Source organism: Rhizobium sp. 2MFCol3.1, assembly GCF_000377565.1.
Lineage (GTDB): Bacteria > Pseudomonadota > Alphaproteobacteria > Rhizobiales > Rhizobiaceae > Rhizobium.
On the sequence record NZ_KB898360.1, the window covers coordinates 111,558 to 167,639 of the forward strand.

At 62.5% G+C, this 56,082-nt stretch carries 54 protein-coding genes and 1 pseudogene (2 of these 55 running past the window's edge); 26 read left to right on the top strand and 29 right to left on the bottom strand.

Annotated features, from left to right (window positions below):
- A protein-coding gene (locus D460_RS0116685) for a LysR substrate-binding domain-containing protein (protein WP_018899717.1) crosses the window boundary here: on the bottom strand, positions 1-112 show its 5' end (the start). Its footprint begins 830 nt before the window's first position; 112 of the gene's 942 nt are visible here — the first part of the coding sequence; its start codon is at positions 110-112; its stop codon lies beyond the left edge, outside the window.
- Positions 113-218: 106 nt separating this feature from the next.
- On the opposite strand from D460_RS0116685, the gene D460_RS0116690 reads away from it, so the two are divergent.
- Positions 219-638, top strand: a complete 420-nt coding sequence (locus D460_RS0116690) for a tautomerase family protein (RefSeq protein ID WP_018899718.1) — start codon at positions 219-221, stop codon at positions 636-638.
- Positions 635-1,186 (top strand): DUF4865 family protein, encoded by a 552-nt coding sequence (locus D460_RS0116695; RefSeq protein ID WP_018899719.1) that lies wholly within the window; start codon positions 635-637, stop codon positions 1,184-1,186. Before D460_RS0116690 ends, D460_RS0116695 begins: the two co-directional genes overlap by 4 nt.
- Before the next feature lie 317 nt (positions 1,187-1,503).
- Here the strand turns inward: D460_RS0116695 and pyk are convergent, their stop codons facing one another.
- Positions 1,504-2,943 carry a pyruvate kinase gene (pyk, locus tag D460_RS0116700; RefSeq protein WP_018899720.1) on the bottom strand — a complete coding sequence of 480 codons (1,440 nt, stop codon included), beginning with the start codon at positions 2,941-2,943 and terminating at the stop codon, positions 1,504-1,506.
- Positions 2,943-3,428, bottom strand: a complete 486-nt coding sequence (locus tag D460_RS0116705) for a DUF1036 domain-containing protein (protein WP_111563360.1) — start codon at positions 3,426-3,428, stop codon at positions 2,943-2,945. The genes pyk and D460_RS0116705 overlap by 1 nt, the downstream gene beginning before the upstream one ends.
- Before the next feature lie 233 nt (positions 3,429-3,661).
- Here D460_RS0116705 and D460_RS0116710 point away from each other — a divergent pair, with 233 nt between their 5' ends.
- From D460_RS0116710 to D460_RS0116720, 3 genes are all read left to right on the top strand, one after another.
- The gene (locus tag D460_RS0116710) at positions 3,662-4,450 is read left to right on the top strand and encodes an N-formylglutamate amidohydrolase (RefSeq protein ID WP_026283237.1); all 789 of its coding nucleotides are present in this window, start codon (positions 3,662-3,664) and stop codon (positions 4,448-4,450) included.
- Positions 4,451-4,465: 15 nt separating this feature from the next.
- Positions 4,466-4,771: a DUF1244 domain-containing protein gene (locus tag D460_RS0116715; protein WP_018899723.1), complete on the top strand. Its 306-nt coding sequence runs from the start codon at positions 4,466-4,468 to the stop codon at positions 4,769-4,771.
- Between the two features lie 90 nt (positions 4,772-4,861).
- Positions 4,862-5,125 (top strand): DUF2312 domain-containing protein, encoded by a 264-nt coding sequence (locus D460_RS0116720; RefSeq protein WP_018899724.1) that lies wholly within the window; start codon positions 4,862-4,864, stop codon positions 5,123-5,125.
- Positions 5,126-5,206: 81 nt separating this feature from the next.
- On the opposite strand, the gene D460_RS0116725 is transcribed toward D460_RS0116720, so the two are convergent.
- The 3 genes from D460_RS0116725 to D460_RS0116735 all read right to left on the bottom strand — a co-directional run bounded on the left by D460_RS0116725 (position 5,207) and on the right by D460_RS0116735 (position 7,762).
- Positions 5,207-5,974, bottom strand: a complete 768-nt coding sequence (locus D460_RS0116725; RefSeq protein WP_018899725.1) for a hypothetical protein — start codon at positions 5,972-5,974, stop codon at positions 5,207-5,209.
- Positions 5,971-6,108 (bottom strand): hypothetical protein, encoded by a 138-nt coding sequence (locus D460_RS35995; protein WP_018899726.1) that lies wholly within the window; start codon positions 6,106-6,108, stop codon positions 5,971-5,973. Before D460_RS35995 ends, D460_RS0116725 begins: the two co-directional genes overlap by 4 nt.
- A gap of 217 nt (positions 6,109-6,325) precedes the next feature.
- On the bottom strand, positions 6,326-7,762 hold the full coding sequence (locus D460_RS0116735; protein ID WP_018899727.1) for an NAD-dependent succinate-semialdehyde dehydrogenase: 1,437 nt from the start codon (positions 7,760-7,762) through the stop codon (positions 6,326-6,328).
- A 262-nt stretch (positions 7,763-8,024) separates the two neighbouring features.
- Here D460_RS0116735 and D460_RS0116740 point away from each other — a divergent pair, with 262 nt between their 5' ends.
- Positions 8,025-9,137, top strand: a complete 1,113-nt coding sequence (locus tag D460_RS0116740) for an NAD(P)/FAD-dependent oxidoreductase (protein WP_018899728.1) — start codon at positions 8,025-8,027, stop codon at positions 9,135-9,137.
- A gap of 102 nt (positions 9,138-9,239) precedes the next feature.
- Positions 9,240-9,434: a hypothetical protein gene (locus D460_RS0116745; RefSeq protein ID WP_018899729.1), complete on the top strand. Its 195-nt coding sequence runs from the start codon at positions 9,240-9,242 to the stop codon at positions 9,432-9,434.
- An 8-nt stretch (positions 9,435-9,442) separates the two neighbouring features.
- Here the strand turns inward: D460_RS0116745 and D460_RS0116750 are convergent, their stop codons facing one another.
- From D460_RS0116750 to D460_RS0116760, 3 genes are all read right to left on the bottom strand, one after another.
- Positions 9,443-10,210: a pyrroline-5-carboxylate reductase gene (locus D460_RS0116750; RefSeq protein WP_018899730.1), complete on the bottom strand. Its 768-nt coding sequence runs from the start codon at positions 10,208-10,210 to the stop codon at positions 9,443-9,445.
- A gap of 93 nt (positions 10,211-10,303) precedes the next feature.
- On the bottom strand, positions 10,304-12,220 hold the full coding sequence (locus D460_RS0116755) for a DUF882 domain-containing protein (RefSeq protein ID WP_037111523.1): 1,917 nt from the start codon (positions 12,218-12,220) through the stop codon (positions 10,304-10,306).
- A 180-nt stretch (positions 12,221-12,400) separates the two neighbouring features.
- On the bottom strand, positions 12,401-13,954 hold the full coding sequence (locus D460_RS0116760) for a sigma-54 dependent transcriptional regulator (protein WP_018899732.1): 1,554 nt from the start codon (positions 13,952-13,954) through the stop codon (positions 12,401-12,403).
- A 209-nt stretch (positions 13,955-14,163) separates the two neighbouring features.
- On the opposite strand from D460_RS0116760, the gene D460_RS0116765 reads away from it, so the two are divergent.
- From D460_RS0116765 to D460_RS0116775, 3 genes are all read left to right on the top strand, one after another.
- Positions 14,164-16,017, top strand: coding sequence for a M3 family oligoendopeptidase (locus D460_RS0116765; protein ID WP_018899733.1), 1,854 nt, complete (start codon positions 14,164-14,166; stop codon positions 16,015-16,017).
- 264 nt (positions 16,018-16,281) lie between these two features.
- Complete coding sequence (locus D460_RS0116770; RefSeq protein ID WP_018899734.1) at positions 16,282-17,454, top strand: aminodeoxychorismate synthase component I; 1,173 nt, start codon at positions 16,282-16,284, stop codon at positions 17,452-17,454.
- A gap of 2 nt (positions 17,455-17,456) precedes the next feature.
- On the top strand, positions 17,457-18,083 hold the full coding sequence (locus D460_RS0116775) for an aminotransferase class IV family protein (RefSeq protein ID WP_026283238.1): 627 nt from the start codon (positions 17,457-17,459) through the stop codon (positions 18,081-18,083).
- Here D460_RS0116775 and D460_RS0116780 read toward each other — a convergent pair.
- On the bottom strand, positions 18,080-18,985 hold the full coding sequence (locus D460_RS0116780; protein WP_018899736.1) for a sensor domain-containing diguanylate cyclase: 906 nt from the start codon (positions 18,983-18,985) through the stop codon (positions 18,080-18,082). The genes D460_RS0116775 and D460_RS0116780 overlap by 4 nt on opposite strands.
- 165 nt (positions 18,986-19,150) lie before the next feature.
- Here D460_RS0116780 and D460_RS0116785 point away from each other — a divergent pair, with 165 nt between their 5' ends.
- The 6 genes from D460_RS0116785 (at position 19,151) to hemH (ending at position 25,881) form a co-directional block, all read left to right on the top strand.
- A complete protein-coding gene (locus D460_RS0116785) occupies positions 19,151-19,522 on the top strand; it encodes a DUF4440 domain-containing protein (protein WP_018899737.1) in 372 nt (123 codons plus the stop codon).
- A gap of 9 nt (positions 19,523-19,531) precedes the next feature.
- A complete protein-coding gene (locus tag D460_RS0116790) occupies positions 19,532-20,404 on the top strand; it encodes a DUF3445 domain-containing protein (RefSeq protein ID WP_018899738.1) in 873 nt (290 codons plus the stop codon).
- 137 nt (positions 20,405-20,541) lie between these two features.
- Positions 20,542-21,993, top strand: a complete 1,452-nt coding sequence (locus D460_RS0116795; RefSeq protein WP_018899739.1) for a homospermidine synthase — start codon at positions 20,542-20,544, stop codon at positions 21,991-21,993.
- A 171-nt stretch (positions 21,994-22,164) separates the two neighbouring features.
- Positions 22,165-22,533: an outer membrane lipoprotein Omp10 gene (omp10, locus tag D460_RS0116800; RefSeq protein WP_026283239.1), complete on the top strand. Its 369-nt coding sequence runs from the start codon at positions 22,165-22,167 to the stop codon at positions 22,531-22,533.
- Between the two features lie 212 nt (positions 22,534-22,745).
- The gene (locus D460_RS0116805) at positions 22,746-24,695 is read left to right on the top strand and encodes a bifunctional UDP-sugar hydrolase/5'-nucleotidase (RefSeq protein WP_018899741.1); all 1,950 of its coding nucleotides are present in this window, start codon (positions 22,746-22,748) and stop codon (positions 24,693-24,695) included.
- Positions 24,696-24,843: 148 nt separating this feature from the next.
- Complete coding sequence (gene hemH, locus D460_RS0116810; RefSeq protein ID WP_018899742.1) at positions 24,844-25,881, top strand: ferrochelatase; 1,038 nt, start codon at positions 24,844-24,846, stop codon at positions 25,879-25,881.
- Positions 25,882-26,072: 191 nt separating this feature from the next.
- On the opposite strand, the gene queE is transcribed toward hemH, so the two are convergent.
- From queE to queC, 3 genes are read right to left on the bottom strand one after another with little or no spacing between them, the layout of a single operon-like run.
- Positions 26,073-26,804 (bottom strand): 7-carboxy-7-deazaguanine synthase QueE, encoded by a 732-nt coding sequence (gene queE / locus D460_RS0116815; protein ID WP_018899743.1) that lies wholly within the window; start codon positions 26,802-26,804, stop codon positions 26,073-26,075.
- Positions 26,801-27,157: a 6-carboxytetrahydropterin synthase QueD gene (gene queD / locus D460_RS0116820; protein WP_018899744.1), complete on the bottom strand. Its 357-nt coding sequence runs from the start codon at positions 27,155-27,157 to the stop codon at positions 26,801-26,803. Before queD ends, queE begins: the two co-directional genes overlap by 4 nt.
- A 4-nt stretch (positions 27,158-27,161) precedes the next feature.
- Complete coding sequence (gene queC / locus D460_RS0116825; protein ID WP_018899745.1) at positions 27,162-27,869, bottom strand: 7-cyano-7-deazaguanine synthase QueC; 708 nt, start codon at positions 27,867-27,869, stop codon at positions 27,162-27,164.
- A gap of 195 nt (positions 27,870-28,064) precedes the next feature.
- On the opposite strand from queC, the gene D460_RS0116830 reads away from it, so the two are divergent.
- Together D460_RS0116830 and D460_RS0116835 are read left to right on the top strand one after the other, a co-directional pair.
- A complete protein-coding gene (locus D460_RS0116830) occupies positions 28,065-29,075 on the top strand; it encodes an SPFH domain-containing protein (protein ID WP_018899746.1) in 1,011 nt (336 codons plus the stop codon).
- Positions 29,076-29,078: 3 nt separating this feature from the next.
- Positions 29,079-29,534: an NfeD family protein gene (locus D460_RS0116835; RefSeq protein ID WP_018899747.1), complete on the top strand. Its 456-nt coding sequence runs from the start codon at positions 29,079-29,081 to the stop codon at positions 29,532-29,534.
- Positions 29,535-29,575: 41 nt separating this feature from the next.
- Here the strand turns inward: D460_RS0116835 and D460_RS0116840 are convergent, their stop codons facing one another.
- Positions 29,576-30,571, bottom strand: coding sequence for a KpsF/GutQ family sugar-phosphate isomerase (locus tag D460_RS0116840; RefSeq protein ID WP_026283240.1), 996 nt, complete (start codon positions 30,569-30,571; stop codon positions 29,576-29,578).
- 140 nt (positions 30,572-30,711) lie between these two features.
- On the opposite strand from D460_RS0116840, the gene D460_RS0116845 reads away from it, so the two are divergent.
- Positions 30,712-32,277 (top strand): outer membrane beta-barrel protein, encoded by a 1,566-nt coding sequence (locus D460_RS0116845; protein ID WP_018899749.1) that lies wholly within the window; start codon positions 30,712-30,714, stop codon positions 32,275-32,277.
- 48 nt (positions 32,278-32,325) lie between these two features.
- Here D460_RS0116845 and galU read toward each other — a convergent pair whose 3' ends face one another.
- Positions 32,326-33,213 carry a UTP--glucose-1-phosphate uridylyltransferase GalU gene (gene galU / locus D460_RS0116850; RefSeq protein ID WP_018899750.1) on the bottom strand — a complete coding sequence of 296 codons (888 nt, stop codon included), beginning with the start codon at positions 33,211-33,213 and terminating at the stop codon, positions 32,326-32,328.
- Positions 33,214-33,414: 201 nt separating this feature from the next.
- Between galU and D460_RS0116855 the strand changes: the two genes are divergently transcribed.
- Both D460_RS0116855 and D460_RS0116860 read left to right on the top strand, forming a co-directional pair.
- Complete coding sequence (locus D460_RS0116855; RefSeq protein WP_018899751.1) at positions 33,415-34,638, top strand: lytic murein transglycosylase; 1,224 nt, start codon at positions 33,415-33,417, stop codon at positions 34,636-34,638.
- A gap of 145 nt (positions 34,639-34,783) precedes the next feature.
- Positions 34,784-35,971, top strand: coding sequence for a DUF459 domain-containing protein (locus D460_RS0116860; protein ID WP_018899752.1), 1,188 nt, complete (start codon positions 34,784-34,786; stop codon positions 35,969-35,971).
- A 34-nt stretch (positions 35,972-36,005) separates the two neighbouring features.
- Here the strand turns inward: D460_RS0116860 and D460_RS0116865 are convergent, their stop codons facing one another.
- Together D460_RS0116865 and D460_RS0116870 are read right to left on the bottom strand one after the other, a co-directional pair.
- Positions 36,006-36,848 (bottom strand): oxidoreductase, encoded by an 843-nt coding sequence (locus D460_RS0116865; RefSeq protein WP_018899753.1) that lies wholly within the window; start codon positions 36,846-36,848, stop codon positions 36,006-36,008.
- A 44-nt stretch (positions 36,849-36,892) separates the two neighbouring features.
- A pseudogene (locus tag D460_RS0116870) lies at positions 36,893-37,123 on the bottom strand (Atu4866 domain-containing protein); the annotation flags it as partial.
- 151 nt (positions 37,124-37,274) lie between these two features.
- Here D460_RS0116870 and D460_RS0116875 point away from each other — a divergent pair.
- On the top strand, positions 37,275-38,165 hold the full coding sequence (locus D460_RS0116875; protein ID WP_018899755.1) for a LysR family transcriptional regulator: 891 nt from the start codon (positions 37,275-37,277) through the stop codon (positions 38,163-38,165).
- Here D460_RS0116875 and D460_RS0116880 read toward each other — a convergent pair.
- Entirely contained in the window at positions 38,144-39,055 is a 912-nt protein-coding gene (locus D460_RS0116880) for an AraC family transcriptional regulator (RefSeq protein ID WP_018899756.1), read from the bottom strand. The genes D460_RS0116875 and D460_RS0116880 overlap by 22 nt on opposite strands.
- 98 nt (positions 39,056-39,153) lie before the next feature.
- On the opposite strand from D460_RS0116880, the gene D460_RS0116885 reads away from it, so the two are divergent.
- On the top strand, positions 39,154-39,906 hold the full coding sequence (locus tag D460_RS0116885) for an SDR family oxidoreductase (protein ID WP_018899757.1): 753 nt from the start codon (positions 39,154-39,156) through the stop codon (positions 39,904-39,906).
- 76 nt (positions 39,907-39,982) lie between these two features.
- On the opposite strand, the gene D460_RS0116890 is transcribed toward D460_RS0116885, so the two are convergent.
- The 5 genes from D460_RS0116890 to gltB form a co-directional block, all read right to left on the bottom strand.
- Positions 39,983-40,615 (bottom strand): LysE family translocator, encoded by a 633-nt coding sequence (locus D460_RS0116890; RefSeq protein ID WP_026283242.1) that lies wholly within the window; start codon positions 40,613-40,615, stop codon positions 39,983-39,985.
- A gap of 162 nt (positions 40,616-40,777) precedes the next feature.
- Positions 40,778-42,232 (bottom strand): glutamate synthase subunit beta, encoded by a 1,455-nt coding sequence (locus D460_RS0116895; RefSeq protein ID WP_018899759.1) that lies wholly within the window; start codon positions 42,230-42,232, stop codon positions 40,778-40,780.
- A gap of 39 nt (positions 42,233-42,271) precedes the next feature.
- Positions 42,272-42,670: a type II toxin-antitoxin system VapC family toxin gene (locus tag D460_RS0116900; protein ID WP_018899760.1), complete on the bottom strand. Its 399-nt coding sequence runs from the start codon at positions 42,668-42,670 to the stop codon at positions 42,272-42,274.
- Complete coding sequence (locus D460_RS0116905; RefSeq protein ID WP_018899761.1) at positions 42,667-42,933, bottom strand: AbrB/MazE/SpoVT family DNA-binding domain-containing protein; 267 nt, start codon at positions 42,931-42,933, stop codon at positions 42,667-42,669. Before D460_RS0116905 ends, D460_RS0116900 begins: the two co-directional genes overlap by 4 nt.
- Positions 42,934-42,990: 57 nt before the next feature.
- Positions 42,991-47,715: a glutamate synthase large subunit gene (gene gltB / locus D460_RS0116910; RefSeq protein WP_026283244.1), complete on the bottom strand. Its 4,725-nt coding sequence runs from the start codon at positions 47,713-47,715 to the stop codon at positions 42,991-42,993.
- Between the two features lie 559 nt (positions 47,716-48,274).
- Between gltB and D460_RS0116915 the strand changes: the two genes are divergently transcribed.
- A complete protein-coding gene (locus D460_RS0116915) occupies positions 48,275-49,324 on the top strand; it encodes a low specificity L-threonine aldolase (RefSeq protein WP_018899763.1) in 1,050 nt (349 codons plus the stop codon).
- Between the two features lie 88 nt (positions 49,325-49,412).
- Here D460_RS0116915 and cyoD read toward each other — a convergent pair whose 3' ends face one another.
- The 4 genes from cyoD to cyoA are packed head-to-tail and all read right to left on the bottom strand — an operon-like array spanning position 49,413 to position 53,535.
- A complete protein-coding gene (gene cyoD / locus D460_RS0116920) occupies positions 49,413-49,766 on the bottom strand; it encodes a cytochrome o ubiquinol oxidase subunit IV (protein WP_018899764.1) in 354 nt (117 codons plus the stop codon).
- Positions 49,763-50,392: a cytochrome o ubiquinol oxidase subunit III gene (gene cyoC, locus D460_RS0116925; RefSeq protein ID WP_018899765.1), complete on the bottom strand. Its 630-nt coding sequence runs from the start codon at positions 50,390-50,392 to the stop codon at positions 49,763-49,765. The genes cyoD and cyoC overlap by 4 nt, the downstream gene beginning before the upstream one ends.
- A 1-nt stretch (position 50,393) precedes the next feature.
- The gene (gene cyoB / locus D460_RS0116930; RefSeq protein ID WP_018899766.1) at positions 50,394-52,394 is read right to left on the bottom strand and encodes a cytochrome o ubiquinol oxidase subunit I; all 2,001 of its coding nucleotides are present in this window, start codon (positions 52,392-52,394) and stop codon (positions 50,394-50,396) included.
- A complete protein-coding gene (gene cyoA / locus D460_RS33215; protein WP_081619921.1) occupies positions 52,381-53,535 on the bottom strand; it encodes a ubiquinol oxidase subunit II in 1,155 nt (384 codons plus the stop codon). Before cyoA ends, cyoB begins: the two co-directional genes overlap by 14 nt.
- A 218-nt stretch (positions 53,536-53,753) precedes the next feature.
- Here cyoA and D460_RS36790 point away from each other — a divergent pair, with 218 nt between their 5' ends.
- Positions 53,754-54,419 carry a hypothetical protein gene (locus D460_RS36790; protein ID WP_018899768.1) on the top strand — a complete coding sequence of 222 codons (666 nt, stop codon included), beginning with the start codon at positions 53,754-53,756 and terminating at the stop codon, positions 54,417-54,419.
- A gap of 212 nt (positions 54,420-54,631) precedes the next feature.
- Here D460_RS36790 and D460_RS37090 read toward each other — a convergent pair whose 3' ends face one another.
- Together D460_RS37090 and D460_RS0116950 are read right to left on the bottom strand one after the other, a co-directional pair.
- Positions 54,632-54,760: a hypothetical protein gene (locus tag D460_RS37090; protein WP_018899769.1), complete on the bottom strand. Its 129-nt coding sequence runs from the start codon at positions 54,758-54,760 to the stop codon at positions 54,632-54,634.
- 155 nt (positions 54,761-54,915) lie between these two features.
- A complete protein-coding gene (locus D460_RS0116950) occupies positions 54,916-55,770 on the bottom strand; it encodes a LysR substrate-binding domain-containing protein (protein WP_018899770.1) in 855 nt (284 codons plus the stop codon).
- 113 nt (positions 55,771-55,883) lie between these two features.
- Here D460_RS0116950 and D460_RS0116955 point away from each other — a divergent pair, with 113 nt between their 5' ends.
- Positions 55,884-56,082 carry the 5' portion of a bile acid:sodium symporter family protein gene (locus D460_RS0116955; protein ID WP_018899771.1) on the top strand. The gene runs 806 nt beyond the window's last position, so the window shows 199 of its 1,005 coding nt (coding positions 1-199); the start codon lies at positions 55,884-55,886; its stop codon lies off the right edge, out of view.

Sequence of the window (56,082 nt, forward strand, 5' to 3'; positions counted from 1 at the left end):
TTACCGCAGATGTCGAACGCCCCAGCCGGTCGGCGGCGCGCGCGAAATTGCCGAGCTCCATGCCGGTGACGAAGGTTCTGAGAACGTCGAGGTCGAAGATGGTCCGGCGCATTTAATAGTCCATATTTTCAGGATCGACGATCCATTATATTCTGCTTTTCTGCATTATCGTGCCGTGCGATCTTCTCCCTGTCAACATCTGGGAAAAGGAGGCAAACATGCCCTTCACTCGTATCTCGCTTCTGAAAGGCAAGTCGCCGGACTATATCGCAGCCCTCTCCGAGAACCTCCACCGCGCCATGGTGGAAACCTTCAACGTGCCGCCAGCCGACCGCTTTCACATGATCCACCAGCATGAACCGGGCGAACTGATCTTCGACCGCAATTATCTCGCCGGTCCGCGCTCGGACGATTTCGTGCTGATCGCCATCACCGCCGGCAAGCCGCGCACAGCGGAAGCGCGCACAGCGTTCTTCAAGCGCGCGGTCGAACTGCTCGGCCAATCGCCGGGCCTGCGGCCTGAGGATGCGATGATCGTCATCAACACCACGGCACCGGACGAATGGTCCTTCGGCAATGGCGGGCAGCAGATGCTGGAACCCGGCTGGGAAATCCGCGCCATGGAGACCGCGCCATGATCGCCATGCAATACAGCTTCACCCTGCCCGCCGATTACGACATGGCGATTATCGACCGCCGCATCCGCGACAAGGGCCCGATGACCGACGGCTTCCCCAAGCTCGGCTTCAAGGCCTATCTCACGACACGCAAGGGCGAACTCGGCGCAACCGACAATCTCTACGCGCCCTTCTATCTCTGGCGGCACGCTGAAGGCGCAAGCGACTTCCTCTGCGGCCCCGGCTTCGAGGCCGTCAGCCGATCCTTCGGCCGGCCGCAGGTGGCGACGTGGATTGTGTGGCATGGCGATGTGGCGCCGGATGCGACGAAGGCGCGCTTCGCCACGCGCGAGATATTGCCGCTGGGTACGGACGTTTCGCTCGCATCGGTTCGCGAGAGCGAGACGGCGCGCGCCCGTGCCCGATTGGATCAGCCCGGCGTGCTTGCCTCCGTCGCGGCATTCGATCCCTCGGGCTGGACGATGGTGCGCTTTGCACTGCACGCGGATGCGCCTGCTGTGTCGTCGTCGGCGCGGATTTATCACGTCGGTCACGTGTCCTTGCCGTGAGCGGCTATAGCGAGTTCTCGATAGGTGCAGAGGAATGCTGATCGAGAGGTCAATGCGTGGGGTGCCCCCCTCTGCCCTGCCGGGCATCTCCCCCACAGGTGGGGAGATTGGCTGGGCTTACCCGCTCGCACCTACCTCAATGTTTGGATGGGGAGTACGCCACGAGTCGATCTCCCCCCTTGTGGGGGAGATGTCCGGCAGGACAGAGGGGAGTATCCCACCCTCCAAGCCAGCAATGCACCAAACCACAACCCGACAACAAAAAACCCGCCACCTCCAAGAGGCAGCGGGTCCAACTCAATCAAACCAAATCCGGATCAAAACCCGCTCTGGCCGTCCGAACCGATATAGGCGATGCGCAGCATGTTCGTCGCGCCCGGTGTCCCGAGCGGCACGCCGGCCGAGATGATGATGCGGTCGCCCGGCTTGCCGAAGCCTTCGTCGGCGACGATGCGGCAGGCGCGGTTGACCATGTCGTCGAGGTCGGTCGCGTCATGCGTGACCACGCAGTGCAGGCCCCAGACGATGGCGAGGCGGCGTGCGGTCTGGATGACAGGCGACAGCGCCAGGATCGGCACCTGCGGGCGCTCGCGCGAGGCGCGCAGGCCCGTCGTGCCCGACGAGGTGTAGCAGACGATGGCCGACAGGCGCAGCGTTTCGGCGATCTGGCGGGCGGCCAGCGAAATCGCGTCGGCGCCGGTGGCTTCCGCCTGGGCGCGCTGCGCGTAGATGATCCCGGGATAGTGCGGCTCGCGCTCAATGGTGCTGGCGATCGACGCCATCGTCGAGACGGCTTCAACCGGATAATCGCCGGACGCGGATTCGGCCGACAGCATGACAGCGTCGGCGCCTTCGAAGACGGCGGTCGCGACGTCGGAGACTTCAGCGCGGGTCGGGACCGGCGCCGAGATCATCGATTCCAGCATCTGCGTGGCGACGACGACAGGCTTGCCCGAACGACGGCAGGCACGGATCAGCTGCTTCTGGATGCCGGGAACCGCTTCGAGCGGCATTTCCACACCGAGGTCGCCACGGGCAACCATCAGCGCGTCTGAAAGCTCGATGATCTCTTCGATCCGTTCGATTGCCTGCGGCTTTTCGATCTTCGCCATCAGGCCAACGCGACCGCGCGCGATCTTGCGCACTTCGACCAGATCTTCCGGACGCTGCACGAAGGAGAGCGCAACCCAGTCGACGTCATCAGTTGCGAGAACCGCATCAAGGTCGGCGCGGTCCTTGTCGGTCAGGACGCCGGCAGTGAGGATCGTGTCGGGAAGGCTGACGCCCTTGCGGTCGGAAATCCGAGTGCCCGAAACAACCGTCGTGACAATGCTCTTGCCGTCGCACTTTTCAGCGCGGAGCGCCAGCTTGCCGTCGTCGATCAGCAGGCGGTCGCCCGGCTTCACGGCTTCGAGAATTTCGGGATGCGGCAGGAACACGCGGTTCTTGTCGCCGGGGCTGTCGTTGTTGTCGAGCGTGAACGTGTCGCCCGGCTTCAGGTCGACCTTGACATCGGCGAACTTGCCGACGCGCAGCTTCGGACCCTGAAGGTCGGCGAGAATGCCGATCGGGCGGCCGCTGCGGGTTTCGACGGCGCGGATGCGCTGGATCAGCGTGCGCATCGTGTCATGGCTCGCATGGCTCATGTTGATGCGGAAAACGTCGGCACCGGCCTGGTGCAGCTTCTCGATCATCGCTTCTTCGGACGAGGCGGGTCCGAGCGTTGCGAGGATTTTTACTTTGCGGTTACGCTTCATCAGTTCGGACTTTCCTGGGTGCCTGGGGTATCGGAAAGTTGAACCATCCAGCTGCCCTGGCGGCCCGTGTCATATTCCTTGAACCCCATCTTCTGATAGCCACGGGCGTAGCAATCATTGACGCCCGTGATCTTGAATTCGTTCTCCGCCACGCACATCTGCACGTCGCCCGTCCATCGTCCTCCCCGGGCGGCGTCTTCGGCGTAGAGGTAGTAGTAGCGAGACTGAAGCTCTCCCTCGATCAGTGTCGCGCAGGTCGTTGCCGGGACCTGCCACCAGCCTTCCGTCATCCAGCCGTCCTTGGCCCGGTATCCGATCGCCACGCCGACTAGATTCTGCGTACCGTTGCAGACGCGAAAATCAGCGCGCGCCACATCGGCAATGAAGAACGGCGAGAACGCCGCGAGAACAAAAAGAGCAAAACGGGCAAGCGGCCCGGAACGCGTAAGGAAACATGGCGCGGTCTGGATCAACACGACTTCCAATTGGCTCCCGGTTATTCGTTGTCGTGCCTTCTTGCGCTGCCTCCCGGCGAAAGTCAACGCAATGCTAATCGATTATATTTCTGACATCAAACAAGAGGCGCACTCGCCGCCGCAAGGATCGCGCGGAGATTGCCAGGCTGGTACGAAGTGATTGATCACGGGGCGCGCTTGAACCCTTCCCCTGCCCGTGCGATCAGAGACACGCTTGCAAACACTCAACGGCATTGTCCTCGATGAACGACTTCCAATCCTTCGAAATTCTAGGCGGACATCATGACAGGGGTATGGTGCTCCTGGGTGACCATGCAATGAACCGCCTGCCGGAACGCTATGGCAGCCTGGGCCTGCCCGAGAGCGCCTTTGCCCGCCATATCGCCTATGACATCGGCATCGAGGGGCTGACGCGGGCGCTGTCCGAGAAGCTTGGCGTTCCCGCCGTGCTCGGCGGCTTCTCTAGATTGCTGATCGACCCGAACCGGGGCGAGGACGACCCGACGTTGATCATGAAGATTTCCGACGGCGCCATCATTCCGGGCAATCACCCGATCACCCAGGAAGAGTGGAACGGCCGCATCGCCAATTTCCACCGCCCCTATCACAATGCCGTCAGCGAGACGATTGCGAAGGTGGCGGCCGCCACCGGCAAGGCGCCGCTGGTGCTCTCACTGCATTCTTTCACGCCCGCCTGGAAAAACGTGCCGCGCCCATGGCATGCGGCCGTGCTGTGGGACAGCGATCACCGCGCCGTCGCTCCGCTTCTTGACTTGCTGCGGGCCGATCCCGATCTGGTGATCGGCGACAACGAGCCCTATGATGGCGCGCTGAAGGGTGACACCATGTACCAGCATTGCATGGTCACGGGCATCCCGCACGCGCTGCTGGAGGTTCGCCAGGACCTGATCGGCGACACGGCGGGCATCGCCGCTTGGGCCGACCGGCTGGCGCCGATCTTTGCGACCATGAACGCCGACCCGGCGCTGCATCAATACCAAGTGCACGCTTCGCGCACCGGCCCATACTGACGATAGGAGAGCAAAATGACCGAGCTCAGCAAGGAACAACAAACCGAATTCGAAGCCGCCGCCTTCCGCCGCCTCGTCGCGCACCTGCGCGAACGCACCGACGTGCAAAACATCGACATGATGAATCTGGCCGGCTTTTGCCGCAACTGCCTGTCCAACTGGTACAAGGACGCGGCCGATGCCGATGGCGCCGAACTGACGAAGGACGAGGCCCGCGAGATCGTCTACGGCATGCCCTTCGACGAGTGGAAAAGCCGCTACCAGACCGAAGCGACGCCCCAACAAAAAGCCGCATTCGAAAGCAACAACCCGCACAAATGAGCCCCGGCTCTGTCGAATAGGCTTGACCCCGGCTGATCTTCACGGCAGTCAACGCCATCCGAATTTTTATCCCCCTATCAGGAGAACACGATGTCTGATGCCCACGGCGTTGCCCGCGACCAGCTTCGCGCTTTCATCGAGCGCATTGAACGGTTGGAAGAAGAAAAGAAGACCATCGCCGACGATATCAAGGACGTCTACGGCGAAGCCAAGGGAACCGGCTTCGACACCAAGATCCTGAAAAAGGTCATCGCGCTGCGCAAGAAGGATGAGCAGGAGCGTCTTGAGGAAGAAGCGATCCTCGACACCTACCTCGCCGCTCTCGGCATGATCGAAGGTCCGGCGGAAGCCTGATCGGATCCCGATCGAACCCTATATCAGAAAGCCGCCGGGTCACCCTCGGCGGCTTTCTTGTATAGGCCAAAGAGCCGCGGATTACGTGTTCTCGACGGCGGCGAGCTTGGCTCTGCTCCATTGCGAACCGAGGAAGACCACCGCGATCAGAAGGCCGCCGGCGACCAGCGACGTTTGCAGCGTCCCCAGTTCCAGCCCGCCGCGCGCTTGCTCCTTCACCAGGAAATTGCCGAATGTGGCGCCGAACGGGCGTGTGAACACGAAAGCGGCCCAGAAGAGGACGACCACGTTGATACGCGTGAAATAGTGCATCAGCAGCACCACGCCGATGACGGCGGAACAGACCAGCGCACCCTGGATGAACGTCATCCCGATCGGGTCGATCAGCGCATCGCCGAAGGCGGTGCCAAGGCTGTTGGAGAAGATGACAGCGATCCAGAACCAGAACTCGCTCTCTTTTCCGACGATGGGCTCGACGCTCACCGATCGCTTTCTGGCGTACCAGATGGAAAGCGTTGCGACCAAGCCCGCCAGCAGCACGCTCGACCCCAGCACATAGCCGAAGCCGAATGTCCGGTCCATCATGTCGGATATCTCGGTCCCCGCCGTGGTCGTGGCAACGATGGCTGCCCAGAACAGGCCGGAATGATAGGAATTGCTCCTGATCTGCAGGAACAGGATTGCAATGAGCGCGGCAACCGTCACGAAGAAGCCCACGACGTAGCCGAGGCCAAGCGTCTGGGCGAGGAAGTCGCCGGCCGTTTCGCCCAGCGTCGTGGCGATCACCTTGGCGATCCAGAAGAACAAGGTGATCTCGGCGATCTTGTTGACCGTTTGGTGCTTGCTCATGCCGCACCTCGCATCGATTTGGTGCGGTCGTTTACCGCCGCGACGCGGCCAAACATGTTTATGCCATCGGCCGGAGCCAGCAGGCTTTGCAGGCCCGCATACGGGCTATCGATCGTATAAGTTTCTCGCTTCATGGTAGGTCTCCGAATTGCGCACGTGCGGAAATCGTGCTGCGGCGCACCATGAAGACCCTTTTTTACGCTTGCTTTGCCCGCCCCTTAACGATCGGAAAGCAACAGCGCCATGGCCGTGCAAATGACTGCGGCCTCCTGACGCGAAAAAGCCGCCGGGTCGCCCCGGCGGCTTTCTCCTTATTCTCTCTATCTCAGCCGATCAGCCGAGCTGCGTGGCTCAGCCGAGCTGCGTGACGTAGCGCACGTCGAGATAGGCGTTGATCGCTTCCGAGCCGCCTTCCGTGCCGTAGCCCGAATCCTTGATGCCGCCGAACGGCACTTCCGGCAGGGCAAGGCCATTGTGGTTGATCGACAGCATGCCGGCTTCCACGCGGCGGCCAAGTGCCTGCGCGGTGGCGCTCGAGCTGGTGAAGGCGAAGGAGGCCAGGCCGAACGGCAGGCGGTTCGCTTCTGTGATCGCATCATCGAGCGTCGAGAAGCGGTTGATGATGGCGAGCGGGCCAAAGGGCTCCTCGTTCATCACGCGCGCCGAAAGCGGCACGTTGGCGAGCACCGTCGGCTCGAAGAAGTTGCCGGTGTTGCCGATGCGGCGGCCGCCGGTCTTGAGTTCAGCGCCCTTCGACACGGCATCGTTGATCAGCTCTTCGAGAGCCGGGATGCGGCGCTCATTGGCGAGCGGGCCCATCTCGACGCCGGCGTCCAGGCCGTTGCCGACCTTGACCGCCTGCGCGGCCTTGACGAAGCCGTCCGTGAACTGGTCCATGACGCCATCCTGCACCAGGAAGCGCGTCGGTGCGACGCAGACCTGGCCGGCATTGCGGAACTTAGAGCCGGCCATGATCGTCACGGCCCGGTCGACATTGGCGTCATCGAACACCATGACCGGAGCGTGACCGCCAAGCTCCATCGTCGCCCGCTTCATGTGCAGGCCGGCGAGCGCCGCGAGCTGCTTGCCGACAGGCGTCGAGCCGGTGAACGAGATCTTGCGGATGACGGGGTGCGAGATCAGGTACTCGGAGATCTCGGCCGGAATGCCGTAGACGAGGTTGACGACACCATTGGGAATGCCGGCATCGGCGAAGACGCGGATGAGTTCGGCCGGCGATGCCGGGGTCTCCTCAGGCGCCTTGACGATGATCGAGCAGCCGGCGGCGATAGCAGCCGAAAGCTTGCGTACCACCTGGTTGATCGGGAAGTTCCACGGCGTAAACGCCGCAACCGGACCGACCGGCGACTTGATCGCCAGCTGCGTGACGTTCGGCGCGCGCGAAGGGATGACCTGACCATAGGTGCGGCGCGCCTCTTCGGCGAACCAGTCGATGACGTCGGCGGCGCCGGCGATTTCAACGAGCGACTGCGCCAGCGGCTTGCCCTGCTCGCGCGTCATCATCCAGGCGATGGTTTCCTTGCGCTCGCGCAACAGGTCGGCGGCACGGCGCATCATCTTCGAGCGGTCGAAGGGCGAGGTATCGCGCCAGACGCGGAAGCCCTTGTCGGCTGCGGCGAGTGCTGCGTCGAGATCCTCGCGGGAGGCATGCGGAATGGTGCCGATGGTCTCACCGGTGGCCGGGTCGGTAACGGGCAGCGTCTTGCCGGAGGCGGCATTCTTCCATTCGCCGTCGATGAACAGCTTCACATCGGGATAGGTCTGCATGATTATTCCTTGTCGTCTTCATCAAATCAATTTGTCGGACAGCGAACGGCGCGCCGGGGGCGCGCTCCGCACATGCCTCATATAGGCCGAACGGATGCTGTTTCTCAGAGCATGCGACGTTATAAACCGAAATGGGCCTGTGTCTCCCCCCAATCGGTCATGCCACTTATGCCAAAAGCTCTACGCCAAAAGCTCTACGATTGCAGGACTTTGATCGCCCCACCGATTGCGGTAGTGATCGGGGTGTCGCAGGAGGATTGGAATGGATGAGGTCGGCTGCATCATCGCCGGTGCCGGCGTAATCGGGCTGGCGACCGCGCGCGAAGCGGCGATGCGTGGTCTGGAGACGCTGGTCATTGAGGCCAACCCGATGATCGGCATGGAGACCAGCTCCCGCAACTCCGAAGTCATCCACGCCGGCATCTATTACCCGCCCGGATCGCTGAAGGCACGGCTCTGCATGGAAGGCCGCGGGCGGCTCTATCGCTACGCCGAGGACAGGCACATTCCCCACGCCCGCTGCGGCAAGTTCATCGTCGCGACCAGCCCCGCGCAGGTCGAAAAGCTCGAAGCCATCCGCATCAAGGCGGGCGAATGCGGCGTCGATGACCTCGTGCTGATCTCAGGCGAGGAAGCGATGGCCCGCGAGCCGGCGCTGAGCTGCGTCGCCGCCCTCGTCTCGCCGTCAACCGGCATCATCGATAGCCACGCACTGATGCTCTCCTTGCGCGGGGATGCCGAGGAGAACGGCGCCTTCATCGCCCTCAACACCGAGATCGTGTCAGGCGAGGCCGCCGACAACCGCTTCGTCCTGCGCACCCGCGACAAGACGAGCGGCGAGGAATACGACGTATCATCGCGCCACTTCATCAACGCCGCCAGCCTGCACGCAAACGATCTCGCCCACCTCGTCTCGGGCTTCGATCACGCCACAGTGCCGAAGCTCCAACTCGCCAAGGGCAACTACTTCGCCGCCCCGACGCGTAACGTCTTCTCGCGGCTGATCTACCCGGTGCCGGAGGATGGCGGCCTCGGCGTGCATCTGACCATGGATCTTGGCGGCTCCATCCGCTTCGGCCCCGATGTCGAGTGGATCGATGCGATCGACTACGAGGTCGATCCCACGCGCTGCGAGCGCTTCTACGACGAGATCCGCCGCTACTGGCCCGGCCTGCCCGACAACTGCCTGCAGCCCGCCTATAGCGGCATCCGCCCCAAACTCTCCGGCCCCGGCCAGCCCGCCGCCGACTTCGCCATTCACGGCCCCGCCGTCCACGGCGTCAGCGGCATGGTGCATCTCTATGGCATCGAGAGCCCGGGGCTTACCTCGTCGCTTGCGATCGCCGAACACGTCATGTCCGAAATCGCCGGCTGAAAGGTGGCGCACAACGCCCGTCTCCAACCTTCGGATAGTGGTTTCACCGCGCAATTCGCGGTAGATTGCACAGTCAGAGGAGCAACTTGCGGAGCGCATTTCGTGAAAACGATCACCGACAAGGAACTGGCCGAGCGCCTGCGCCAGGCGCTCACGGTTCTCGACAACAGCATGCCCTCGAGCAAACGCGCGCTCAACATCTACGAGATGGTGATCCGGGTGCTCGATACCGGCGCGCGCGTGCTCGAAGACGAACAGTTTCGCACGACCGCCAACGACAATCCCGGCAAGCCCTGAACCGACGCCTACCCCTTGATCCGCACCAGCACGCGATCGAGCGCGGCGATCAGCGCGCCGCTGCCGCCCTTATGGTCGAAATCCTGAAACACCTGCTCGTTCAAGCCACCCTTGGTGGAGAACTCCTCCTTGAGATCGGTGAGCGGCGTCTCGCCATGCTTGACCGCCTGCTGCGCGAGGCTGAGGAACAGCGGCGCCAGATAGGCCCGCGCCTTGTCCGCAGGCATCCCCTGATCGGCGAGCCAGCCGGTGGTGCGGTCGAGAATGCCGAAATAGGTCGCCATCAGCGCGCTTGCGGCCGCCAACAGATCATACTCCACACGCGTCTCGCAGGCGACGGCACTGCCCAGCGCCGAAAAGATCGCGGCGACCGTGTCATTCCCAGGATAGATCGCCGTCACCCCGGCGCGCTCGGCAACGAAGGGCAGCGGAATGGCCTGGGTGATTTCGACAGGCGCATCGATCCACTCCTCGAGCTTCGCCCGGTCGGTCGCAGCGACAACGCTGACGACGCTCTGCCCGGCACGAAAGCGCAAGCCTCTGATCACGTCTTCAGCGATCTGCGGCCGGATGGCCAGGAACAGGATATCGGCGACATCGACCACGGCCTGGTTGTCGGCGCCGATCTCGACCAGCGACGACGACGCGGCAAGACGCGCCGCGATCTCGCCATTGCGCGGCGAGACGGTGATCCGCGACAGATCAAGCGACGAGCCGAGCATCCCCTTGACCATGGCCTCGGTGATCGTCCCCGTACCCACGAACCCAATCTTCATCGCCGCTCTCCGTTACTTGCGCGCATCCAACGCCACCAACAAAAAACCGCCGGATCGCTCCGACGGTTCTGATTGTCTGATCTGGAAGACGGCTCAGTTCGATTCGAACTTGCGCACTTCCATGAAGTTGACCGCCGTGCCGCTGAAGCGACCGGTGTCGATCGAGGCCGTCTTGGTGAAGCCCTCGGCGTAAACGGCCTTCGGCTGCGCGCGCAGCGTCTGGCTGACGAAACGCGGTGCCTTGACCGGCTTGGTGACCATTTCCATGCGCGCATTGCTGAGCGCCCACTGCGAGATGATCTTCTGCGTCAGCTTCGGCTCGGTGGTCACCGTCGCGCGGCTGGCATCTGCCTCGGCGGCTTCATGCTTCGTCGGCCGGCCACCCTTCGAGGGCAGGCTCTGAGCCGCACTCGGCTCGATTGCCGGCTTCGGCACATCGAAGGCATCGCCGAAGCTTGCCGACTTGGTAGCGGGCGCAAGCGCTGCCAGCTGAACCGGCGGCTTTTCGGCCGGAACCTTTTGCGGCATCGCTGCGTTTATAGCCTGTTCGACGCTCGATACCGGCGGCTGGTTGGCTGCAAGCTGGCCGTGATTGGCAGTGTTCTGCTGGTTAAGAGCATCGGCAACAGCTGGAGAAAGCGTACCCTGCTGATCTGCCTCATCGACACCGGCTTCCGGATCGGCATTCGCCGCCGCCAGGAGCTTTTCTGCCAGAGCCGGACGCTCAGCCGGCGTCGGCACGGCCGCGAGATTCCCCGTCATCGCGGCAGCCGGATCGGCTGAAGCGACCTCCGCGTCTCCCGGAGAACGACGTGCACCGAGGAGCGAAGGCACCGGAACGCTATACGCGCTGAGATCCGCATAGCCCTGCTGGCCCTGATCGGTCACAGCGGCAAGTGCATCCTGCGCGGCATTACCCGATTGCGGAGCGACAAGGGCGCTGGCCACTTCGCTGCCGCCAGGCTGATTTGCGAACGCCGGCCGCACCTGCGGGATCGGCGCGTTGACGCTTGCGACTTCGGTCTGCTGCGAAGCTTCTGCCTGAGCCGGGGCACCCTGGCTCGGATCAGCTGCGTTCGGCATATCGGCGGCCTTCGGCGGCGTTGCCTTGGCAACGGCGACTGCTGGCGTGCTGTCGTCGGAGTTATCCTCTTCCTCATCCGCGCCACCGCCAAACAGGGCTGCAAACAAGGTCTTCGGCTTCTTGCGCTCTTCGCTGGCCGAGCCGGTATAGGCACCGGAGCTTGCCATCTGTACCGAGCTGTCGCTGACGCGACGCTTGTAATCGGCAACCGCCTGCTCATAACCCGGCAACGGCTTGCCGTCGGCCGGGATGTGCATCGTGTTGCCGTTCGGGAAGAGACGGACGAGTTCGTCGCGGTTCATGCGCGGCCATGCGCGAACGCCGCCGACATCCATGTGCACGAAGGGCGAACCGGATTTCGGATAGAAACCAACGCCGCCGACCTGCATTTTCATGCCGATCGCGCGCAAAGTCGCCAGTTTCACATCAGGAATGAAGAAGTCCATCGCCTTGCCGAGCATGTGCTGGCTCTTCTCGGCGACACCGGAATTGCGCGAGCGGCTCTTCAGCATGGCGTTGGTGCCCGGCGAACGGAAACCGCAGACAACGTTGATGTAATCCTTGGAACCGCTCTGGCGGTAGACTTCCCAGATCAGGTCGAAGAGACGCGGATCCATCTTCGTCGGCTGGTTCTTGCGCCAGTCGCGAAGGAAGCGGTTCAGCTGCTCGAGACCCTTGGGGTCGAACCTGCCGTTGCGCTTATAGGTGATGACAGCCTTTTCACCCGTGTGAATGAAGTAAAGCTTGAGACTACGCGTTTCGCCCGCCGCTTGCGACGGCGTACTGGAGCCGACGAGCACCGGGGACGAAACTGCAACTGCGAGAAGGGCGGCCATAGCCGTCCTTGTCACCTTTCCGCAAAGGTCTGCGCACCTGTTGCGCCATGTCGGGCGCGAAGGCTTCGTATTCCAATTCAGATCCGGCAAACTCAATCCCCGTCAGACAGCCGATGGTCCCTCAATCTGACCCTTGACTGTGAAATGCGGTCACACGATGGCAAAAATGCCACACATGATCAACCTTTTCTTTACATAGTGAACAGGCCACTAACAAGTGGTTTATGATTGGTAACAAAAGATGATTGCCGGAATCTTAACTGAAACACCCTATGCAGCGTCCTTTTGCGGGTTATCAGGGTCGATCCCGTAGTCTTTCAACTTTCTGTAAAGCGTCGATCGACCGATGCCCAGTTTGCGCGCAACCTGGCTCATTTGGCCACGATAGAACTTGAGCGCGAATCGGATCAGCTCTTCTTCGACATCGGCTAGCTTGCGCACGTCGCCGGACGGATTGGTGCTCGAAATCGCGTTGTCGGGTGCATCGTTGATCCGCGCCGCGACATTGTCGGCCACCGTCTGCGAGACACCGAACTCGGCTGCAGCGATCTCGCCGAGGCGAACATTGCTGCTGTTGTCGGCAACCAGCGCCAGATGATCGACCACGTCATATTCCGGAAGCTGTGCTGCGATCTGCGGGAAGTCGGCTTCCGTCAGCTCCGGGCCATTGGCCAGAACCACGGCGCGGAAGATCGCATTCTCGAGCTGGCGGATATTGCCCGGCCAATCGTAAGCGGTGAGGAGCGCCAGCGCGCCGGCATTGACCGTCATGCGGTTGCCGTTCTTCTGCTCGCTCGAGAAGCGTTCCGTGAACACCCGCACCAGATGCGGAATGTCTTCCTTGCGCTTGCGCAGCGCTGGGATGGTGATGGGGAACACGTTGAGGCGATAATAGAGATCCTCACGGAAGTGGCCGTTCTTGACCTCTTCGATCAGATCCTTGTTGGTCGCCGAGATCAGGCGGACGTTGACCTTGTGCGCGGTGCGCGCGCCGACGGTCTCGATCTCGCCCTGCTGCACGGCGCGCAACAGCTTGACCTGCACGTCGAGCGGCAGGTCGCCAATCTCGTCGAGGAAGATGGTGCCGCCATCGGCTTCCATGAACTTGCCGACATGCCGTTCCGTGGCGCCGGTAAAGGCCCCCTTCTCATGGCCGAAGAGAATGCTCTCAACCAGATTGTGCGGAATGGCGCCACAGTTGACGGTGACGAAAGGCTTGCCGGAACGGTCGCTGCCGGACTGGATGGCGCGGGCCACCAGCTCCTTGCCGACGCCGGATTCACCTTCGAGCACGACGGGAATGTTGGATTGCGCGGCGCGCTGGGCGAGATCCAGCACGCGGATCATCGCCGGGCTTGCCGACACGATATCGTCGAAGCCGACGGCACCGGAGCGCGAACGGCGTCCGGCGCGTGCCTTGACCTCGCGTTGATCGAGCTTCAGAGCATTGGCGATCGAATTGGAAATCCGCTCCGGCGAGACGGGCTTGACGACGAAATCGAAGGCGCCGGCGCGCATCGCCTGCACCACGGTCTCGATCCCACCCTGCCCGGTCTGGACGATCACAGGAATTTGCGTACCGAAGGCATGGATCGCCTCGAGAAACTCGAGGCCCGTCATCTCGGGCATCATCAGGTCGAGAACGATGACGTTGTAGAGGCCGCCGGCCCTCTTCACCATCTCAAGACCGATCCGGCCATTCTCTGCCTGGTGGACGACGTGTCCGTGACGCTCGATGGCGTTCTTCAGCAGTCTGCGCTGTACTGGATCGTCTTCGACGACAAGTATCTGCGCTGCACCCTTGTGCTCGTTGTAACCGGTCATTGCTGCCTCACTTCATGCGAAACCTTGAATGGCAATGTCGCAGAAAGGCTTGAACATCCAGTTTTGAGAAATAATCGCATTTTAACGTTTGTGACGAAGGCGGATTCGCCTCGAAACGACGCTCCTGCGCGACGAAAAGCCCCTTGATGCCAAGGCTTTGGGCGCTTAGACAGTCAGACCTGTCGTAAAATAGGAAGAGGATCCCGCTCATGAAAAACCCGCTCTTCGGCGCCGAATACAACTTTTCGGTAAGCAATGCCGGTTCCGCGAAGGCGATCGAACTCGGCGACCTCCCGACCTGGAAGCTTCAGGACCTCTATCCTTCCGCCACCTCCGACGCCTTCAAGGCCGACATGGCGAAGGCAGAAAAGGACTCTCTTGCCTTCGAAGCCAAGTGGAAGGGCAAGCTCTCGGACGCCGCGACGAAGAAGGGCGCAGACGGCATCGGCCAGGCGCTGAAGGAATATGAAGCGCTCGACGACATCATCGGCCGCCTCGGCTCGTTCGCCGGCCTCACCTATTTCTCCGACACGTCGAGCCCGGCCAACGGCAAGCTCTATGGCGACGTGCAGGCGAAGATCACCGATTTTTCCGGCCACCTGCTGTTCTTCACGCTTGAGCTCAACCGCATCGACGACGCCGTGATCGACGCCTGCATGGCCAACGACCCCGATGCCGGCCACTACCGCCCCTGGCTCGTCGACCTGCGCAAGGACAAGCCCTACCAGCTCGACGACAAGCTGGAGCAGCTCTTCCTCGAGAAGTCGATGACCTCGGCCGCCGCCTTCAACCGCCTGTTCGACGAGACCATGGCCGAACTGCGCTTCGAGGTGGATGGCGAGATGCTGTCGATCGAAGTGACGCTGAACATGCTGCAGGACCGCGACCCTGAAGTGCGCCGCAAGGGCGCCATGGCGCTCGCCAAGACCTTCAAGGACAATCTGCGCATCTTCACGCTGATCACCAACACGCTAGCCAAGGACAAGGACATTTCCGACCGCTGGCGCGGCTTCGAGGACATCGCCGATTCAAGACACCTCGCCAACCGCGTCGAGCGCGAGGTGGTCGATGCGCTGGCAGCCGCCGTCCGCGACGCCTATCCGCGCCTGTCTCACCGCTACTATACGATGAAGGCAAAGTGGCTCGGAATGGACCAGATGGAGTTCTGGGACCGCAACGCGCCGCTGCCGGAAACCTCCAACGCCGTCATTTCCTGGACCGAGGCCAAGGACACCGTTCTCTCAGCCTACGGCAATTTCGCCCCCGAGATGGCCGCGATCGCCAAGCGCTTCTTCGATGAGGAATGGATCGACGCGCCGGTTCGCCCCGGCAAGGCGCCGGGCGCCTTCGCGCATCCGACCGTTCCCTCCGCCCACCCCTATGTGCTCGTCAACTATCTCGGCAAGCCGCGCGACGTGATGACGCTCGCCCATGAACTTGGCCACGGCGTGCACCAGGTGCTGGCCGGCGGCCAGGGCGCGCTGATGTGCCAGACCCCGCTGACGCTTGCCGAAACCGCCTCCGTCTTCGGCGAAATGCTGACCTTCCGCGCCCTTCTCGACAAGACCAAAGACAAGCGCGAGCGCAAGGCGATGCTCGCCCAGAAGGTCGAGGACATGATCAACACGGTCGTGCGCCAGATCGCCTTCTACGAATTCGAGCGCAAGGTTCACACCGCCCGCAAGGACGGCGAGCTGACGGCCGAGCAGATCGGCGAATTGTGGCTGTCCGTCCAGGCCGAAAGCCTCGGTCCGGCGATCAAGATCTCGGAGGGCTACGAGACCTACTGGACCTACATCCCCCACTTCATCCACTCGCCCTTCTACGTCTACGCCTATGCCTTCGGCGACTGCCTGGTAAACTCGCTCTACGCCGTCTACCAGAAGGCGGATCAGGGTTTCCAGGACAAGTATTTCGAACTCCTCAAGGCCGGCGGCACCAAGCATCACTCCGAACTCCTCAAGCCCTTCGGCCTCGACGCCACCGATCCGTCGTTCTGGAGCAAGGGTTTGTCGATGATCGAGGGGCTGATCGACGAGCTAGAAGCGCTAGATAAGGGCTGAGGTGGATAGAAGCGCCAGTAGCGCGCTTCTCACGCCACGGAAACAAGAGAAGGGGCGTTACGCCGCCACAGGTCTCTTCTCCCCGACGGGGAGAAGTGCCGGAGCGTAGCGAGGCGATGAGGGGGGGGGGGAGCGCAAGCGACGCCTTGAGCGAATGCAAGAGGCAATTGCGCCCGTGCCCCCCTCATCCGCCTGCCGGCACCTTCTCCCCGTCGGGGAGAAGGGAGGTCGTCGCACCGCCCCGCTTCATAAACAGGACCCAGCATGAACGGGCGCGCCCCCCACATCCTCTTCCGCGACGACACATCCGGCCAGGTCATGCTCTTCGCCGACCCGGCCGAGATCATCGTCGCCCACACCCGCGCCGAGGTCTTTACCGGCCTCGCCCGCATGGAGGAGGCCAGAAGGGCGGGCAAGTGGCTCGCCGGCTACATCGCATACGAAGCCGGTCACCTCTTCGAGGACAAGCTCGCCGGTTTCGCCATCGAGAACCGCACGACCCCGCTCCTCTGCTTCGGCATCTTCGACCACCCGCAATCGGACGACCACCCTCTCGCCCAACCAACGCAACGCCTCGAAAACGAAGAGTTCCTGACGGCGCCGAAAGCCGGATGGGACTTTACCACCTACAAGAACCGCTTCGACCGCCTGCACCACCACCTCATGCAGGGCGACTGCTACCAGGCCAATCTCACCATGCCGATTACGGCCCGCTGGTCCGGCGATATCAGCGCCGCCTTCTGGTCGCTCATCGAGCGCCAGCCGGTGAAATACGGCGCGCTGGTTGATCTCGGCGGCCCGGTCATCCTGTCGCGCTCGCCCGAACTCTTCTTCCGCGCCGACGAGGAAGGCTGGATCGAGACGCATCCGATGAAGGGCACGGCAAGGCGCGGCAGAACCCCCGCCGAGGACGAGGCGATCAAGCAAGCCATGCTCGCCGATATCAAGACGCAGGCCGAAAACCGCATGATCGTCGACCTCTTGCGCAACGATATCTCGCGCATCACTGAGGTCGGCACGCTCGATGTCCCGAAACTCTTCGACATCGAGACTTATCCGACCGTGCACCAGATGGTGAGCCACGTGCAGGCAAAGCTCCTGCCCAACCTCGAAATCCGCGACATCCTCGCCGCCCTCTTCCCCTGCGGCTCGATAACCGGCGCACCGAAGATCAGCGCCATGACCATCCTGCACGAGCTGGAAGACGGCCCGCGCGACGTCTATTGCGGCGCCATCGGCATGATCGCGCCCTCGGGCGCCATGCGCTTCTCCGTCGCCATCCGCACGCTCACCCTCTTCGACGACGGCCGCGCCGTCTTCAATGTCGGCGGCGGCATCGTCATCGATTCCACCGCTGAAGCCGAATACGAGGAGTGCCTCCTGAAGGCCCGCTTCGCCATCGGCGACCAGCCGATCGCAGGAACGGGGAGCCTTTGACCGTGGCCGACTTCTCGCTGATCGAAACCTTGCGCTACGAGCCGGAAATCGGCTTCATCCGCCTGCGCCTGCATCTCGCCCGCCTCACCCGCTCCGCCCGCCGCATCGGCTTTCCGCAGCCGGCGGATGCGCTCGAACGATTGCAGCAAGCCGTCGCCGGCGCCACCACGCCCCAACGCGTCCGGCTGACCTTCGATGAGAACGCGACTATCGAGGTCACATCAGCCCCCTTCACGCCGCTCGCGCCCGAGACCACCTGGACCATCCGCATCGCCGACCAGCGGCTGGACTCCGCCGACAAACTGCTCCGCATCAAGACCACGCGCCGCGCGGTCTACGAGGCCGCGCGCGCCGAATACACGATTGATGAAGCTGACGAAGTGCTGATACTTAACGAGCGCGACGAGGCCTGCGAGGGCACGATCACCTCGATCTTCCTCGACGACGGCTCGGGCATGCTGCGCACGCCGCCGATCTCCTGCGGCCTGCTCGCGGGCGTCCTGCGCACGGAACTGATCTGCCAGCGCAAGGCCCGCGTCGGCCGCATCACGCGCGATGATCTGATGACGGGAAAACTCTACGTCGGCAATTCGCTGCGCGGGCTGATCCCGGCAACGCTCATTGACTAGGCCACGATCCGCAGCCGATCCCGCCCGCCCTGCTTGGCATGGTAGAGCGCCTCGTCGGCGCGCGCATAGAGCTCGCGCGCCGTATCGCCCGGATGCAGCTCCGCAAGCCCGGCCGAGCAGGTGTAGGAGAAACTCGGCGCATTCTGGATCGGCCGGGCGCCGCGCACCATGGTCAAGATCCGCTCGATGATCAGTTCGCCCTGCGCCAGGGTCGTATCCGGCAGGATGAGCATGAACTCCTCGCCGCCGATCCGCCCGAAACTGTCGCGCCGGCGCACGAGGGGATGCACCCGCCGGGCGAAATCGACCAGCACGTCGTCGCCCGTCTGATGCCCGTAGAGATCGTTGATGCGCTTGAAGAAATCGAGATCGATGATGCAGATGCAGCCACCCACCGGTCGCGGCGCGGCATGCCCGTTGGCAAGGCTGTCGAGCGCCGCCATCATGAAGCGGCGGTTGGAGACGCTGGTGAGTTCGTCGGTCTGCGATGCCTTCAGCGCGAAATCGCGATCCTGCCTGACATCCCGCTCGCTGGCCTTCAGATGCGTGATGTCGCTGGCGATGCAGAGCATCCAGCCGTCCTTCTGGACGGTCTCGGTCATCCACAGCCAGCGCCCGTCGACCACATCCGTCTCGAAGGCGCGAAACGGCAGCTTGCCGCGCCGCGATTGCGCCGAGACCAGCCAAGTCTCGAAATCGGAGGTCCGGATGATCGTGCCCTTGCCGCTGCGCGTATTGCGCCGCATCAGGTCCGCCCATAGCGGGCATTCCTCGGGGTCCAAGGCAAAGGTCGTGCGAAAGGCCGGGTTTGCATAGCGCAGACGATCGTCCTGATCATAAAGCGCGATCAGGACGGAACTGTCCTCCTGCAATTCCGCAAGCCGCTCCGATATCTGGTTCATCCGATGGTTCCGGGGCGTGGATATAAGATGATTCGCAGTTTGACGCAGAAATCTGAAAAGAAGATGGATGGTTTCGACGCAATTGCACTATTCGGTTGTTCCGAAATACGACGCCTTGGTTCACGACGGCGATTGCCGCGCGGGAGGTTTTTAAGGGGGTAGGCGATGAACAGCGAACTACGCGACCATATCCGTTTGCTCGAGGAGAGGTTGTTCGACCAGACGGTCCGCAACACGCGCAGCCTGCTTGAGACCCTGCTCTCACCGGATTTTCGCGAGATCGGCAGTTCCGGTCGCCTCTATCTTTATGAGGAGATCATCGCCGCTCTTTTGGAAGAGCCCAGCGATGGCACGACGCGCCAGCTGACCGATTTCGAAATTCAAACACTGGCATCCGACGTGGTTCTTGCCACCTATCGCTCGGAGCGCATCGTCCAGGGCGAGCCGCCCGTCCGGGCGCTCCGCAGCTCCATCTGGCGCCGTGGCACTGACGCCGCGTGGCGGATGGTCTTCCATCAGGGTACGCCGGAGCGCTAGAGTTCATCCATGACGCCACCGACCTACACACCCTATGACGGCTCGGCCAAGCCCTTCACAATCGGCCTGATGCCGCTCGATCCCGACCGCTGGATCGAGCCGGATACCGATTGGGCCCGCTATGTCGGCGAAAAGCGTGCTCTGGTCGAATGCAGTCGCGACGACGTCTTCGTCGCCGAAGCCGACACATTGGATGCGCAACAGGAAGCCCTCGACCTGCTGCGACAACATCTGCGCGAACAACATCCCAATCTCTGTCCTGAAGCTCCAGACACTGGCAGCGACCTCCCGCCGCTGCTCCGCGCCGGCCTGATGGTCCAGGACGATCTCGTCATCATGCGCCGCAAGCAGGATGGCTGGCATCTCGTGGCCGGCTTCGTCGCCTTCCCTTCCTCGTGGTCGTTGCGCGAAAAATTCGGGCGGCCGATGCATGCGATCCATGCGGATGTGCCGGGCTTCGGCGAGGGCACGCGCAACGCCACCCTCATCCACCGCATCTTCGACAATCTTCAGGTTTCTCAGCCGGTCGAGCGACTGAACTGGTCGGTCAACACCTCGAGCGCCCTCTTCCTGCCGCTCTCCAAGCACCGCCGCCCGCCGCAGGCGGAGCCGTTTACGCTCGCCGATCGCTTCGCCCGCGTCGAGCGCCAGACGCTGCGCAAGCTGCCTCGCTCGGGCGATATCCTCTTCACGATCCGCGTCTACATCGATCCCATCTCCGCTATTGCCCATCACCCGCAGGCGCAAAGCCTGGCGCTAAGCTTCGCAGCCCAGCTCGAAAGCCTCGACGAGCACCAGGCGGCCTACAAGGGACTGAGCCTGCAGAAGCGGGAACTGGCGGCGAAATTGCACGCGTTTGCAAGCAGCGATCGCTTCACCTGATATTTACATTCCCGGCCGGAACGCTCTTTATTGTGACGTGATTTTGTGATTAGAGCCGGTCACCTAGCGGTATTTGAACGATTTCAAATGAATTCTTAGAGGCCTCTCGCCTTCGTCGCCTTCCACAGGAGAAAAGAATGACGGAACAGAACCACCCGGTATATGCCGAAATTACCGGCCCGATCGTCATGATCGGCTTTGGCTCCATTGGCCGCGGCACGCTGCCCCTGATCGAGCGCCACTTCAAGTTCGACAAGAGCCGGATGGTCGTCATCGACCCGCGTGAAGAGCCCTCCGACATGGAGATCCTCAAGCAGCACGGCGTCCGTCACATCAAGGAATATGTGACGAAGGACAACTACAAGGAACTCCTGAAGCCGCTTCTGACCGAAGGTGGTGGCCAGGGCTTCTGCGTCAACCTCTCGGTTGATACCGGCTCGCTCGATCTGATGAAGCTCTGCCGCAAGCTCGACGTTCTCTACATCGACACGGTCATCGAGCCATGGCTCGGCTTCTATTTCGACAAGAACATGAAGAACTCGGAGCGCACCAACTACGCGCTGCGCGAGACACTTCGCCATGAGAAGAAGAAGAGCCCGGGCGGCACCACGGCCGTTTCCACCTGCGGCGCAAACCCGGGCATGGTTTCCTGGTTCGTCAAGCAGGCGCTGGTCAACCTCGCCAACGACACCGGCCTGAAGTTCGAAGAGCCGGATCAGCATGACCGCGAAGGCTGGGCCAAGCTGATGAAGAAGCTCGGCGTCAAGGGCGTCCACATCGCCGAGCGCGACACGCAGCTCACCAAGAACCCGAAGCCGCTCAACGTCTTCTGGAACACCTGGTCCGTCGAAGGCTTCATTTCCGAAGGTCTGCAGCCGGCCGAACTCGGCTGGGGCACCCACGAAAACTGGATGCCGAAGAACGCCAAGAAGCACAAGAAGGGCTGCAAGGCCGCCATCTACCTCGACCAGCCGGGCGCCAACACCCGCGTTCGCACCTGGTGCCCGACGCCTGGCCCGCAGTACGGCTTCCTCGTCACCCACAACGAGTCCATCTCGATCGCCGATTACTTCACGGTGCGCGACAAGGACGGCGAAGTGACCTTCCGCCCGACCTGCCACTATGCTTACCATCCCGCCAACGACGCCGTTCTGTCGCTGCATGAGATGTTCGGCAACGGCGGCAACTCGCAGCCGGTTCACCACGTTCTCGACGAGCATGAACTCGTAGACGGCGTCGATGAACTCGGCGTGCTGCTCTACGGCCACGAGAAGAACGCCTACTGGTTCGGCTCGCGCCTCTCGCTCGAAGAAACCCGCCGCATCGCGCCTTACCAGAACGCCACCGGCCTGCAGGTCACCTCGGCGGTTCTGGCCGGCATGGTCTACGCGCTTGAAAACCCGAAGGCCGGCATCGTCGAAGCCGACGAGATCGACTACAAGCGCTGCCTCGAAGTACAGCTGCCCTACCTCGGCCCGGTCGAAGGTCACTACACCGACTGGACCCCGCTCGATGGCCGCCCGGGCCTCTTCCCCGAGGACATCGACACCAAGGATCCTTGGCAGTTCAAGAACATCCTCGTTCGCTGATAGAAACGAGATCACGATCACCAGATGCCCGCCGCAAGGCGGGCATTTTTGTAACGCCTGCTGTATAAATGCCCTGACGCGCGCAAGAAGCCTTGCCTTCCCGGAACGCTCGCGCCATGTGTTCGTTAACCAAGCGTTATGTTTTTCGGTCTGAACTTCCGGGAGAATCTTATGAGACTCAAAACCCTCCTCGTGATCGCGAGTGCTTCGGCGGCCCTTTCGGCCTGCGTTCCGCAGTCACCGCGTCCGATGCCCGTTGCCGCCGCCCCGGCGCAGACAGGCGTGGAAGGCTCCTGGTCGGACCCGAACGGCATCATCTCCACCTTCCAGGCCGGCACGTTTACGACGCGCACGACCGACACCAACCAGATGCTCGCATCCGGCACCTACATCAACACGTCGCCGACGCTGGTCGAGATCAACATGACCTCGCTGGTGCGCAAGACGCAGTCCAAGGTCAACTGCGCGCTGGTCACCCAGAGCCAGCTCAACTGCACCTCCGACAGCGGCTCGCAGTTCAGCCTCAATCGCCACATGTAAATCGCCTTATACGGTCGATCGGAAAAGCTCCCCTCGCGGGAGCTTTTTTGTTTACCGCTCTTGGAATGCACCCGCGCTGTCACAGGTTTTTCTCTTGCGGCCACTAAGGGTTGATGGAAACATCGACCGTGTAGCGACGGCGGGGCTTGGGGGACTGGCATCCGGTAAACCGGATCGGGTTCGAGCGCCGCCGATAAAACCAGGAGAACAGGATGACGAAATCGTTTCAATTCGGTCTGCTGACCGCGTCCGTATTGGCGCTGTCGAGCAGCGCCGCCTTTGCCGATTACCAACTCAATATTTTGCACATCAACGATTTCCATTCGCGCATCGAGGCGATCAACAAGTTCGATTCCACCTGCTCGGCCGAAGAGGAGAGCAAGAAGGAATGCTTCGGCGGCGCCGCCCGCTTGAAGACCGCGATCGACCAGCGCCGCGCCGCATTGGCCGGCCAGAACGTGCTGACGCTGAACGCCGGCGACAATTTCCAGGGCTCGCTGTTCTATTCGACATACAAGGGCACCGCCGAACTGGAGATGGTCAACGCCATCAAGTTCGACGCCATGACGCTCGGCAACCATGAATTCGACGATGGCGAAAAGGCGCTGGCGCCGTTCATGGACAAGGTCGCCTTCCCCGTCACCGCCGCCAATGTCGAAATCTCCGACGCCTCGACGATCAAGAAGAAGCCGGAACCCTCGGTCGTGCTGGAGATCGGCGGCCAGAAGATCGGCATCATCGGCGTCGTCACCACCGAAACCCCGGAACTCGCCTCCCCCGGCCCGAACGTCAAGTTCACCGACGATGTCGCGGCCATCACCAAGGAAGCCGCCAAGCTCAAGGCCGAAGGCGTCAACAAGATCATCGCGCTGACGCATGTCGGTTACACCAGGGACCTCTCCGATATCGCCAAGATCCCCGATGTCGATGTCGTCGTCGGCGGCCACTCGCACACGCTTCTGTCGAACACCGATCCGAAGGCCGAAGGCCCTTATCCGACCATGGTCGACAATCCCGGTGGCTATAAGGTCCCCGTCGTCACGGCCGCCTCCTATAGCAAGTATCTCGGCGATGTCGTGATCACCTTCGACGACAACGGCGTCGTCAAGGAAGCCAAGGGCGATCCGATCCTGATCGATAGCTCGTTCACGCCCGACCCCCAGATCGCCGCCCGCATCACCGAGCTCGCCAAGCCGATCGAGGACCTGCGCAAGAAGGTCATCGGCTCCTCCGAGGGCCCGATCGAAGGCGACCGCAAGGTCTGCCGCGTCGAGGAATGCTCGATGGGCAACCTCGTCGCCGACGCCATGCTCGATCGCGGCAAGAGCCAGGGCATGCAGATCGCCATCCAGAATGGCGGCGGCCTGCGCTCGTCGATCGACGGCGGCGACGTCACCCAGGGCGAAGTCATCACCGTGCTCCCCTTCCAGAACACGCTCGCGACCTTCCAGCTGACAGGCGCCGATATCCGCGCGGCGCTGGAAAACGGCCTCGGCAAGATCGAGGAAGGCGCCGGCCGCTTCCCGCAGGTGGCGGGCATGAAGTACAGCTTCGACAAGTCGAAGCCGCCAGGCAGCCGCGTCGTCTCCGTCGAGGTCAAGGACGGCGACGCCTTCGCACCCCTCGACGAGGCCAAGACCTACGGCGTGGTGACTAACAACTACATGCGCGCTGGCGGCGACGGCTATTCGATCTTCGCCACGGCGGGCAAGAACGCCTATGACTTCGGCCCCGACCTCGCCGACGTCACCGCCGACTTCCTCGCGGCCCACTCGCCCTACAAGCCGTACACGGACGGTCGCGTGACCGAGGTCGCCTCTTCCGCCGCGGCGCCTGCACCGACGGCATCCGAGACGACCATACCGGCCGCCCCCTCGGCACCGGCAGCGACCGCACCGGCAGCAACGCCAACACCGGCCACGCCGGACGCAACGCCTGCTCCCACCGCCCCGGCGGCAACGGCACCGGCGACGGAAGCCCCTGCGGCGCTCGCCCCGAACACGCCGACCACCCACGTCATCGCATCGGGCGACACACTGTGGGATCTCGCCAAGCAGTTCTATGGTGACGGCACGCTCTGGAAGAAGATTTCCGAGGCCAACGGCAAGCCGACCCCGCGCCACCTGACCGTTGGCAAGGAGCTGCAGATCCCGTCCAAGTAAGCCCTGCGGCTTGACGGAATAAAGTATGACGATTTGTCCCAACGATGTGAGCCGGTCCGGGGTTTCCCGGGCCGGCTTTTGTTCCTATAGGGTGAACCATTCGATCTCGTCCGCGTATGAGCGGCTGAGCAGCAGAACTGAGGTTTGAATGACGACCGTTGATACCACGCACCATCCGGCGAACCACCCGAAGGTGAACTATGGCAAGGTGGGCGTCCTGCTCGTCAATCTCGGCACCCCTGATGGCACCGACTACACCTCGATGCGCCGTTATCTCAAGGAATTCCTCACCGACAAGCGCGTCATCGAATGGTCGCCCTGGAAGTGGTATCCAATCCTCTTCGGCATCGTGCTCAACACCCGCCCGGGCAAGGTCGGCAAGGCCTATGAGCTGATCTGGAACAAGGAGAAGGACGAGAGCTATCTGCGCACCTACACCCGCAGCCAGTCCGATCTCATGGCCGAGCGGCTGAAGGACTTGCCAAACGTCAAGGTCGACTGGGCCATGCGCTACGGCACCCCCTCGATCGCCTCGCGCATCCAGGCGCTGAAGGACGACGGCTGCGACCGCATCGTGCTCTTCCCGCTCTACCCGCAATATGCAGCCGCGACCACGGCGACGGTCAACGACAAGGCCTTCCAGCACCTGTTGAAGATGCGCTGGCAGCCGGCGCTGCGCACTGTGCCCGATTATCACGACGACGACACCTATATCGAGGCGCTGGCGAACTCGATCACCAAGCATCTGTCGGCGCTCGATTGGCAACCGGAAAAGATCATCGCCTCCTTCCACGGCATCCCCATGTCCTACTTCAAGAAGGGCGACCCCTATTACTGCCAGTGCCAGAAGACCGGCCGCCTGCTGCGCGAGAAGCTTGGCCTCTCGAAGGACCAGTTCATGGTCACCTTCCAGTCCCGCTTCGGCCCGGAAGAATGGCTGCAGCCCTACACCGACAAGACGGTGGAACAGCTCGCCAAGGACGGCGTGAAAAAGATCGCCGTGCTGAACCCCGGCTTCGTCTCCGACTGTCTGGAGACGCTGGAAGAGATCGCCGAACAGGCGGCGCATTCCTTCCACGAGAATGGCGGCGAGAAGTTCGCGCATATCCCGTGCCTGAACGACAGCGATGATGGAATGGCGGTGCTGGAGAAGGTGGTGCGGCGGGAATTATTGGGGTGGGTTTGAGGTCGGCAGCGAAGAAGCTGTAGGCGTTGTGCGGAAGCCCCCTCATCCGCCTGCCGGCACCTTCTCCCCGCTGGGGAGAAGAGACTCGGGGCTGGCCGCTCGCTCAACCTCCCCTTCGCCCCAACGGGGAGAAGGTGGCCCGAAGGGTCGGATGAGGGGGCCACACGGCACAACCTCTCCACCAAAACCACTCACACCCCCCGCCGATTCCCCCACAACAACACATGCAACTGCGGCAGCACCCTGGCCTCGAACCACCGATCCTCGGTCACCTTCCCCACCAGCCACAACATCCGATCCATGACCCCGTCGATATCGATCCTGGCATCATCGTCATCGGCAGGCGGCGGCGTGTGGTTGCCCGGCTGCAGATAAACCGGCAAATCCGGATAGCGCCCCGCAACCTCCCGCGCATAGCGATAATCCCGCTCATCGAACACCACGATCTTAAGCGCGACCTCAGGCCCGCCGGCGGCCCGCGCCAGACAGTCCTCGAACTGCCCCCAATCCGTCTCCATGCCGCTAGACGGCGGCTTCGGGCTCAGCACCAGCGTATCGAGATCGGCAAACCAATCCCTGGCGACACTGCCCTGCGTCTCCAGCGCGAACCGATAGCCCTCGCCATGGCCGCGCGCAATCAGCGGCGCCAGCGGCTGGATCGCCGGGTTGCCGCCGGAGAGCGAGACGGTGAGCGGTTGCCCGCCCGAGAGCGAAACGACCTCGGCCCAGATTTCCTCCACCGACATCGGCGTCCATTGATCGCGGTATTCGCTGTCGACGGCATGCAGCGTGTCGCACCACGAACAGCGGTAATCGCAGCCGCCGGTGCGCACGAACACCGTCGGCAGGCCGATCAGCACGCCCTCGCCCTGGATGGTCGGCCCGAAGATCTCGCTGACGCGGATCTTGTGATCGGCGCTCATGGCCGATACTCCGCCCATGTCTTCGGCGTCTCGCTGACCCGGACGGCAGACGTCTCCGGCAGGATCGCCTTGCACCAGTCATAGAAGTGCTTGGCGAGATATTCAGACGTCACCCTGTTGTGGCCGAGCACCTCGTTCAGATGCCGGTGGTCGAAGCGATCGTCGATATAGCGCTTCAGCGGAGCAAGCTCGTGATAATCGCGCACGAAGCCGTCCGCGTTGAGCTCTGCGGCCGCAAGCTCGACGACGACGATATAGTTGTGCCCGTGCAGCCGCGCGCATTGGTGATCGGCGGGCAGATGCGAGAGCTGATGCGAGGCGGAGAAGTGGAATTCCTTGGTGATGCGGAACACGGAGTTACACCTCCGTGGCCGAGAAGCCCGATGTCGCCGACTTCCAGAAATCGGCATCCTCGTACTCCGTCGGATCCGCGACGCCAGCCAGATGAAACGCCTCGCGCCGCTCGACGCAGGTGCCGCAGCGCCCGCAATGGCGCCCCCCGCCCTTGTAGCACGACCACGTCTCCGCAAACGGCGTCCCGTGCTTTGCCCCATCCGTGACGATATCGGCCTTGGTGGCATTGACGTAGGGCGCCTGCAGCTTGACGCTGGCATAGCCGTCCAGCGCCGCATCCTGCATCACCTGGAATGCGTCGATGAAGCCGGGGCGGCAATCCGGATAGATGAAGTGGTCACCGCCATGCACGGCAACGGCCACGGCATCCGCCTTCTGCGCGGCGGCAAGCCCGAAGGCGATGGCGAGCATGATGGCGTTGCGGTTCGGGACCACCGTCGCCTTCATGGTTTCCTCTGCATAGTGTCCATCGGGCACGTCGATATCGTCGGTGAGCGCCGAGCCGGTGAGATGGCTGCCGATCGGCCTGATGTCGATGATCTGATGCAGCACGCCGAGCCTCCTGGCGCAGGCGGCGGCATAGTCGAGTTCCTTGCGGTGACGCTGGCCGTAATCGAAGGAGAGCAGGCCGATGAGGGTTTGTTCCGCGGCGATCCTGTGCGCAAGCGAAACGGAGTCCAATCCGCCAGAGCAGATGACGATAGTCTTCATGATGTTTGATCCCTTGTTTTGACCGGGTGGGCTGCGACCGGATGCGGGCGTTCTAGGCCAAAGGGACCGCATTGTGAAGAACCAATCGAACCCCCATATTTGATGGGTAACGCGGCACGACTACCTGAGAGCGTGGCTTTTGAAATCGTCTCGGCTAAGGTGCGGCTATTCGATTCGGGTTTTGGGAGGTATTTCATGGTTTTGGGCGGCTTCGACATCGTGGTCATCGCACTGGTGGTCTTCGTCATCCTGGTGCTTTTCGCCGGCATCAAGACGGTCCCGCAGGGTTATCAGTACACGGTCGAGCGCTTCGGCCGCTACACCCGCACGCTGGGTCCGGGCCTCAACATCATCACCCCCTTCATCGAGCGCGTCGGCGCCCGTATGAACGTCATGGAGCAGGTGCTCGACGTTCCGACGCAAGAAGTCATCACCCGCGACAACGCCTCCGTCTCGGCCGATGCCGTCGCTTTCTATCAGATCCTCAACGCCGCCCAGGCGGCCTACCAGGTCTCCAACCTCGAAAACGCCATCCTCAACCTGACCATGACCAACATCCGCTCGGTCATGGGCTCGATGGATCTCGACGAACTGCTCTCCAACCGCGACGCCATCAACGACCGCCTGTTGCGCGTCGTCGATGATGCCGTCCAGCCTTGGGGCATCAAGGTCACCCGTGTCGAGATCAAGGACATCCAGCCGCCGCGCGACCTCGTCGACGCCATGGCCCGCCAGATGAAGGCCGAGCGCGAGAAGCGCGCCCAGGTACTGGAGGCCGAAGGCTCGAGAAACGCGCAGATCCTGCGCGCCGAGGGCGCCAAGCAGTCGGCGATCCTGCAGGCCGAAGGACAGCGCGAATCCGCCTTCCGCAACGCCGAGGCCCGCGAGCGTCTGGCCGAGGCCGAAGCCAAGGCCACGAAGATGGTGTCGGAAGCCATTGCCGCCGGCGACGTGCAGGCGATCAACTACTTCGTGGCGCAGAAATACACCGAGGCGCTGACCGCGATCGGCTCGGCCACCAATTCCAAGGTCGTGCTGATGCCGATCGAGGCCTCGTCAATCATTGGCTCGCTGAGCGGCATCGGTGCCATCGCCAAGGAAGTCTTCGGCAACGACACTCCGCCCGCAGCCCCCACCCCGCGTCAGGTCCAGGCCCCGCGCACCACGCCGCAGGTCAACCCGTTCAACCAGAACCCGGAGCGCTGATAGATGCTGGCGGCCATCACATCGGAATTGGGGCCGTGGAGCTGGTGGGTCGTCGGCCTCGTGCTGCTCGCCGCCGAGATGCTGGTGCCCGGCTTCTTCCTCGTCTGGATCGGGCTGGCGGCAATCGCCGTCGGCGCGCTCTCGCTGCTCTTCTGGGATAGCGCCTTCTGGGTCTGGCAGCTGCAGGCGATCCTGTTTGCCGCTTTCGCCGTCGCCGCCACCTTCATCGGCCGCAAGCTGACGCGCGATCATGGCGAGACGGACGAGCCCTTTCTCAACCAGCGCGGCGCCAGCCTCGTCGGCCGCACCGCGACGCTGGCCGAACCGATCACCGAGGGCCGTGGCCGCATCAAGCTGGACGACACGCAATGGAAGGTGAGCGGCCCGGATCTGCCCGTCGGCGCGCGCGTCAAGGTCACCGCAAGCAACGGCCGTGACCTGACGGTCGAGGAAGCCTGATCCCGATCAAGCTGGCCTTGATCCCGATCAAGCTGGCTTGATCAGGCCACGCCGATCCTGAGAAGATCGTGGAAATGAATAAGCCCGACCGGCCTGTTGTCGTCATCGACGACAATCAGCGCGCCGATGCTGTGCTTGTTGAGCAATGCCAGCGCCGCGGTCGCCAGGACATTCGGCTTCACCGTCTTCGGCGCCCGCGTCATGATATCGTCGACCACGAGTTCCGACAGGTTACGCGACAGGTTGCGCGCCATGTCGCCCTCGGTGACGATGCCGCAGAGCCGGCCATCCTCATCCAAAATGCCGACACAGCCGAAATGCTTGCGCGATAGCGTCGAGATCGCCTCTGGCAGCGGTGTGCCCTTGGCAACCAGCGGCACGCGCTCGCCGGTATGCATGACGTCGGCGACATGGCTCAAGGCAGCGCCCAGCTTGCCGCCGGGATGGAACACATGGAAATCGCGCGCCGTGAAGCCACGCGCCTCGAGCAGCGCGATCGCCAGCGCATCACCGAGCGCCAGCTGCATCATCGTCGACGTGGTCGGCGCCAAGCCGTGCGGGCAGGCTTCCTCGACGTTCGGCATCAGAAGCACGACATCGGACGCCTTGCCGAGCGATGAGTCCGGCGAGCAGGTCATGGAAATCAGCGGAATGGAGAAGCGGCGCGTATAGGCGATCACGTTGCGCAGTTCCGCGCTCTCGCCGCCCTTCGACAGCGCCAGCACCGCATCCCCAAGCCCCACCATGCCGAGATCGCCGTGGTTGGCCTCGGCGGCGTGCATGAAGAAGGCGGGTGTTCCGGTCGAAGCCAGCGTCGCGGCGATCTTGACGCCGATATGGCCGCTCTTGCCGACGCCGGTAACGATCACTCGCCCCGAAATCCCACCGATCGTTTCGACGGCCTGCATGAAAGGCCCGGCGAGATCGCCGTCAAAGGCCTGTTCGAGGGACACCAACGACTGTCGTTCGGTGGCGAGTGTGCGCCTGGCCGAGTCGATCACGCCGTTGTCGATGAGATTTACCGCTCGCTTGATCATCGCCATCCGTTAGCCGCTTTCCAGCGCGGTGTCCACCATAGCGGCGGATTGAGCATAGCCTTCGATCAGATGGCAACGAATGGTTAACCACGAGGCTTTACGTTCGGGTAACCACTTCGAAGCATGCCGAGCGCAACCATATGGGCCATTGGAGACATACGAGCAGTCTGACGCCGCTCCGCGCGGCGGGCGTTGCCGTGTCCGTGGCCTTGGCCGGTCTCGAGCTCGCAGCCCCCACCTCGGCGCTCGCCCAATCGGCGCGCACGGCCGCATCCTCCTCTCCCCTTGCCCAGTCCGCCTACATCGCCACCCCCGATGCAACAGGCGATCAACAGGATGACGGCACGGCCATACCCGGCGCCGCGGCATCCGCAGACGACCCGACCAATGCGAACGACGGCACCCCCAACGGCACCAGCGCCAATACCAGTGCGACCGCACGGCAAACCACATCAGGCGACCAGCCAAGCGACGAGACCACCGGCTCCATTCTCGACGAAGACATGATGCGGCTGAACACCCGCGAGGCCCCGCTCGACGAGCGCAGGCCGCGCAAGCCCGACGTCAATCTCTCGACCGAGGAAACCCCTGGCATCCGCGTCGGCACCTTCGTGCTGCGCCCGACCGTGACGCAGAGCATCAACACCGAGACGAAGAAGGACGGCGACGTCAAGCAGACACGCGCCTTCCTCGAAACCGACATGAAGACGACGCTGACGTCGGACTGGGCGCTGCACCAGCTGCTGATCACAAGCGAGGGCGCCTGGCAGAAGAATGTCAGCGGCGAAGGCGAAGAGCAGCCGGACTTCCGGATCAACGGCGATCTGAGGCTCGATCTCCCCGAGGAAACCACGGCCCACATCACCGGCGGCTACCACTTCTACCGCGAAGACACCGACGACCCGAACGCCATCCAGAACGCCAACCAGCAGTCGGACGTGCAGGAACTCACCCTCGGCGCCTCGATCGAGCGCGACTTCGGCATCCTGCGCGGCAGCACCGGCATCGATTTCACCCGCACGATCTATTCCGACGCGACGCTGTCTGATGGCACCGTCGTATCGCTTAGCGACCGCGACCAGACATCGGGCACGCTGCGCGGCCGCATCGGCTACGAGCTGTCTCCTGCCCTGATCCCCTTCATCGAGGGCAATGTCGGCAAGACGGTGTATGACCAGACGACCGACGTGGCGGGCTACCAGCGCTCCGGCGACAGCTACGGCGCCAAGGTCGGCGTCGAGGTGGATCTCGGCGAGAAGCTGCGCGGCGAAGTGGGCGTGGGTTACGAGATCGCCAGCTTCGACGACAACAGGCTGTCCGATATCGACGCAACCGTGCTCGATGCCAGCGTCCGCTGGTCGCCTCTGCGCGGCACCGATATCGACTTCGGCCTGCAAACCAGCCTGCAGCCATCCACCACGCCAGGTGTCGCGGGCTATATCTCGCGCGCCATGACGACGACGGTCACGCATCAGCTGCGCGACAATCTGGTCGGAACCTTCCTGGGTGGGATAACCTTGCGCGACTATCCGTCGGATAGCGCGATCAGCGACGAGACGGTCTATACGACCAGCGCCGGCCTGACCTGGAACATCAACCGATATCTCGATCTGACGAGCACCATCGGCTACGAACTGACTTCCAGAAAAGTCGGCGCCGACTCGCAGCAATGGCGAGCCGGCGTCGGTCTGAAGCTGAAACGCTGATAGCGATCGGGAAGACCGCGCCGCGGCCTCCCCTTCGATCGCCAGATATCAGAGGCCCTTGAGCAGGTCCTTGAAGCCTTCGATCACGGTCGGGCGGATATCCGCACGCTCAAGCGCGAAGGCGACGTTGGCGAGGATGAAGCCATCCTTGGCGCCGCAGTCATAGGTCGTGCCCTTGAAGTGGTAACCGGCGAAAGCCTGGTCCTTCAGGAGCTTCAGCATGCCGTCGGTGAGCTGGATCTCGTTGCCGGCGCCGCGTTCCTGGGTTTCCAGGATCTTGAACACTTCCGGCTGCAGGATGTAGCGGCCGTTGATGAAGAAGTTCGAGGGCGCTGTGCCCTTGGCAGGCTTTTCGACCATGCCGGTGATGCGGAAGCCGTCGCCGATCGCGTCGCCGACGCCAACGATACCGTACTTGTGGGCCTGATCGGGCGCGCATTCTTCGACGGCGATGATGTTGCCGCCGCTCTGGGCATAAAGATCGATCATGCCCTTCATGCAGCCCTTGGCTTCGCTCTTCATGATCATGTCGGGAAGCAGCAGCGCGAAGGGCTCGTCGCCGATGATCTCGCGGGCGCACCATACGGCGTGACCGAGGCCGAGCGGCTCCTGCTGGCGCGTGAAGCTCACGGTACCAGCCTTGGGAAGCTGGCCTGCGAGCAGGGTGATTTCAGCGTTCTTGCTGCGCTCGCGCAGCGTCTGCTCAAGCTCGAAATGGATGTCGAAATAGTCTTCGATGATGTGCTTGTTACGGCCCGTCACGAAAACGAAATGCTCGATCCCGGCTTCCAGCGCTTCGTCCACCACATACTGAATGATCGGCTTGTCTACGACAGTCAGCATTTCCTTCGGAACGGCCTTCGTGGCCGGAAGGAAGCGCGTGCCGAGACCGGCGACCGGGAATACAGCTTTGCGAACTTTTTTATGCTCTGCCACACAGGCCTCCTGCGATGATTCTAACGCTTGAAATATAACGCGATTTTGATCGGATTAGATGAGATTTGCTACGGTTTTGCAAATAGTGACTGTGTTCGTGCGTCATGGTAAAGAATTTGTTGACTCCGTTCGGGTAGTCTCAGGCCTGAGCGGAATTTTTGCGCTCTGCTGTGCCTGAAACGAAAGGACGGATGACCGCCGATGACTCAAAATCACAAAATCTCCCTTCGTGGTCTTGCATTCGCATTCATCATGACCGCATCCGCCAGTCTGGCGCCTGTTAACGCCATGGCCGACCAGCGGTTCCAGAAGTGGATCGCGGACTTCTATCAAACTGCCGCTCAAAATGGCATCAGCAAGGCAACTTATCGTAAAGCTTTCTCAGGCGTCAGCGACCCTGACCCTACGGTGCTGGAAAAGGCTACTTATCAGCCTGAATTTACGACGAAAATCTGGGATTACGTGGATTCTCGCGTAAATCCTTATACCGTCCAGATCGGCCGCAAGATGATGGCCAAACACGCCTCTACGTTGAATTGGATCGAGCGGAACTTCGGTGTCGACAAGACGATTCTGCTCGCCATTTGGTCGATGGAATCGAATTACGGCGCAGTGCTCGAGAAGGACGACAGGCTGCATTACGTGCCGCGCGCGCTGGCGACGCTCGCCTATGCCGACGCCAAACGCACCAAGTTCGCCCAGAAGCAGCTGATCGCCGCCCTGAAGATCCTGCAGAACGGCGACATCTCGCCCGACGGCATGACCGGCTCCTGGGCCGGCGCCATGGGTCACACCCAGTTCATCCCCACCAGCTACCTGCTCTACGCCGTCGACGCCGACGGCAACGGCCACCGCGACATCTGGAACTCGGTTCCCGACGCGCTCGCCACCTCCGCCAATCTCCTGAAGAAGAACGGCTGGGATTTTGGCAAGACCTGGGGCTACGAAGTCAAGGTTCCGTCGAGCGCGCTGAAGCACGTCGGCAAGACCATGACGCTGGCACAATGGTCGGCCCTTGGCCTGAAGCGCCCGAGCGGCATGGGCTTCAAGGATGGCTCCGGCAAGGCAGTCTTGAAGATGCCCGCCGGCAATGACGGCCCGGGCTTCCTGATGACCAGCAACTTCTACACCATCAAGAAGTACAATGCCTCTGACAGCTACGCCATTGCCGTCGGCCTGCTCGCCGACGAGATCGCCGGCTATGGCGGCATGAAGCAGCGCTGGCCGCGCCCGGATGGCACGCTCGATGTCAAGGAGAAGTTCGAGCTGCAGACCCGCCTGAAGGCGCTGGGCTATTATGACGGCGAAGTCGACGGCAATTTCGGCAGCGGCTCCAAGGCCGCGATCGCCGCTGTCCAGGGCCGTATCGGCATGCAGGCGGATGGCGAACCCTCGCTGCCGCTCCTGAACGCGCTTCGCAAGTAGCCGTCACGTCGCGATCAAAAACACGCGCACCGCGCTTTGGGGTGTGGACGCCCGTCCCGCTCCATGAGAAAATAAGCGTCGATGCAGGGCGGCCGATATGCGTAAACGAGTAGATCAGACAACAGCCAAGAGTGGCGTTCGCGGCATGCTCCGCTGGGGCGCGTTGGGCGCGGCGGTGCTGGTCTTGTCCACCTCTGTCCTGCCGCCCGTTTCGGCCGAGGCCCAGGAACAGCGCTATTATCAGCGCCGCTCGCTCATGGATTTCTTCTTGGGCCGCCGTTACATCGACGAGGCCCCGCAGGCGCCCGGCCAATACACGCGGCCGCGCGCCGCGCCGCAACGCAAGAAGACAACGCCGCCCAAGACCACCGTCTCCACGCCACGCGCCGCACCCGTGACCGCGCCGGAAGAGAAGGTCGTAGAGAAGCTCGACAACGCCCAGAAGATCCTTGTCGTCGGCGACTTCCTGGCCGGCGGCCTCGGCGTCGGCATGGACGCGGCCTTCCAGGATTCGCCGGGCATCCTCATCGAGACCCACAGCAACGTCGCGTCAGGCCTCGTGCGCGACGATTATTACGACTGGCCCACGCAACTGACGAAATTCATGGACGAGGCCAAGCCCGCCATGGTCGTCGTCATGCTCGGCGCCAACGACCGCCAGCAGATGGTAACCGATGTCGGCAAGGAGAAGTTCCGCACCGATGGCTGGTACACCGAATACCAGCGCCGCGTTCTCGCCTTCGGCAAGGCGGTGACGGCGAGGAAGATTCCGCTGCTCTGGGTCGGCCTGCCCGCTTTCGATTCTCCCTCGATGATGGCGGATGCGGCGCAGATGAACCAGGTCTACCGCAAGCAGGTGGAATCGATCGGCGGCGAGTTCGTCGATATCTGGGATGGTTTCGTCAGCGAGAGCGGCGACTTCATCGTCACAGGCTCCGACATCAACGGCCAGCAGGTACGCCTGCGCACCTCCGACGGCATCAACATGACCGATGCCGGCCGCCGCAAGGTCGCCTTCTACGTCGAAAAGCCCGCCCGCCGCATCCTCGGCACCCAGGCGAGCCCCGATCTCGTGCGCCTCGACAACAGCAGCGCGCCGGCGATCGGCCTCTCGTCGAACCCGGCCGACCACACCGACCCGATCGCGCTCTCCGACCCTAATCTCGACGGCGGCACTGCCCTTCTCGGCGGCGCCGCCATTCCCGTCAGCGCCACGAAATCGCCGCGCGACAAGCTGGTGCAGGATGGCGAGATGGCAAAGCCCCCGGCCGGCCGCGTCGACGACTACAGCCGCCCCGCCGCCAAATCGGCCGCCGAGGTCTCGGTCAAGTAAAAGCGGGCGCTCACACGCCCGCCTCTCTCTTTTGTCAGCTCGGAAAATCCGCACTCAGCGTCACATCCGCCCAGGCATCGAAATTCGACCGCAGCGCATCCAGCCGCTCGCGCGCGATCTTCAGCGCCGGCGCGCCCAGCAGCAGCCGCAACGGCGGCTCCTTCGCCTCGTAGGCGGCAATGACGGCGGCTGCGGCGCGCGCCGGATCACCCGGCTGGTTGCCCGAGACAGCACGGGTCGCGGCCCGGCGCTTGCCCGCCGTCTCCGCGTAATCGTCGATCACGGTCGCCGATTCGATCATCGAGCTGCCAGCCCAATTGGTGCGAAACGCACCCGGCTCCAGAATGGTGACTTTGATCCCGAGCGGCGCCACCTCGTGAGAGAGCGATTCCGACAAGCCCTCAACCGCGAATTTCGTGGCGTGATAATAGCCGGTCGCCGCGAACGCCACGAGGCCGCCGAGCGACGAGGTGTTGAACACATGCCCGCGACGCCGCGCGCGCATGCCTGGAAGCACCCGCTTGGTCACCGCGATCAGGCCGAAGACATTGGTCTCGAACTGGTCGCGGATCTCCTGGTCGTCGCCCTCCTCGATCGCCGCGAGATAGCCGTAGCCGGCATTGTTGGCCAGCACATCGATGCCGCCGAAATGCTTCTCCGCCGCAGCGACTGCTTCGTCGACCGATGCCTTGGAGCGCACATCGAGCGTAAGCGGCAGCACATGATCGCCGTAGCGGGCGGCCAGATCGTCGAGCGCGCCGGGCTTGCGCGCGGTGACAGCCGCCCGCCAGCCGCGCGCCAGAACGGCTTCGGCCAAAGCGAGGCCGAGGCCCGAGGAAGCACCGGTGATGAACCAGATGGGGGAAGTCTCAGTCATGTCGTCTCCTTCCGGGCTTCTGAGCCCATTGTCGCGTCGGCGGCTTAGCGCCGGCGCAGGATCATGCCGCCATGATGCAGCGTGTCGCGGTCGACGAAGTCGCCATCGGCGGTGAAGCCGGTGTCGTCCCAGTAATCGATATGAGCGCCACGAACCTCGTAGCGCCCCTGATAGGCGCTCTCGCGATTGCCGCGCGCCTCGTCGTATCGGCCGTTCGCCAGAAGCTCGTGCCGAACCCGGCCGTCATCGGTGATCCACATGCCGACATAGGGATGGTCGCTCATCATCTCTCTCCTCTTCCGGCCTTGCAGGGCCGATGCGATTGCAGGCGACGGCTCTTCCGTCTTGCCATGCATGAGAGATAGGCACAGTATTGGCATCGAACGAGTTGCCAATCCGAGATAGCTTGGTTAGTTATTCTAACCAATGAGCGACCAGTTCGAAGGCATCTCCGTTTTCCTTGCCGTCGCGGAAGCGCGCAACTTCCGCGTCGCCGCCGAGCGGCTGGGCGTGACCCGCTCCGCCGTCAGCCAGGCGCTGCAGCGGCTGGAAGACCGGCTTGGTGTTACGCTCGTCCAGCGCACCACGCGCAGCGTGCGGCTGACAGAGGCGGGCGAGTTGTTCCAATCCCTGGTGAAAGAGCCCGCCGACCGGGTGACCGAGGCGATCGAAGCCGTCCGCGAGGTCCGCGCGCGGCCATCGGGCCTGCTGCGCATCGCCGTGTCGTCCATCGCCGAGCGCGTCATCTCCGGCCCGCTGCTGGCAGGCTTCATGGCGAAATATCCGGAGCTGCGCCTGGATATCACCATCACCGACGGCGAGTTCGATATCGTCGAGGCCGGCTTCGATGCGGGGATCAGGCTGGGCGAGGTGATCGAGCAGGACATGGTGGCCGTATCGGTCTCGTCAGCCCAGCGACAATGCGCCGTCGCATCACCCGATTACATCGCCCGACGCGGCGCGCCGCAGCACCCCCGCGATCTCGTCGATCACGTCTGCATCGGCTGGCGCCCCAGACCCGACACCGCCCCCTACCGCTGGGAATTCACCGAAAACGGCCGCGATTTCGATGTCGCGGTCGATCCCGACATGACCACCAACGACATGGGCATGATGCTGCGCATGGCCTCCTCAGGCGCCGGTATCACCTTCGGCATGGTCGAGACCTTCGCGCCCTATATCGCGCGCGGCGAGCTCGTGCCGCTTCTCGAAAGCTACTGCCCGCCCTTCGACGGCTTCTACATCTACTACCCCCGCCGCCATCGCCAGCCGCAGAAGCTGCGGGTGCTGGTCGATCACCTCTCAAGCAGAGGCTGACTGCGGGCATACCTAGCCGGCGGCACGCCCGCATATCGCGAGAAGGCGACGCTGAACGCGCTGGCCGAACCGTAACCGACGCGCTCCGCCACTTCATCCATCGCGAGTTCGCGGCCACGCAACAGCTGCTTGGCGAGGGCCATGCGCCAGGCCAGCAGATACTCCATCGGCGGCAGGCCGACGACACGGCTGAAACGCGCGAAGAAGGCCGATCGGGAGAGTGACGCTTCGGTTGCGAGATCCGCCACGGTCCACGCATGGGCCGGCCGTTCATGCAGCGCGTGCAGTGCCGCCGCCAGCCGTTCGTCCGCCAGACCACGGCTGAGCCCAGGCGCGCCTGTCGGCTGCGTGCCGGATCGGAGCGCCTCGATCAGCAACACCTCCAGCAACCGTTCAAGCACCAGCTCCCGCCCCGGCCGCCGCTCGCGCGTTTCATCGCCGACCAATTGCATGAGGGTCGCCAGACGCGGTTCGCCGCGCACGACAACCACATCGGGCAGCAGCGAAACCAGAAGCGCCGCATCCGGTGAACCGAAGCTGCAATGCCCGATGCGCATGCGCAGATCAGCCGGCCCATCGGGACGACCCGCGCGGAAGTGACCATCACTCATCTGCATCGGAACGACGGCGGGCAAGCCGCGCGGCGCGTCGATGCTCTCATTGACGAGATCACGCATGGCCGGCACTAGGACGAAGTCGCCGGCCTCAAGAATGAACGGCGGCTCCTCCCCGAATGCCACACGGCAACGCCCCTCGATGACAGCGCAGTAGAAGGGCTCGCCCGTGGCCTCGCGTTCAATCCGCCAGAGGCCGGCGCATTCGACCAGCTTCGAGAAGCGTGCGGCGGGCTGCAGCAGCGTGACGATTTCGGCAAGAGGATCAACGGCCACGATCAGGACTATCGCTAAAGAAATGGAGACTGCAGCCTATATCAAGTCTCGCACGCGGTCACTACCCTGCAATCATTCCTTTTCAATTGGAGACGCAGATGCCCACGATATTGATCACCGGTTGCTCGTCCGGCTTTGGCCTGGAGACCGCGAAACTCTTTCTCGACCGCGGCTGGGACGTGATCGCAACGATGCGCAAGCCCGACCCCGACCTGCTGCCGGCCTCCGAACGCCTGCGCGTTCTGCCGCTCGACGTCACGGACCCCACAAGCATAGCCGAGGCCGTGGCCGCCGCCGGTCATATCGACGTGCTGGTCAACAACGCCGGCTTCGGAGCCCCTTCGCCCATCGAACTCACGGCGCCGGAGACCGTGCGGTCCCTGTTCGAGACAAACACGATCGGCACCTTGGCGATGGTCCAGGCCGTCGTGCCGCAGATGCGCCAACGCCGCGCAGGCGTGGTCATCAACGTCACCTCGACAGTGACGGTGAAGACGCTGCCGGTCATCGGCGTCTACCGCGCCAGCAAGGCTGCGGTGAACGCGCTGACGGAATCCTTGGCAGTCGAGATGGAGCCCTTCGGCGTGCGGGTGCATATCGTTCTGCCGGGCCGCTCGCCAACCACCCGCTTCGGCGAAAACGCGCGTCCCCATTTCCGTGGTCTTGATGATGCCGACTATGCGCCGATGCTCCAACAGTTCATCAAGGACGTGCAGGACGATACCGGCCCGGTGACCCATGCCGCCGACGTGGCCGAGGCCGTGTGGCGGGCCGCCACCGATCCATCCGCGCCACTGCGTATTCCGGGTGGCGCCGACGCGGAACTCTGGATGGCCGAGGCGGGCCTCTAAGCCCTTCCCACGACGGATGAACAACCTTTCAGCCCGGGGCCGCGCCAGGCAGTCCCGAGCCCACCAATCGAAGCGACTAACTCCGCTGCAGCGCCAGATGCGCCCCGAGGCCGATCAGGATCCCTCCACCCGCACGCTGCACCAGCCGCTGTGCCGAGCCCGAGCGCTTCAGCCTCGAAACCACGGCGCCCGCCAGCATCACGCAGACGATATCGGCCGACGAGAAGATGAAATTGACGATCGTCCCCAAAAGCACGAATTGCAGCCAGACCGGGAAGCTGGCGGCCGGATCGATGAATTGCGGCAGGAAGGCCAGGAAGAAGAGCGCCGTCTTCGGGTTCAGCACCTCGATCGAGATGCTCTCGACAAAGGCGCGCCGCCCGGACTTCGGATCGATGGCAGCGAGCGTCGTCTCTCCTTGAGACTTGCTGCGAAACAGCGAGATGCCGAGCCAGACCAGATAGGCCGCGCCGGCGAGCTTCACCGCCATATAGAGCACGGGCACGGCGTGAAAGATGATCGACAGCCCCGCGGCGGCAGCTATCACATGTACGTAGCAACCGATATGGATACCGAGCGTCGCCATGAACCCGGCCCGCCTGCCCCGCGCCAAAGTCTGCGCCGCCGCATAAAGCATCGCCGGCCCCGGAATATAGGCGAACAACGCCGTGGTGACGAAGAAGGTGATCAGAAGCTCGGTTGATGGCATGTCGTCCTCTTTTGGCATCGCCATGACGCCCGCGCATGGCGGCCAGCATAGAGCGCCGCGCCGAACTTTGCCATCTGACGTGCGCCGATATCGGTCCCACAAAAAAGCTCAGGGCCGCGTCACGCAGCCCCGAGCCGAGATCGATCCGAACGTCCCGTCCGCTTAGCGCGGCAGAACCGTCGAGCCCATCAGCGCCTCGTCGATCGCGCGCGCCGCCTGGCGTCCCTCGCGGATCGCCCAGACGACCAGCGACTGGCCGCGGCGCACGTCGCCCGCCGTCCAGAACTTGTCAACCGAGGTCTTGTAGTCCCGGTCGTTGGCGACGACGTTGGTCGAGCCGCGGCGGTCGGTGTTGAGCGTCAGCTTGCCGTCGAGTTCCTTGAGCACGCTCGTGGTGAACGGGCCGCTGAAGCCGATGGCGATGAAGGCGAGGTCTGCCTTGATGATGAACTCCGTGCCGGCGATCGGCTTGCGGCGTTCATCGACTTCGCAGCACTTCACGCCGGTCAGGACGCCGTCTTCTCCGACGAATTCGAGCGTCGCCACCTGGAATTCGCGGACGGCACCTTCAGCCTGGCTGGAGGAGGTCCGCATCTTGGTGGCCCAGAACGGCCAGACGGCGAGCTTGTCTTCCTTCTCCGGCGGCTGCGGGCGGATATCAAGCTGGGTGACCTTCACGGCCCCCTGGCGGAACGCCGTGCCGACGCAGTCCGATGCGGTATCACCGCCGCCGACGACGACGACATGCTTGGCGCCTGCGAGGATCGGGTCCGATGCCCAGCCGACGCTGTCGATGTTTTCGCGGCCGACGCGCTTGTTCTGCTGCACGAGGTAAGGCATCGCATCGTGAACGCCGGCAAGGTCGAAGCCCGGAATGCCGGCTTCGCGCGGCGTTTCCGAACCGCCGCAGTAGAGCACCGCGTCGTGATCGGCGAGCAGCTGCTCGACCTTCAGATCGACGCCGACATTGACGCCGCAATGGAAGGTCACGCCCTCGCCCGAGATCTGCTCGACGCGACGGTCGATGAAGTTCTTCTCCATCTTGAAGTCGGGAATGCCGTAGCGCAGCAGGCCGCCGGGCTTGGATTCACGCTCATAGACATGCACCTCGTGGCCGGCGCGGCCGAGCTGCTGGGCCGCCGCCATGCCGGCGGGGCCCGAACCGATGATCGCCACCTTCTTGCCGGTACGGACAGCGGCCGGCTGCGGCCGGATGAAGCCGAGCTCATAGGCCTTGTCGGCGATCGCCTGCTCGACGGTCTTGATGGCGACCGGCGCGTCCTCGAGGTTCAGCGTGCAGGCTTCTTCGCAGGGCGCGGGGCAGACGCGGCCGGTGAATTCAGGGAAGTTATTGGTGGAATGCAGATTCTGGATCGCTGCTTCCCAGTTGTTGTTGTAGACCAGATCGTTCCAGTCGGGGATTTGGTTGTGCACGGGACAACCGGTCGGGCCATGGCAATAAGGAATGCCACAGTCCATGCAGCGCGCGGCCTGTTTCTGCACTTCCGGGTCCGACATCGGGATCGTGAATTCGCGGAAATGCCGGATGCGGTCCGACGCCGGCTGATACTTCGCCACCTGCCGGTCGATTTCCAGAAACCCTGTTACCTTACCCATGCTGCTGTCTTCCCTTACACTCATGACCGCCTCTTTCGTTCAGCGCAGCCAGTTTTCAACCTTTAATCCCGGCACGCGGGAGAATATCTCGTCGTTCGTCACCATGACCGCATCTAGCGCGAGCGCGTGCGACGCAATCCAAAGATCGTTGGCATCGATCCCGTCACCCTGAAGCCGCATCTCATTTCTGAGGCGGCCATAAACCTCTTCTGTAGGCGCCTCCAAAGGCCAGACCGGTATCGATCCCAATATCGCATCAAGCGCTTCTCGACCTCTGACCGATGCATTCTTCGCCAGTCCGTAGAGAATTTCTCCCCTTACCACGATGCTGGTACCCACCTCATCAGCCGCGCTGAACCGCAAACGTCGTGCCGCCTGACCTCGAGGGTTTCGGACAACATCCGAAATTACGTTCGTGTCCAAGAGAAACCGCGTCATAGGTCGATATCGTCAAGTGGCAGAAGCCCCTCTTCCCCGGGATCTCCCGGGATCTCTTCGTCAAGTGGCTCCTGCTCTGCCAGCCAGTCCAGCACCTCGATCAAGGTCATCTTCGTCTGTTTCGGACGCATATGGATGACCCCATCATTGTCCTGAGACATCATCACCTTGTCGCCCTCGATGGTAAAGTCGGCCGGAATGCGAACCGCCCGACTTCGGCCATTGCGAAAGATACTGACTTCCTTTTCATCCCTTGCTTCCATGGCCGCCTCCAAAGTGTGATATGACGCATCATATCACACCCCATTATCAACGCCAATTCACTCCGCGGCGATCCCCATCCGGCTGCGCTCCATTTCCTCGAGCGCGCGGCGGTATTCGACCGGCATGACCTTGCGGAACTTCGGACGATACTCCGCCCAGTTGTCCAGGATCTGCTTGGCACGGGTGGATTCCGTGTAGTGCAGGTGGTTGGAGATCAACTGGTAGAGGCGTTCCTCGTCGTGGCGGGTCATGTCGCCGGAAACGTCGACGCGGCCCTTGTGCGCGAGATCGCCGCCATGGTGATGCAGCTTCTCCATCAGGTCGTCTTCCTCGGGAACCGGCTCGAGTTCGACCATCGCCATGTTGCAGCGCTTGGCGAAATCGCCGCTCTCGTCCAGAACATAGGCGACGCCACCAGACATGCCGGCCGCGAAGTTGCGGCCCGTCTCGCCGAGCACGACCACCACGCCACCCGTCATGTATTCGCAGCCGTGGTCGCCCACGCCTTCGACGATGGCGATGGCGCCGGAGTTGCGCACCGCGAAGCGCTCGCCCGCGACACCGCGGAAATAGCACTCGCCCTCGGTCGCGCCGTAAAGCACGGTGTTGCCGACGATGATCGAGTTCTCTGCCTCGATCTTCGAGTTCTCCGGCGGACGCACGATGATCTTGCCGCCCGAAAGACCCTTGCCGACATAGTCGTTGCCGTCGCCGATCAGCTTGAAGGTCACGCCGCGCGCCAGGAACGCACCGAACGACTGTCCGGCCGTGCCGCGCAGCGTCACGTTGATCGTGTCTTCCTTCAGGCCGCGGTGGTTGTAGCGCTTGGCGACTTCGCCAGACAGCATCGCGCCCGCCGAACGGTCGACGTTCTTGATGTCGACTTCGAAGCTGACAGGCGTCTTCGACGCGAGCGCAGGCTCGGCTTCCGCGATCATCTTGCGGTCGAGAATGTCGTCGATCGGGTGCTTCTGGCGTGATGTCCAGTAGGTGGCTTCCTTCGGCGCCTCGACCTTGTGGAAGATGCGGCTGAAGTCGAGACCCTTGGACTTCCAGTGCGCCAGCATCTCGTCCTTCTCGAGCAGCTCCGAAGCGCCGATGATGTCATCGAACTTGGTGAAGCCGAGCGAGGCCAGGATCTCGCGCACTTCGTTGGCGACGAAGAAGAAGTAGTTGATGACGTGCTCCGGCGTACCCTTGAAGCGCTTGCGCAGGACAGGATCCTGCGTGGCAACGCCGACGGGGCAGGTGTTCAGGTGGCACTTGCGCATCATGATGCAGCCGGCGGCGATGACAGGAGCCGTCGCGAAGCCGAACTCGTCGGCACCGAGAAGCGCACCGATGATGACGTCGCGGCCGGTCTTCAGGCCACCATCGACCTGCAGCGCGATGCGCGAACGAAGGCCGTTCAGCACCAGCGTCTGCTGCGTTTCGGCAAGGCCGATTTCCCATGGGGAACCGGCATGCTTGAGCGAGGTCAACGGCGATGCGCCGGTGCCGCCGTCGAAGCCGGAGACCGTGATGTGGTCGGCGCGCGCCTTGGCGACACCGGCGGCAACCGTGCCGACGCCGACTTCCGAGACGAGCTTGACCGAGACATCGGACGTCGGGTTGACGTTCTTCAGGTCGTAGATCAGCTGTGCCAGATCTTCGATCGAGTAGATGTCGTGGTGCGGCGGCGGCGAGATCAGGCCGACACCCGGCGTCGAGTGGCGGGTCTTGGCGACCGTCGCATCGACCTTATGGCCGGGCAGCTGGCCGCCTTCGCCGGGCTTGGCGCCCTGCGCGACCTTGATCTGCAGCATGTCGGCGTTGACCAGATATTCCGTCGTCACACCGAAGCGTCCCGATGCGATCTGCTTGATCGCCGAGCGTTCCGGGTTCGCCGAACCATCCGGCAGCGGGAAGTAGCGGTCGCTCTCTTCGCCGCCCTCGCCGGTGTTGGACTTACCACCGATCTTGTTCATCGCGATCGCCAGCGTCGTATGCGCCTCCCGGCTGATAGAGCCGAAGGACATGGCGCCGGTCGAGAAGCGCTTGACGATCTCGACTGCAGGCTCGACTTCATCAAGCGAGACGGGCTTCCGCCCGATCTGCTCGGCGGTCTTGATCTTGAACAGGCCGCGAATGGTGTTCATGCGCAGCGCCGATGTGTTCACCATCTCGGCGAACTCGCGGTAGCGGTCCTCGGAGTTGCCGCGAACGGCGTGCTGCAGCGTGGCAACAGCATCCGGCGTCCAGGCATGGCTTTCGCCGCGCATGCGGTAGGCATATTCGCCGCCGATATCGAGCGTGGTCGCGAGCAGCGGATCCTTGCCGAAGGCGGAGTTGTGGCGGGCAACGGTCTCTTCCGAGATCGCCTTGAGATCGACGCCTTCGATCATCGTCGCGGTGCCGAAGAAATACTTGTCGACCAGCTCCTGCTGCAGGCCGATCGCATCGAAGATCTGGCCGCCGCAATAGGACTGATAGGTCGAGATGCCCATCTTCGACATGACCTTGAGAATGCCCTTACCGACCGCCTTGATGTAGCGGTAGACGACTTCGGACGCGTCCACTTCCTTCGGGAACTCGCCCTTGGCATGCATGTCGAGCAGCGTGTCGAAGGCCAGGTACGGGTTGATCGCTTCCGCGCCGTAACCGGCGAGAAGACAGAAGTGGTGCACTTCGCGCGGCTCGCCGGTTTCGACGACGAGGCCGACGGAGGTTCTGAGACCCTTGCGGATCAGGTGATGGTGCACGGCGGCCGTTGCGAGCAGCGCCGGGATCGCGATGCGATCCGGCCCGATCTGGCGGTCGGAGAGCACGATGATGTTGTAGCCGCCCTTGACGGCCGCTTCCGCACGCTCGCAGAGACGGTCGAGCATTTCGGGCATGCCTTCGGCGCCACGCTCCACATCATAGGTGAAGTCGAGCGTTTTGGTGTCGAAACGGTCTTCCGTGTGGCCGATCGAGCGGATCTTTTCGAGATCGCCATTGGTAAGGATCGGCTGACGTACTTCCAGGCGCTTGGCGTTGGCCGCACCCTCGTGGTCGAGAATGTTCGGGCGCGGGCCGATGAAGGACACCAGGCTCATGACCAGCTCTTCGCGGATCGGATCGATCGGCGGGTTGGTGACCTGCGCGAAGTTCTGCTTGAAGTAGGTGTAGAGCAGCTTCGACTTTTCCGACATGGCCGAGATCGGCGTATCGGTGCCCATCGAGCCCACGGCTTCCTGGCCCGTCGTCGCCATCGGTGACATCAGGATCTTGGTGTCTTCGGTGGTGTAGCCGAAGGCCTGCTGGCGGTTGAGCAGCGAGACGTCACGGCGCAGCGCGCGCGGCTCCACCGGCTTCAGGTCTTCGAGGATCAACTGCGTACGATCGAGCCAGCTGCGATAGGGATGCTTGGTCGCAAGCTCGGTCTTCAGCTCCTCGTCGGAGACGATCTTGCCCTTCTCCATGTCGATCAAGAGCATCTTGCCCGGCTGCAGGCGCCACTTCTTGACGATATCCTCTTCAGCCACCGGCAACGTGCCGGCTTCCGAGGCGAGGATGACGCGATCGTCTGACGTGACGAGATAGCGGGCCGGACGCAGGCCGTTACGGTCGAGCGTCGCGCCGATCTGCTTGCCGTCTGTGAAGGCAACAGCGGCCGGGCCGTCCCACGGCTCCATCAGGGCTGCGTGATATTCGTAGAACGCCTTGCGCTCCTTCGACATCGACTGGTTGCCGGCCCAGGCTTCCGGGATCAGCATCATCACGGCATGCGCCATGGAGTAGCCGCCGCGCACGAGGAACTCGAGCGCGTTGTCGAAACAGGCCGTGTCCGACTGACCTTCATAGGAGATCGGCCAGAGCTTGGAGATGTCCTCGCCGAAGAGCGGCGAAGACACCGACGCCTGACGCGCCGCCATCCAGTTGACGTTGGAGCGCAGCGTGTTGATTTCGCCGTTGTGGGCGACCATGCGGTAAGGGTGCGCCAGCTTCCAGGACGGGAAGGTGTTGGTCGAGAAGCGCTGGTGCACGAGCGCGACCGCGGACTCAAAACGCGGGTCCGACAGGTCCGTGTAGTAGGCGCCGACCTGGTAGGCCAGGAACATGCCCTTGTAGACGATCGTCGAGGACGACAGCGACACCGGATAGAAGTGGCTCTCCTCGCCATCGAACTCGTCATAGATACGGTTGGAGATCACCTTGCGCAGCGTGAACAGGCGGCGTTCGAATTCATCGGTGGTCGCGGCGCTATCGCCCGCACCGATGAAGATCTGACAGTGATGCGGTTCGGTCGCGGCGATATCCGGCGCCTTCGACAGCGACGAGTTGTCGACAGGCACGTCGCGGAAGCCGATGAGAACCTGGCCCTCTTCGGAGATGACGTCCTGCATCACCTTCTTGAAATGCGCGATCTGCTTTTCGTCGCGCGGCATGAAGATATGGCCGACACCATATTCGCCGGCCTTCGGCAGGGTGATGCCCTGCTTGGCCATTTCCTCGCGGAAGAAGCGATCGGGAATCTGCACGAGAATGCCCGCACCGTCACCCATCAGCGGGTCGGCGCCGACAGCACCACGGTGCGTCAGGTTCTCGAGAATGAAGAGACCGTCCTTGACGATCTGGTGCGACTTCTGGCCCTTCATATGCGCGACGAAGCCGACGCCGCAGGCGTCATGCTCGTTGCGTGGGTCATAGAGGCCCTGTTTGCCCGGGAGACCGTTGGCGAACTTACGCGTATCGGCCACCGCGCGCATGTCTGCTGCTGCGAACTGGTCGATGTCAGTGGATGGCGTATTCTTCGTCATCATCTTGCCTCCTGTCAGAGCCCGCGATCGTGCGGGCGGCTCTTCGTCGCACACCGTCCCTGATATTAGGTTCGGCGCATGACAGCGCTGTTGCATTATCGAAGATCCGGTCGCCGGCGGCAGGCTTTCTCTGGGAAGGCAGAGCCTTTCCCGACAAATCAACCGTTGCGCTCCGCGCCTGCCATAGGTCCGTGCGGGAACTTCGTCCGCGGTCCAAGAACTATAGCGTGAAACCCCACGAGTGTAAGGTCCCCCAGCGCCTCTTCGGCCTTGACGGCCAAAATAGGACAGCAACCCTGTCCTAATCCATCGGTTCTATGCCAGAAACGCAGCAGCTCCGCAAGAGCCATAAATTAAAAAAACGTCAATTGGCGCATCAAGATTACCAAATCAATCGCATTGGCGACATAAAATTACGCGATCTCGTATTATATTGTTTCTTGATTGCGGAATTCAATTTTTGTGATGGGTTGCGCCCCAATCGCTTGATCCGGTGAAGCTTTGGATTAAGCTCCGATCCGAACCCGCCCCCACCTCCATTTTTTCCCAGGCATTTTCCATGATTTTCGCTTCCGACAACTGGGCTGGCGCCCACCGTTCCATTGCCGAGCGCCTGCTGCAGGAATCCGCCGGCTTCGCCGCCGCTTACGGCACCAGCGATCTCGACCGCCGCGTCGAGGCCCGCTTCGCCGAGATCTTCGAGCGTGAGGTCTCCGTCTTCTTCGTGGCGACGGGCACGGCCGCCAACTCGCTGTCGCTTGCGAGCGTCCAGCGCCCCGGCGGCATCACCTTCTGTCACGCCGAAGCCCACGTGATCGCCGATGAATGCGGCGCGCCCGATTTCTTCAGCCAGGCACGGCTTGCCCCTGTCGATGGCGAGTTGGGCAAGATCGATCCGGCGAAGCTCTCCAAGGCGATCGCCGGCTTCCCTGAAAACGCCGTTCATCATGGCCGCGCCACGGCCGTCACCATCACCCAGGCAACCGAGATCGGCACCGTCTACTCGCTCGACGAGATTGATGCCATCTCGGCGATCTGCAAGGAGCGCAAGCTGCCCCTCCACATGGATGGCGCCCGCTTCGCCAATGCGCTGGTGGCGCTTGATGCAAGCCCGGCCGAAATGACCTGGAAGCGCGGCGTCGACATCCTCTCCTTCGGCGGCACCAAGAACGGCTGCTGGTGCGCCGAGGCGATCGTCGTCTTCGATCCTGAAAAGGCGAAAGAGATGCCCTTCATCCGCAAGCGCGCCGCCCAGCTCTTCTCCAAGTCGCGCTTCATCGCCGCCCAGTTCGACGCCTATCTGGACAACGGTCTCTGGCTTGATCTCGCCGGCCACGCCAACGGCATGGCCGACCGCCTGCGCGCCGGCATCGGCGCCAGCAACTCGGCCCGCCTTGCCTGGTCGACAGCGTCGAACGAAGTCTTCGCCATTATAAAGAAGAGCGCCGGAAAGACCGCCGAAGACAAGGGCGCGAAATTCTACGAATGGCCGATCCCGTCAGCCACGCCCGATCTCGTCGGCGCAGACGAGATCCTGATCCGCCTCGTCACCAGCTTCGCGACAGAGGAAAAGGACGTCGACAGCTTCCTGAGCTGCCTCGCATCCTGACCCCATAAACGCCGATCGGCCCGGCGATCGAGATCACCGGGCCGATCCTCATGGCGCCGCACCCAGCCATGCGGCGCGCACTCCTCACCTACATGTTGCGCATTTCGCCCGCGCTCATCGGCATCATGTTCACGTTCATGTTGTACATGACCCAGATCGTGCCGACGATCGTGATGACCACGATGATGGCCGTGAAGATGAAGGCGATCAGCGTCCAGCCGTTTTCCGCGCGGCTGTCGACATGCAGGAAGCAGACGACGTGGACGATGATCTGCGCGATGGCCAGCGCGAAGATGATCACGGTGGTCGCCGCGGCATTTTCCAGCGCCCCGGACATGACCAGCCAGAACGGAATGACCGTCAGGATGATCGACAGGATCGAGCCGGTCCAGATGCTGCCCTTGCTGCCGTGAGCGGGTTCGGTGTGATGATGTGTGCTCAACGAAGTGCTCCAAACAGGTAGACGACGGTGAAGACGCCGATCCAGATGATGTCGAGGAAGTGCCAGAACATCGACAGGCACATCAGGCGACGCTTGTTGTCCTCATTCAGTCCGCGCTGGGCGATCTGTACCAGCAGCGTGACCAGCCAGATCAGGCCGAACAGGACGTGCAGGCCGTGCGTCCCGACCAGCGTGAAGAAGGCCGACAGGAAGGCGCTGCGCTGCGGCGTGGCACCTTCTGATATCAGCGACGAGAACTCGTAGAGTTCCACGCAGAGGAACGCCGCGCCGAGCAGGCCGGTGACGGCAAGCAGCCGCCACATCTGCGCGGTGCGACCTGCAGCCATCGCCTGCATGCCGATCGAAAGCACGATCGACGATGCGAGCAGGAAGCCGGTGTTCAGCGCTACCAGCGGCAGCTCGAACAGGTGCTGCGGTGGAGGCCCACCCGCATAATTGCGGCTGAGCGTTCCATAGACGGCGAACAGCGAGGCGAAGATCAGCGCATCGCTCATCAGGTAGATCCAGAAGCCGAGCATCGTGGCGCCGCCACTGTGGTAATGCTCCTCGGCTTCGGGCTGGTGGTAGACGCGCGGGGCGTCCTTGTTGACGAGTTGAATGGTCATGTCAGGCCCTCGCTGCCGGCTGCTGCGCACGCTTGCCTTCGGTAAGCGCGATCGCATCGGCCGGAATGTAGTGATCGCGGCTGTAGTTGAAGGTGTGGACGATCGAGACGACGAGGATGCCGGCGAAGCTGATGGCCGCCAGCCACCACATGTACCAGATCATGCCGAAGCCCAGTGCCGTGGCGAGTGCCGCAACGACGACGCCGGTGGCTGTATTGCGCGGCATGTGGACGGGGCGGAAGCCTTCGGTCGGATGCTTGTAGCCATGCTCCTTCATGTCGTGCCAGGCGTCGAGTTCATAAACGACGGGCGTGATCGCGAAGTTGTAGGCAGGCGGAGGCGATGTGGTCGACCATTCCAGCGTACGGCCGCCCCAGGGGTCGCCGGTTACATCACGCAGCTTGTTGCGCTTCACGATGCCCATGACGATGGCCATGACGAAACCAAGCACACCGATGAGGATGATCACGGCGCCGATCAGCGCGATGACGAAGTAAGGCTGCAGCGTCGGATCGTCGAAGTGGTTGACGCGGCGGGTGGTGCCCATCAGGCCGACGATGTAGATCGGTGTCCAGGCAACCCAGTAGCCGATGACCCAGCCCCAGAAGGCAACCTTGCCCCAGAACTCGTCCATCTTGAAGCCGAAGGCCTTCGGGAACCAGTAGGTCATGCCGGCGAAGAGACCGAAGACGACGCCGCCGATGATGGTGTTGTGGAAGTGCGCCACCAGGAACAGCGAGTTGTGCAGCACGAAGTCGGCAGCCGGTACGGCGAGCAGAACGCCTGTCATACCACCGACCACGAAGGTCAGCATGAAGGCGACGACCCACATCATCGGCAGTTCGAAGCGGATTTCGCCGCGGAACATCGTGAACAGCCAGTTGAACACCTTGGCCCCGGTCGGAATGGCGATCACCATCGTGGCGATCCCGAAGAAGGCGTTGACGCTCGCACCCGATCCCATGGTGAAATAGTGGTGCAGCCAGACGAGGTACGAGAGAATGGTGATGACGACCGTGGCGTAGACCATCGAACCGTAGCCGAACAGGCGCTTGCCGGTGAAGGTCGAGGTGATTTCCGAATAGATGCCGAAGGCCGGCAGGATCAGGACGTAGACCTCGGGGTGACCCCACATCCACACCATGTTCCAGTACAGCATCGCGTTGCCGCCGAGATCATTGATGAAGAAGGCGGTGTCGAGATAGCGGTCGAGCAGCAGCAGGAAGAAGGCTGCCGTCAGCGCCGGGAAGATGGCGATGGCAAGAACGTTGCTGCAAAGCGCGGTCCAGGTGAAGACGGGCATCTTCATCAGCGTCATGCCGGGCGCGCGCATCTTGATGACGGTTGCCACCATGTTGACGGCCGAGAGCGTGGTGCCGATCCCGGCGATTTCGAGCGACCATAGATAATAGTCGACCCCGGTATCCGGACTGAAGGCCTTCTCAGCCAGCGGCGCGTAGGACAGCCAGCCGGTGCGTGCGAATTCGCCGACGAACAGCGAGATCATGACAAGCACCGAACCCGCGACCGTCAGCCAGAAGCTGAGGTTGTTGAGATAGGGGAAGGCGACGTCGCGCGCGCCGATCTGCAGCGGCATGACGAAGTTGACGATGCCGACGACCAGCGGGATCGCCACGAAGAAGATCATGATCGTCCCGTGGGCGGTGAAGATCTGGTCATAGTGGCTCGAGTGCAAGAAGCCCTCGTTACCACCGAAAGCAACGGCCTGTTGCAGGCGCATCATCACGGCATCCGAGAAGCCACGCAGCAGCATGATGATCGCCAGCACGATATACATGATGCCGATCTTCTTGTGATCGACGGAGGTGAACCATTCTTTCCAGAGATAGCCCCAGAGCCGGAAATAGGTGAGTGCTGCGACGACGATCAGACCGAGCGCGGCGACCGCGATGAAAGTGCCGACAAGGATCGGCTCGTGGATCGGCAGCGATTCGAGCGTAAGCCGCCCGAAGACTGTCGTGGTGAAGCTATGGTCTTGCATTGGAGCCCTGCTGTTCAGGCGCGGCGAGCGCGCCACTGTTGGTGCCAGTGTTGGTGCCGGTGTTGGTGTGGTCATGAGCGGCCGGAACGGCGGCGGTGACGTCGCCGGATGTCGAGGTGTGGCTCATGGATGGCATGCCCTGGCTCATCTGCCCGTCGCTTGACTGCATGGCTGAGTGATCCATGGGCTGCGGCGCGAAGATGCCGCCATTGTCGCGATCAAGCGCACGATCCTTCTTCATGATGTCGGCGATGCATTCGGTGCCGGCGACCACGCAACGGTTGAGAACGCGGTCAAAGAGACCGGAGGCGACGGTGGAAAAGTGCATGACGGGCACCTTCTCGCTCGGCTTGTCCAGTTCGACATAACGATCGGTCGACAGCGTCTCGCCCGCGGCCTTTATCCCCGCGGCCCATTGATCGAACCCTGCCTGATCGACACCGTGCAGCTTGAACCGCATGTCGGAATAGCCGGCGCCGGTGTAGTTGCCCGAATAGCCCCAGCTGTCGCCCGGCGCGTTGAGCACGGCGTGCAGCATCGATTTCATACCCGGCATCGCATAGATCATGCCCGCCAGCGTGGGCGCCGAGAAGGTGTTGAACTGGTTGGTCGAAGTAATGGAGAAACGTACGGGGACATCGACCGGGAGGGCCAACTCGTTGACGGTCGCGATGCCTTGTTCGGGATAGATGAAGAGCCATTTCCAATCCATGGCGACGACCTGGATATCGAGAGGCTTGTGGTCCTTGGCCAGCGGCTTGTCGGCGGAAATGCGATCGAGGGGGCGGAAGGGATCGAGGCTGTGGGTGGTGATCCAGGTGACCACGCCGAGACACGCGATGATCATGAGCGGGATCGACCAGACAACCAGTTCGATCGGCGTCGAATGAGTGAAATTCGGATCGTACCTGCCGGGCGCTCGGCCCTTGCGGTATCGGAACGCGAAGACCACGATCAGGGTCAGCACCGGAATGACGACGAGAAGCATCATGCCGAGTGCGACGAGGATGAGGTTACGCTCCTGAAGAGCGATATCCCCCGTTGGGTTCATCACCACCATATTGCAACCACTGAGAGGAAGCAGCGCAAGAGGTGCGACAAACCGGCGAAAATTTCGTGATATGAATGTTTTCTGGCGCATGCCCGGAAGCTATGTCGCCCCCCGCGCGGCAGCTTTGACATAGATCAAACTTTGATCCGTATGACCGTGGATTTCGCTGCGACATTTTTGTGTGCGAACCGAAAATCGCGGAGTTCGGCCTCAGACGTCAATAAGCCAGCGCGCGGCCGCTTGGCGCCATGAGCGGCCGTTGACACTCCTCCCAATTTCAATTCAGGTGAAGTCAAAGGGGAGAAACCATGCCCGGCGAACTAACTATGAGGGTTGTGCGCGAAGATTACGCCCGGCGTGTCAGCGTGTATTCTCGTTCTGACGGGAAGTACGAATATGTCGAAGAGGTGCTGTCTGAATGGGATGACAGCCCGCCCTCTTGGGTCGCAGAACGTACGTCAGGCATCCTCGCCAGCGCCAAGAATGCCATGGCAGAAGCCAGACAGATGATAGAATGGATGCGGCTTCCATCGGCAACAAATAGTCGACCCACGGACGTTGACCTACCACTTCGGAGGTGGCGGCCAGTCGGTGTTGCCGAGCGTGCCCTTATTATACACTTGCTAGGGCAGGAGTTTCCGGGAAGAGCCGAAATCCTCGAACAACTCAATTCTCTGGAAGTTATGCGGATTGGTTTTGGCAGCAGCCTAAAGCTTCGCAGTGACGGACCGTACGCCGAAGTTAAAGACAGTGACGCTCCATCCTCGCGGCCGAATGACCGTATTCCCGTTGAAGGATTTTATGACGACGTCATTGATGAAACTAAGGGAATGTTGGGTATCGCGGCCCTCGTGAGGCTCGCATTGCATGTGACTGGCGGAGAGCTATCAGAACTTGAAATATACAAAGAGAATGGAAAGCCCATTCTCATCGATCCCTATGAGATTGATCTGTCGAGGGTTCACTTCTACTGAAGGGTCCCATCTACTTTGCGATCAGGGCTCCGCTCCAACGTCCGTTTCGGACCCGACTGCGGTCATTCAACGGCTACCTAAGTCTGGAAAATCGCAGCCGGTGAAGGCAACACCGCGAAAGCCATTGCAATGATGCGTGAATGACAATGGTGATCCGCGCCCTAGGGCTGCGGATCACCACGATCGAGATCGTCTTTGATTCTCGTGAACGTCTAATTCTGATGCAGCATCACGGCGGAGGGCGGCGCCCCGTTATCCGTCGTCTTGCTATCGTGGCCGGCCACGACGATGAGCATCACGCAGGCGACCAGCCCGGAGACGAAGAGCGCTCCATATACCATCGTCCGTTCTCCCTGTAGCCCCGAACGTCGACCTTGAGCGGGACCAAACTAAGGGGCCCAAGGTAACCAGAAGCCTAAGCGACAGGGTTGAAGGATACTTAAAATGCCGGGCAATCGATTAACCACTATCGTGCCATCCGACCGACCAGACGATCTCAGCTCGACCTGAGGCTTCTGACCTTGGAAAGAATATCGTCCGACAGCGCCGACACCAGCGCCTGGTCCGCCCCCTTGCGCGGCACCAGCACGAACTCGACATCCTCGAGCACGGGCAGCTTGCCCTTGCCGATCACCTTCAGGCCCGATGGCGCCATGCTGCGCGGCTGCACGAGCACGCCCATGCCGGCGCGCGCAGCCGCCGTCAGCCCGCTGAGGCTCCCGCAGGTGCAGACGATCCGCCAGGAAATCTGGTGCCGCCCCAGCGCCTCCAGCGAAATCGCCCGCGTAACACTCGGCGGCGGAAAGGCGATCAGCGGCAGCGGCGAAGCGCTCATGATATGGTCAGGATCGCGCGCCAGCCATACCAGCGGCTCGCGATAGACCAGCCGCCCGCGCGCGTCACCCAGCCGCCGCTTGGCGAGCACCAGATCGATCTCGCCATTGTCCTGCATTTCATAAAGCACACCCGAGAGCGCCACCGTCAGCTCCAGATCGACGGACGGGTGCGAGCGTACGAAATCCTCGAGCACGCCGGGCAGCTGGCTGGTGACGAAATCCTCCGACACCCCGAGCCGCAGCTTGCCGCGCAGGCTGCGCCCGCCAAACAGCGATTGCACCTGCCCCTCGATCGACAGCATGGCGCGCGCATGCGACAGCAGCGCCTCGCCATCCGTGGTCAGCACCACCTTGTGGGTATCGCGGGCCAGCAGCCGTCGCCCGACAGAGGTCTCCAGCCGCTGGATATGCTGGCTGACGGTCGATTGCCCGAGCCCCAACCGCTCGGCGGCCAGCGTGAAGCTCCCCATCTGCTCGACGGCGACGAAGCTGCGCAATTGCGTAAGATCAAGCATTATTATCCCGCTTTGCGATAACTGTTATTTCTTGCATCGCGTATCATAATGGAAGAAACAGGATTGATCCATCAAAAGCCGGCTACAATGCCGAACAAGCCGAGACTAAGCCAATGCGCCGTTTCCTGCCCGATACTTTCACGATCCTCCTGGTCTGCACGGTCATCCTTGCATCGATCCTGCCGGCAAGCGGCGCCTTCGCGCACTACTTCGGCACGGCGACAACAATCGCGATCGCGCTCCTCTTCTTTCTGCACGGCGCGCGCCTGTCGCGCGACGTGGTGATCGCCGGCCTGCTGCACTGGCGGCTGC

What these genes read in the sequence shown, in the direction of transcription:
- omp10 (WP_026283239.1), top strand. Translation starts at nt 22,165, where the DNA reads ATGAGACTCAAAACCCTCCTCGTGATCGCGAGTGCTTCGGCGGCCCTT.
- D460_RS0116770 (WP_018899734.1), top strand. Translation starts at nt 16,282, where the DNA reads ATGAACGGGCGCGCCCCCCACATCCTCTTCCGCGACGACACATCCGGC.
- D460_RS0116795 (WP_018899739.1), top strand. Translation starts at nt 20,542, where the DNA reads ATGACGGAACAGAACCACCCGGTATATGCCGAAATTACCGGCCCGATC.
- D460_RS0116900 (WP_018899760.1), bottom strand. Translation starts at nt 42,670, where the DNA reads ATGACGCGGTTTCTCTTGGACACGAACGTAATTTCGGATGTTGTCCGA.
- hemH (WP_018899742.1), top strand. Translation starts at nt 24,844, where the DNA reads ATGACGACCGTTGATACCACGCACCATCCGGCGAACCACCCGAAGGTG.
- D460_RS0116710 (WP_026283237.1), top strand. Translation starts at nt 3,662, where the DNA reads ATGAACGACTTCCAATCCTTCGAAATTCTAGGCGGACATCATGACAGG.
- D460_RS0116845 (WP_018899749.1), top strand. Translation starts at nt 30,712, where the DNA reads ATGGGCCATTGGAGACATACGAGCAGTCTGACGCCGCTCCGCGCGGCG.
- D460_RS0116735 (WP_018899727.1), bottom strand. Translation starts at nt 7,762, where the DNA reads ATGCAGACCTATCCCGATGTGAAGCTGTTCATCGACGGCGAATGGAAG.
- cyoB (WP_018899766.1), bottom strand. Translation starts at nt 52,394, where the DNA reads ATGCAAGACCATAGCTTCACCACGACAGTCTTCGGGCGGCTTACGCTC.
- queC (WP_018899745.1), bottom strand. Translation starts at nt 27,869, where the DNA reads ATGAAGACTATCGTCATCTGCTCTGGCGGATTGGACTCCGTTTCGCTT.
- pyk (WP_018899720.1), bottom strand. Translation starts at nt 2,943, where the DNA reads ATGAAGCGTAACCGCAAAGTAAAAATCCTCGCAACGCTCGGACCCGCC.
- D460_RS0116715 (WP_018899723.1), top strand. Translation starts at nt 4,466, where the DNA reads ATGACCGAGCTCAGCAAGGAACAACAAACCGAATTCGAAGCCGCCGCC.
- D460_RS0116760 (WP_018899732.1), bottom strand. Translation starts at nt 13,954, where the DNA reads ATGACCGGTTACAACGAGCACAAGGGTGCAGCGCAGATACTTGTCGTC.
- D460_RS0116790 (WP_018899738.1), top strand. Translation starts at nt 19,532, where the DNA reads ATGACGCCACCGACCTACACACCCTATGACGGCTCGGCCAAGCCCTTC.
- D460_RS0116840 (WP_026283240.1), bottom strand. Translation starts at nt 30,571, where the DNA reads ATGATCAAGCGAGCGGTAAATCTCATCGACAACGGCGTGATCGACTCG.
- D460_RS0116830 (WP_018899746.1), top strand. Translation starts at nt 28,065, where the DNA reads ATGGTTTTGGGCGGCTTCGACATCGTGGTCATCGCACTGGTGGTCTTC.
- D460_RS0116915 (WP_018899763.1), top strand. Translation starts at nt 48,275, where the DNA reads ATGATTTTCGCTTCCGACAACTGGGCTGGCGCCCACCGTTCCATTGCC.
- D460_RS0116750 (WP_018899730.1), bottom strand. Translation starts at nt 10,210, where the DNA reads ATGAAGATTGGGTTCGTGGGTACGGGGACGATCACCGAGGCCATGGTC.
- D460_RS0116740 (WP_018899728.1), top strand. Translation starts at nt 8,025, where the DNA reads ATGGATGAGGTCGGCTGCATCATCGCCGGTGCCGGCGTAATCGGGCTG.
- D460_RS0116690 (WP_018899718.1), top strand. Translation starts at nt 219, where the DNA reads ATGCCCTTCACTCGTATCTCGCTTCTGAAAGGCAAGTCGCCGGACTAT.
- D460_RS0116895 (WP_018899759.1), bottom strand. Translation starts at nt 42,232, where the DNA reads ATGGGTAAGGTAACAGGGTTTCTGGAAATCGACCGGCAGGTGGCGAAG.
- D460_RS35995 (WP_018899726.1), bottom strand. Translation starts at nt 6,108, where the DNA reads ATGAAGCGAGAAACTTATACGATCGATAGCCCGTATGCGGGCCTGCAA.
- D460_RS0116885 (WP_018899757.1), top strand. Translation starts at nt 39,154, where the DNA reads ATGCCCACGATATTGATCACCGGTTGCTCGTCCGGCTTTGGCCTGGAG.
- D460_RS0116780 (WP_018899736.1), bottom strand. Translation starts at nt 18,985, where the DNA reads ATGAACCAGATATCGGAGCGGCTTGCGGAATTGCAGGAGGACAGTTCC.
- D460_RS0116720 (WP_018899724.1), top strand. Translation starts at nt 4,862, where the DNA reads ATGTCTGATGCCCACGGCGTTGCCCGCGACCAGCTTCGCGCTTTCATC.
- cyoA (WP_081619921.1), bottom strand. Translation starts at nt 53,535, where the DNA reads ATGCGCCAGAAAACATTCATATCACGAAATTTTCGCCGGTTTGTCGCA.
- gltB (WP_026283244.1), bottom strand. Translation starts at nt 47,715, where the DNA reads ATGACGAAGAATACGCCATCCACTGACATCGACCAGTTCGCAGCAGCA.
- queE (WP_018899743.1), bottom strand. Translation starts at nt 26,804, where the DNA reads ATGAGCGCCGATCACAAGATCCGCGTCAGCGAGATCTTCGGGCCGACC.
- D460_RS0116835 (WP_018899747.1), top strand. Translation starts at nt 29,079, where the DNA reads ATGCTGGCGGCCATCACATCGGAATTGGGGCCGTGGAGCTGGTGGGTC.
- D460_RS0116905 (WP_018899761.1), bottom strand. Translation starts at nt 42,933, where the DNA reads ATGGAAGCAAGGGATGAAAAGGAAGTCAGTATCTTTCGCAATGGCCGA.
- D460_RS0116695 (WP_018899719.1), top strand. Translation starts at nt 635, where the DNA reads ATGATCGCCATGCAATACAGCTTCACCCTGCCCGCCGATTACGACATG.
- D460_RS0116865 (WP_018899753.1), bottom strand. Translation starts at nt 36,848, where the DNA reads ATGACTGAGACTTCCCCCATCTGGTTCATCACCGGTGCTTCCTCGGGC.
- D460_RS0116890 (WP_026283242.1), bottom strand. Translation starts at nt 40,615, where the DNA reads ATGCCATCAACCGAGCTTCTGATCACCTTCTTCGTCACCACGGCGTTG.
- D460_RS0116950 (WP_018899770.1), bottom strand. Translation starts at nt 55,770, where the DNA reads ATGCTTGATCTTACGCAATTGCGCAGCTTCGTCGCCGTCGAGCAGATG.
- D460_RS37090 (WP_018899769.1), bottom strand. Translation starts at nt 54,760, where the DNA reads ATGGTATATGGAGCGCTCTTCGTCTCCGGGCTGGTCGCCTGCGTGATG.
- D460_RS0116725 (WP_018899725.1), bottom strand. Translation starts at nt 5,974, where the DNA reads ATGAGCAAGCACCAAACGGTCAACAAGATCGCCGAGATCACCTTGTTC.
- D460_RS0116805 (WP_018899741.1), top strand. Translation starts at nt 22,746, where the DNA reads ATGACGAAATCGTTTCAATTCGGTCTGCTGACCGCGTCCGTATTGGCG.
- D460_RS0116785 (WP_018899737.1), top strand. Translation starts at nt 19,151, where the DNA reads ATGAACAGCGAACTACGCGACCATATCCGTTTGCTCGAGGAGAGGTTG.
- D460_RS36790 (WP_018899768.1), top strand. Translation starts at nt 53,754, where the DNA reads ATGCCCGGCGAACTAACTATGAGGGTTGTGCGCGAAGATTACGCCCGG.
- D460_RS0116860 (WP_018899752.1), top strand. Translation starts at nt 34,784, where the DNA reads ATGCTCCGCTGGGGCGCGTTGGGCGCGGCGGTGCTGGTCTTGTCCACC.
- D460_RS0116875 (WP_018899755.1), top strand. Translation starts at nt 37,275, where the DNA reads ATGAGCGACCAGTTCGAAGGCATCTCCGTTTTCCTTGCCGTCGCGGAA.
- cyoC (WP_018899765.1), bottom strand. Translation starts at nt 50,392, where the DNA reads ATGACCATTCAACTCGTCAACAAGGACGCCCCGCGCGTCTACCACCAG.
- D460_RS0116765 (WP_018899733.1), top strand. Translation starts at nt 14,164, where the DNA reads ATGAAAAACCCGCTCTTCGGCGCCGAATACAACTTTTCGGTAAGCAAT.
- D460_RS0116855 (WP_018899751.1), top strand. Translation starts at nt 33,415, where the DNA reads ATGACTCAAAATCACAAAATCTCCCTTCGTGGTCTTGCATTCGCATTC.